Source organism: Cupriavidus ulmosensis, assembly GCF_977008105.1.
This window is the reverse complement of the sequence record NZ_CDRMWP010000001.1, coordinates 2,308,697-2,363,004: the sequence shown is the minus strand read 5'-3', so window position 1 is coordinate 2,363,004 and position 54,308 is coordinate 2,308,697. Positions and strand designations below refer to the sequence as shown.

The following is a 54,308-nucleotide window of genomic DNA, read 5'->3' as shown; positions in this document are numbered from 1 at the left end:
GTCGTCGGGCTCGCTGGTCATCGCACAGCACAACATTCGGGAATACACCGCCGCACAGGCTTTGCTCGACGTGCACCTGGATGAGATGGCTGGAAAGCAGGCCGGGGATCCGGACAAGCTGGCCTCGATGATCGTTCAAGCCGCAGGCGCATCCGAGCCCCCGCTGCATCTGTTCGCGGGAAAGATTGCGAACGGCCTTGCACTCCAGAAACTGGCCGCGGTGGAGAGGGATCTTGCCGCATGGCGCGAAATTTCGGACGCCACCGATTATCCTGATTGAGCGTGGCGTATGTCCCGATAAGTTTTACCCAGGGCAGGCATTCACCGGCCGCAATGATGATTCCGGTGCACCGTCAGGAATAAAACGGAACGGATGCCATGAAATATCGCCGACTCGGCGGTAGCAATCTGCGGGGCCGGGTGTTGGCCAATCCACTGGCATATCGATGGCGCAACTGTCCACCGCCTGGCCGTGGCGCAACCTTATGCTTTCATCGCCTCGATCAACGCTCTAAGCCCTGCCGATTGATGCTTGCGGCTTGGGAAGTAGAGAAATACGCTTTCGTCGACGGTACACCAGTCTTCGAGGCAGCGCTGGAGCCGGCCGTCGCGAAGATATGGCGCCGCCCGGTTCTCCCATATGTATGCCAGGCCCAGCCCCCGCGCCGCGGCGTCAGCCATCAATTCCTGGCTATCGACCGTCAAGGGGCCGGCAACCTCGACCTTTACCTCTTCTCCGTCCTTGACGAATTCCCAATTCAAGATCGTCCCGCTGGGAAATGCGTATCGGATGCAATCGTGGCTATGCAGATCGTGGGGCGTCATGGGCGCCCGATTTCTCTCGAAATAGCGCGGTGAGCCAACGACGGCGAATCGGAATTTCGGCTTGATTCGTACCGCGATCATGTCCTGCGACAGGCGTTCGCCGAAGCGGATACCGGCATCGAATCCTTCCTGCACGATATCGACCAGCGAGTCGGTGGCGACGACTTCCAGCTTCAGCCCGGCATGGCTGGCCAGGAGTTCCATCGCATCGCCCAGGACGTAGAGCGCAATCGAGTTTGGAACATTGAGTCTGATGGTGCCAAACGGCGTGGCGCGAAACGAGTTCAATCCATCCAGGGCGGCTCGCATACCGGCCATCGCCGGCTCCAACCGGGTGTACAGCGCTTCTCCGGCTTCGGTCAGGGACACGCTGCGCGTGGTGCGATGGAACAGGCGCACGCCCACGCGGCTTTCGAGGCTACGTATCGAATGACTTACCGCCGAGGCGGACGTACCCCGTTCGGTGGCCGCCTGACGGAAGCTCAGGTGCCTCGCCACCGACGCAAACACGGCCAGTTCAGCGAGTTCCGCGGTTTCCATTGGTGAACCTCATTCATCATAGTAAGAAACATTGACTACTTTATCATATCAATTAAACGCTCCAGAATGGTCTTCAAGAAATGAGCAGGAAACAGGATCTCTTTCTTCTTGCGAGTCCAACACGTTGAATCTGGAGAAACAAATGAGCATTCAAGCCTCGCCGCAAACGCTTTCCGGGAAAGTCGCGCTGGTGACCGGAGCAAGCTCTGGCATTGGCCGGGCCACGGCCATCGAACTCGCCCGCCGAGGTGCCAAAGTCGTCGTCAGTGCACGCCGCCGCGCCGAAATCGAGGCGCTCGCCGCCGAGATCAGGAACGGCGGCTACGAAGTGACGGCTGCTGTCGCCGACATCAACATCGAACAGGACGTGATCAATCTGGTCGCAACGACGATCTCGACCTATGGGCGGATCGACGTGGCTTTCAATAACGCGGGCACCGAAGGCGAGTTCACGCCGTTCGTCGACCAGTCGAATGAGGTCTACGAGACGATCTTCAACGCCAACGTCCGAGGCGTCTTCTGGTCGATGAAGCACGAAGCGAAAGCCATGCTGGCGCAAGGCGGCGGCACCATCATCAACAATGCATCGATGGGCGGCGTGATCGGCTTTGCCAACGCTGGCCTCTATATCGCCAGCAAGCATGCGGTGCTGGGCCTGACCAAGACCGCATCGATCGAACTGTTCAAGCAGGGCGTGCGCGTCAATGCCGTCAATCCCGGCATCATCGACACGCCGTTCCAGGACCGCATCTGGCCGAGCGCCGAAGCGAAGGACGCTTTCGCGGCTTCGACCGTACCCGGCCGGGCGGGTTCTCCGGAAGAGGTCGCGACGGTGGTGGCGTTCCTGGCTTCCGATGACGCTTCGTTCGTATCGGGCCACGGTCTGCTGGTCGACGCCGGCTACTCGATTGCCTGATCGAAGACGGCGTCGATAAATATCGAAACCTGGCGCGTCCGCTCGCCGAAGGCGCAGGCGGTCCGCACTTTGTTGCCGACCTCGATCCGCCGCCGTCGCCGAATGCCGTTGAGTCGAGGGGCGAGCGCGAAGCGAGAGTGCTGGATACGCCCGCGCACATTGCCCCGACCAAGGGCTGCGGGATGTCGCAACCTGGACTGCCCGCGGCGTCATTTCCCTGATCTGGAACGCTAACCCATGACCGCACAATCCTCCCACGCCATACCGGCTCCGGCCAACGGCGCGCAACTTACGCTCATCGCATTTATCCGGGCAAAGCCCGGCCGTGGCGACGAGCTGGGACGCCGTCTCGGCGCCCTGGTCGAGCCCTCGCGCGCCGAGGCCGGCAACATCAACTACGACCTGCACCGCTCGAACGACGACCCGGATGTCTGGGTGCTATACGAAAACTGGCAGACCGCCGCCGATCTGACGTCGCATTTCGAGCAACCCTACATGAAAGCATTCGTCGCGGCGCTTCCCGAGGTGCTGGACGGCGAAATGGATCTGCGCCGTTGCGCGATGGTCACCAAGGTCGCCGCATAGGCTTGGCGACGGTAAACGCCATTCAAAGGACCAGTAACGTGAAACTTTTCGAACCTGTCGCGCTGCGTGACGTCACACTGCGCAACCGCCTGCTCGTTTCTCCCATGTGCCAGTACTCGGCGCGGGACGGCCATGTCAACGATCATCACCTGATCAACCTCGGCCGATTCGCGATGGGCGGCTTTGGCTTGGTCATCGTCGAAGCGACCGGGGTCGTGCCCGAAGGCCGGATTACCCACGGCGATCTTGGCATCTGGTCGGACGACCACATACCTGGCCTGCGACGCATCGCGGATGCACTCAAGATGTATGGTGCTGTGGCCGGTATTCAGATTGCCCACGCCGGACCGAAGGCTGCCAGCCAGCGTCCTTGGCAGGGCAATGGGGCGCTCGACGACGACGATGTCCGGCGCGGCGAGCGGCCTTGGCCTGTGGTTTCCGCTTCCGGCAAGCCGTACGCCGACGGCTGGCTCAAGCCTGCGGCGTTGTCGAGCACAACGATGGCGGAGGTGAAACGAGCTTTCGTCGACGCGGCCCGGCGTGCCGATGCGGCCGGCTTCGATGTGATCGAGGTGCATTGTGCGCACGGTTATCTGCTCAACAGCTTTCTGTCACCCGTGACCAACGACCGAAAGGACGAATACGGCGGAGATCTCGACGGCAGGATGCGCTTTCCCCTGGAAGTCGTGCAGGCGGTGCGGGCGGCATGGCCGCAGGGTAAGCCGCTTTTCGTGCGGGTCTCCGCCGTCGATGGCCTGCGCGAGGGCATGTCCATCGAGGACACGGTGGTCTTTTCGCGTCGCCTCAAGGCGCTCGACGTAGATATCGTCGACTGCTCGTCGGGCGGCATCGCGCCGCGCTACGAGTACCCGTCCAGCTATGGCTATCAGGTTCCATACGCGCAGAAGGTGCGCAGCGAAGCAGGCATCGGCACCGCTGCGGTCGGTCTGATCGTCAACGGTCGTCAGGCCGAGGCTATCGTGGCGAGCGGCCAGGCAGACCTTGTCGCGATCGGCCGCGAGGCGCTGGCCGATCCGAATTTCGCCCTTCATGCGGAAGCCGAACTTGGCGCTGTCGATCCGCAAGTCCCGTTTGCGTCGTGGCCAACGCAGGTCGGCTGGTGGCTGCAGGGCCGGGCCGCGCAGATCCGGACATTCAGTACGCAGTCGTGAGCGGCTACGTGACCGGGCTACACCCGCTGCGTAACCGAACCTTCCACCAGGAGTAGCAAAATGAAAGCATGGCAACTGAAGGACTTCGGCCTCAACAACCTCGTCCTCGGTGAAACAGAGACCCCTCGACCCAAGGCTGGCGAACTGCTGGTCAAGGTGGGCGCGGTGTCACTGAACTTCCGCGACAAGGCCATCGTCGATGGCATCTACGAGCCGCATCTGGTTCCACGGGACCTGATCCCGGTCAGCGACGCCGCAGGAACGGTCGTGGCGGTGGGCGAGGGCGTGACGCGTTTCCAGGTCGGTGACCGCGTCAATTCGCACCTGTACTCCCGCTGGCTCGATGGCGCTCCCGGTCCGGACGAACCGGCCTACTGCGTCGGCTCGCCGTTACCCGGCGGGCTGGCCGAGTACATGATCATTCATGAGCAAGGCGCGGTTCGGGCGCCCGGTTCGATGTCCGATGAGGAGGCATCGACGCTCCCGATCGCCGCATTGACCGCCTGGTACTCGCTGGTGGACTTCGGCCAAATCCAGTCAGGCCAGAGTGTTCTGGTTCAGGGTACCGGCGGCGTTTCGATTTTCGCCGTCCAGATGGCTCGCGCCATGGGGGCCAAGGTGATTGCGACCTCCAGCCGGGACGAAAACCTGCAGGCCGCAATGGAGCTCGGCGCTTCCGCCGGCATCAACTATCGCAGGACGCCGAACTGGGAAACCGAGGTGCTGGCGCTCACGGACGGCAAGGGCGTGGACCTTACTCTCGATGTGGCAGGGGGTGAAGGCATCAATCAATCGGTCGCAGCCACCAAGGCGGCCGGTCGTATCGCTCAGATCGGCTTTCTCGCCGGCCAGACGACGCAATTGAATCTGATGCCCCTGATCTTTCGCCAGACCACCTTGCGAGGCATCGCGGTCGCGCCGCGTTCCTCGTTCGACCGCATGAATCCGTTCCTGGACGAGCATCGCATTCGCCCCGTCATCGATCATGTCTACCCGTTCGGGCAGGCGCGCGAAGCGTTCGAGCACCTCGCGCGCGGTCCCTTCGGCAAGGTCGTCATAAAGGTGTGAGCCGCCGCCGCGCACGGCTATGGCGTCTCACGCCTCACGCCTCGCACTGGCCTGGTTGTTTTCCACGCGCGCAGTGAATTTCCGCCATCGTTGTTGTGATGCTGCGCCAGCGAACTGGCCCCGCGGCTCCGGGTGGCGCGGCTAGGCCGAGTCGGTGCGCAACCGCACGGCATCCTGGATCGGCGGTGCTCCGAACAGGCGCTTGTATTCGCGGTGGAATTGCGAGAGGTTATCGTAGCCAACGGCCGAGGCGACGATGCCCACGTCGCTCGCGCGCTTCAGCAACAGGCGACGTGCCTCGAACAGGCGCAGGCGTTTCTGGTATTGCAGCGGGCTCAGTCCGGTGGCGTCCTTGAAATGCTGGTGCAGCGAGGAAACGCTCATGTTGACGTGCCGGGCAAGTTCGTCGATGCGCATGGGCATCTCGTAATGGGCCTTGATCCATTCGACCGCGCGGGTAATCTTGAATGCACGGCTGTCCGCCACCAGGGCTTGCCTGAGGCGCAGGCCCTGGCTGCTCATCAGCAGGCGATAGATGATCTCCTGTTCGATCAAGGGCGCCAGCACCGGGATGTGCTTGGGTGTGTCAAGCAGCCGCGTCAGCCGGTAGGCCGCTTCAAGCAGGTCCAGCGACAGCTCTCCTGCGCTGATGCCCAATCCGGTCGACGATTCGTCCGGCGGCGGCAATTCGTGCGCCGCGACCAGATCGGCGACCTGCCGCAGGTCGATCTCGAAATTGAAACAGAGATAGGGATGCTCGCGGCTGGCCTGTTCTACCTTGCCGATGACCGGCATATCGATCGACGTGAGCAGGTAGTGCTCCGTGTCGTAGTGATAAGAAGCGTCGCCGGCGATGACGGTCTTGGCGCCCTGTGCGGCGAAGATCAGCGCCACCTTGCTGAAGGATGCTTCCTCCTTGCTCGGCGCCGAATAGCGGAAGAATCTCAGTGATGGAATCGCGGCCATCTGGTGCTCGCCGTCGATCGGCGTGAAGCGACCGGCGATGGCGGCGAGCGCGGCGGTGATGCCAGCCCGGGTCATTGGCAGCGGCGGCGTCGGGGGTGTCGTGTCCATATCCATGGCGTCCAGAAAGGTGTCGCCACTATCGGCTGTTTACCTGTGTCTTGTGAATCGTCCCACACGCATGTTCGGAGAATCGTACACAAAATAAAGAGGAACATGGATCCGGTCGGAGCGCGCCCGATGAAGAATGTTGCCGCTGTGCCACGCCATGCCGGACAACGCGCGCCATCGGTTCCCATGCCCCCACGCTGCCGGCGAACCGCAGGTCCAACCGCTCGCGGAAGACACAGGCGCCACAGCCTGGCTCCGGCACCTGCATCAACCGCAACCCCGCCAGCCCCGCCCGGAAATCCAGACTCAAAGATCCAGCACCAGCCTGGCCGACCGGCAGCCGGACACGCACACCAGCATGGTGTTGCCCGCGGCGCGCTCTTCGGCGGACAGTAGGCAATCCCGATGGTCGATGTCGCCGGCCAGCACGGCGGTCTCGCACGAGCCGCACGCGCCTTCCTGGCAGCTGTAGGCGACGTCGATGCCGGCCTTCAGCAGCACGTCGAGCAGCGACTGGCCGGCGTGCACGGTCAGGTGGCGCCCCGAGCGGGCCAGTTCGACTTCATAGTCCGCGTCCTGGGCCGCGGGGCTCGGCGTTTCCGCGCCGAACCGTTCGATGAAGCTGTTCTTGCAGCCGAGCGCCGAGCATGCTTTCTCGAAGGCGTCCAGCATGCCGGCGGGGCCGCAGCAATAGTAGTTGGCGTCCGGGTCGCCGCCGGCGAGCAGCTTGCGCAGGTCCGGCGGGCCGGCGTCGTCGTCGAAGCAGGTTTCCACCCGCGCGGCCTTCGCCTTGCCGAGCGCCTCGATTTCCCGGAGGAACGCGGCATGCTCGCGGGATCTGGCGCAGTAGATGAGCCGGACCTGCTCGCCGCGCGCGGCCAGGGTCTGGAGCATGGCGTAGATGGGGGTGATGCCGATGCCGCCGGCCACCAGCACGCTGTTGCCGCGGCCGGCGCGCAGGGCGAAGTGGTTGCGCGGCGTGCTGATGGTCAGTTCGTCGCCTTCCCGGATGCGGTCGTGCACGTGGCGCGAGCCGCCCCGGCCGGCGGCTTCCCGCTGTACCGCGATGCCGTAGGCGGAGCCGTCGGACGGGCGATACAGGGAGTAGCTGCGGTGCAGGCCGTCGGCGAGCAGCAGGTCGACGTGCGAGCCGCTGTCCGCCGGGGGCAGCGGCCGCGCGGCGTCCACCGGCACGAGTTCGAGGCTGACGATGCCGGTCGCTTCGGTGCGAATCCGCGCGACCTTGATCTGATGGGTGGCATGCATGGACAGGTCTTCTCCGTCTTCGATTGCTAGGCCGCCTGCGGGAGGGACCGCTGCGAGAGAAGCTCCACGGCCTGCACCAGCGCGGCGTGGTCCTGGTCGCCCAGGCCGAGCGCCTTGGCCGTGGACATGAGCTGCATCACGCCGGCGGTCTGGGGCAATGCCACGCCGAGGCCGCGGGCGGCGTCCAGGGCGATGGAGAGGTCCTTGCGGTGCAGGTCGATGCGAAAGCCCGGATCGAAGGCGCGGCTGACCATGCGCTCGCCGTGCACCTCCAGCACGCGCGAGGTGGCAAAGCCGCCCAGCAGCGCCTGGCGCACCGTCGCCGGGTCGGCGCCGGCGCCGGCCGCGAAGACCAGCGCTTCGGCGACGGCGGCGATGTTCAGCGCCACGATCATCTGGTTCGCGGCCTTGCAGACCTGCCCGGCACCGGGGCCGCCCACGAGGTTGATGTTCTTGCCCATGCGCTCGAACAAGGGCCTGGCGCGCGCGAACGCCGCGGGCGATCCGCCCACCATGAAGGTCAGGCTGGCCGCCTTTGCGCCGACCTCGCCGCCCGAGACCGGCGCATCGAGATAGTCGCAGCCGAGCGCCTGCACCGCTTCGGCGAAGCGCCGCGTCGCCACCGGCGAGATGGTGCTCATGTCGATCACGAGCTTGCCGGGCGCCAGTCCCGCCGCCACGCCGCGCTCGCCCCACAGCACGGTTTCCACGTCGGGCGTGTCGGGCAGCATCAGCAGCACGATGTCGGACTGCCGCGCGACCGCCTCGCTGGAGTCGCAGGGGGCAAGGCCGTCCGCCAGCAGGGCCGCCGGCAGGCCCTTCCTGCCATATGCGCACAGCGGGTATCCGGCGCGCAGGAGGTGGCCGGCCATCGGCGCGCCCATCACGCCCAGGCCGACGAAGCCGAGCCGCGGCGTGGCCGTCATGCCTGGCCTCCCGCGCCGGGGCGGCGCGCGACCATGTCGATCTCGATGAGCGCGTCCTTGGCCAGTCCCGTCACGCCCACGCAGGTGCGGGCGGGGCGCCTGCCGGCGGGGAAGTAGGAGGCATAGACCGCGTTCATGCGGTCGTAGTCGCGCTGGAATTCCGTGAGGTACACCCGGACCTGCAGCACGTGTTCGAGGCCGAGTCCGCAACCTTCCAGCACGGTCGCGAGATTCTTCATGACCTGGTGCGTCTGCGCCTCGATGCCGTCGGGATAGCCGGATTCCAGCCCCGTGCCGAGAAACGGCATCTGGCCGGTGACGAGGACCCAGCCGTCCGACTCGACGGCGTGGCTGAACGGCGCCACGGGATCGGGGGCGCCGGCGAGCATGTGAAAAACGGGTGCGTTCATGTCTGTGTCTACCTGGAGTATTCGGTGAAATATTCGGTGGGCGGGCGGGATGCCTGCCTGTTCAGTAGCCTTGCGCGCGGTCGACCTGGTTGCGCAGCGCTTCGCCTGCCCGCAGGCGGCGGAAGTTGTCGAACCACAGGTCGAGGACGCGCTGGCCGTAGTCAGGGGCATCGCAGGTGATGTGCGGCGTCACCACGAGCCGGGGCACGTCCCAGTACGCGGATTCGGGCGGCAGCGGCTCGTTGTCGAAGACGTCCAGCACCGCGCCGCCCAGCAGGCCGTCGCGCAGGCGCTGTGCCAGCGCCGGGTAGTCCACCAGCGCGGCCCGGGCCATGTTCACGATGCCGGCATGGGGCGGCAGCAGCGCCAGCCGCGCCGCGCTCATCAGGTTGCGCGTCTCTTCGGTCAGCGGCGCCGTCACCACGACGAAGTCCGCCGTGGGCAGCAGCGCGTCCAGCCTCGCGGTGGGCGCGACGGGAATGCCGGGCGCTTCCGCCTTGGGCGTTCCGCTGCGCGTGACCGCCGTCACCGCCAGCCCCAGGTTCTGCGCCGCCAGGCCCACGGCCTGGCCGATGTCGCCGAAGCCGATCAGCACGAGCCGCTTGCCGCGGATCGGCCCGGTCATGAGGCTGTGCCAGGCGCGCGCGCGCTGGTTCGCCATGACTTCGGGCATGCGCGCGTTGAGCATCAGCAGGGCCATCAAGGCGGACTCGCCGGCCTTGTCGCTGTGGATGCCGCTGCTGTTGGTCAGCGCGAGGTCCGGCCGGAAGTCGGAGATCGGCATCAGGTGGTCCACGCCGGCGCCCGTCGTATGGATCCAGCGCAGCCGCGGCGCCGCATTGACGGCCTTCCGGTCGAAGCCGGAGGCGATCAGCGCATCCGCCGAGGACAAATGCTCGTGGAGCCGCTCGCCGTCCCAGCTGAACGAGACGTCGACCAGCGGGGCCAGTTCGGGATGCCGCGCGGCAGCCTTGGCCCACGCGGCCGCGTCCAGGTGGAAAGCCGGCGGCTTGGCGCGCTTGCTGTCGAGGTGCAATCGAAACGTCACGTGCGCCCCTCAGATCGGAAGGGCGACCAGCGTGTCGAAGCGCGCCGAATCGGCCACCACGACGCGCGAGCGCAGCAGCGCCTGGCCGCCCTCGAAAACCAGATGGTCGACATAGCGGCCGGCGCTGAACACGGTCATGTCGCCATCGACGTCGGTCCGCACGACGAGGTAGCTGGTCTCGCAGCGGACTTCCTCGCCGCCCAGGCTCAGCACCTCGGTGGCGCCGGTCATGTGCCGGTAGACGTGCGGCTCGTAGATGTTCACGCCGCGGATCGCCTGGACGCGGTCTTCGAGCATGCCGCGGTTGTTGCAGTACCAGACGCCGAAGTCGCGTCCCGCCTCGTAGTCGGTCCGCGTCGTGATGCGGTAGACGCCATCCTCGGTAAACAGCGTTGGCCAGACTTCGTACTCGCCGTTGTCGATGGCCGATGCGTAGCGCGCCATCAGCCGGTCGATGCTCGTTTTCGTGGCCGTCGGCAATTCCAGCGCCGGATCCCTGGTGATGCTAGACATTCATCAACTCCCGATAGAACTCCCAGAAACCGCGCACCGAGGTCTCGGTCGCGCGCGTGGGCATGGAACCCGTGCCCTTGCCCCCCATCTCGATCACCGCCGATTCGTCCTCGGAGCCCTTGATCCCCTTCTCGACGAGGTAGCCGATCATGCCGTCCTCCATCGACACCAGCCCGGCCGGCCCGACAAGGTTGTTCTGCTTGCGGCGCACCTGCGTCTGCTCGGGCGTGTCTTCCTCGAAGCCGATCTGGGTCCAGACCAGCTCGCACTTGTCTGGGCCGAGCGGGATGCACTGGCGCACGCCCAGCGCGTTCATGATCTGGTGCAGCACGAAGCCGGGGAAGAGGCTCTGGATTGCGTTGGTGATGTTGTCCGGGTATTCCATCCACTGGTCGATCAGCGACGGGTCCCGCAGCCCGACGTCGTCCTTCATCGCGCGCAGGATGCCCGAGTCGTAGGCCTGGTGGCCCACGTCGGTGAAGCGCTTGGTGAAGCTGATGTGGTGGCGGCTGTGATCGTCCTGGATGGTGCCGCCTTCGGCGGACAGCCGGTTGATCTTGAAGGTCGCGAAGAACGCATGCAGCAGGCTGGGGTGGTAGTTGTCGCGGCTGTTCTCGATGTACAGCTTCCAGTTGTTGTGCATGATCTGGCTGCTGCGCCCGAGGATCTTGACCTTCCCGTACAGCGTGCGCTCGATGTGGGCCACCATCTCCGGCCCGAGATAGGTTCGCAGGTCCGCGACGGTGTCGCTGAAGGTGCCGAACACCAGCCCGCGGATGGTTTCCACGCGCAGCGCCTTGAGGCCGTGGTTCTTCTTGTCGAAGTCCTCCGGCATGCCGCCGCCGCCGGCGATGCCGTGCTCGAAGGCGACGCCGGTCAGCCGGCCGTTGAGGTCATAGACCCAGTTGTGGTACGGGCACACCAGGTTCGGGCGCTTGCGGTTGCCGCGCGCTTCGTGGCACAGCACGGAGCCCTTGTGGATGCACTTGTTGACCAGGGACTTGATCGCGCCGTCCGGGCTGCGGATGACCACGACGGACGAATGGCCCACCTTGGTGGTGACGTAGTCGCCCACGTTGGGGATGTCGGCCTCGAGGCAGAGGAAGTTCCACACCGGCCCGCGGAAGATGGCCTGCTGCTCCTTCATGTAGGTGTCCTGGTCCGAATAGATGCGGTACGGCACGCGTGTCGCGCCCGCTTCGGGCCATCGGATGGTTTGCTCTTGAACAGTGCTCATTTCAGTGCCTTTGCATCGTTGTAGGGTCGGGCCAGGAAGATGTCGGCGGGCATGTTGCCCTTGAGGATGCCTTCGGCCTTGAAGATGTCGAAGGTCCGCTTGAGGGTGTCGATGTCGGCCGGCTCCAGGGACACCGCGTTCATGCCCAGCCACCGGTCGGCATACATCCTGGCGCCCGATTCCGGCAGGTTGCCGGCCTTCTTGAGGATCTCGACGACGGCTGCGCCGTTCTTGGCGCCGAAGTTCAGCGTGTCGCGCATGGCGGCCACGGCCCGGGCCGCGCCGTCCGGGTACTTCTTCATCCAGTCGTCGCGCATGATGGCTACCCCGATGTACGGCAGCGACTTGGACTTCGTCATGGTCTGCCACTCGTCGCGGAACGTGGCGAGCGTGCGCAGCTTGCCCGCGTCATGCCCCAGCTGGGCGATGGTGGTGGAGCGCAGCGCCGCGGCGTCGACGTCCTTTTGCAGCACGAATTGCACGAGGCGCGATTCGTTGCCGGGCACGAAGCTGTAGTCCTTGGGGGACAGGCCGTGATTGGCCTGCAGCGTGGCCGTGCCGACCGAGGTCGTGGCGCTGCCGGTCGGCGCCATGCCGATCTTCTTGCCCTTGAGATCGGCCATCGTCTTGATGGGCGAGTCGGCCGGCACGACGAACTCGGCCTCGACGATCTGCGTGGCCAGGATGATCTTCACCGGCACGCCCTGGTCGCCCAGGCTGAAGGCGCCGGCCAGGCTGGCGCCGAAGGCCAGGTCGATGGTGTTGGCCGCGATCGCCTTGGTGGGACCGTTGACGTCGGGGAAGTAGACGAACTCCGGTTCGAAGCCGCGCGCCTGCAACTGCTTCTGCGCTTCCATCACGGCGCCGAAGCCGAGGCTGACGCCGCTGGTCCAGTAGCCGACGCGGATCGGCGTGGCGGCCGACGCGCCGGCCGCCGACATGGCCAGACCGAGCGCGCAGGCACTCATGCGGATGAGTTGGGAGAATTTCATGCGGAACTCCATTGGGGGCGGTGGGGGGAGGGGGACGGTACGGCGATGCGTCTGTTCAGACGTCTTTTTTCCAGCGGAAGAGATGGCGCTCCAGCGGCTTGAGCAGGCCCAGTTCGATGACCAGCATCATCGCCACCAGGGTGAAGGTCCAGGCGAAGACCTGATCGGTCAGCACGAGGTCGGCGGCCTGCCGCAGGCGATAGCCGATCCCGCTGGTGGAGCCGATCGTCTCGGCCACCAGGCTGACCCGCCAGCCGAAGCCGAAGGCCAGCCGCGCGCCGGCGAAGAAGTGGGGCAGCACGGTGGGCAGGTAGACCTTCCAGAGCACCTGGCGGCCCGACATGCGGAAGGCGCGGGCCAGCTCCACGAAGTCCGCGTTCACGGTGCGCGTGCCCTGCCAGACGTTGGTCAGGATCAGCGGCATGGCGGTCATGAACACGACGAAGATGGTCGTCATGTTGGAGATGCCGAACCAGATCAGCGCGAAGATCGCCCAGATGGCCGACGACACGGTGTTGACCACCGCCAGGATGGGCTCGAAGAAATCGGCGAGCCGCTTGTTGGCGCCCAGCACGATGCCCAGCGGCACGCCGACGACCACGGCCATCAGGAAGCCGGAGACGACGCGGCCGAAGGTCATGCGGATGTCGGTGAAGAAGCTGCCGTTGTCGATCATGGTCCGCATGGCGTCCAGCGTGCGCTGGGGGCTCGGGAAGACGTAGGCGGGCGCCTTGAGCGAGGCGACCCACCAGCCGGCGAGCAGCAGCAGCGCGAGCGCGAGGCGCTGGGTGGCGAGGCCGGCGGACGGCCGCGCCTTCGCGGGGGCTTCGGCGATATCGGAGGGAGGGGAGTTGGACGCGGTGGTGGACATGGCGGGGGCCTCAGAGCAGTTGGCGCAGTTCACGAACCTTGTCCACGAACGGTTGGCCGAGATAGTTGCGGGGGCGCGGGATGTCGATGTCGACGATCTCCTTGACGCGCCCGGGGCGCGGGGACAGCACGACCACCCTGTCGGCCAGCACCACGGCTTCTTCCACGTCGTGCGTGACGAACACGACCGTCAGGTGCTTGAGCCGGTGGATGCGCAGGATTTCCTCGTGCATCTGTGTGCGGATGGAGGGGTCGAGCTTCGAGAACGGCTCGTCCATCAGCAGGATCTTCGGCTCGCCGATCAGGCTGCGCGCCAGCGCCACGCGGCTGCGCATGCCGCCGGAGAGTTGGTGCGGATAGGCGTCGGCGAATGCCTGGAGCCCGACCAGCTCGAGCAGCGCGCCCGCGCGCTCGCGGCGCTCGCGCTTGGGCATGGACCCGGCTTCGAGGCCGAAGGCGACGTTGTCGATCGTCGTGCGCCACGGCAGCAGGCGGTCTTCCTGGAACATGTAGGTGACCTTGCTCCAGTCGTCGAAGTCCTTGCCCACCTTGCCGTCGTAGGTGATGCTGCCGCGGTCGGCCTTGATCAGGCCCGAGACGATGTTCAGCAAGGTGCTCTTGCCGCAGCCGGAGGTGCCCACCAGGGCCACCACGGAGCCGCGCGGCACCTCGAAGCTGATGTCCTTGAGCACGGTCAGCCCGTTGGGCTCGTGGGTGTCGAACCACTTGCTCACGTTTTCGACGCGCACCGCGACATCCGCCTGCTTCGACGGCTCGCAGGCCTGCGCCTTCGCCGCGGCCATCGCGATCACCGCGTTCATTGCCCGCCCCCGAGATGCACGTTGGCCAGCGACATGGACTCGCTCTGCGCGCGGATGCTCTTCATGACCTTGTCCAGCGTCATGTCGCGGAAGGTCTGGATATGCCGCTTGACGATCCGCTCGGCGGCGGTGCCATCGCCGCGTTCGAGCGCGGCGATCAGCTCCATGTGGTCGTGGTCGATCTCGGCGCTGCCGCCCTGCCGGCCGAAGCCGAGCGCCACCAGGCGCTTCATCTCGTCGAGCAGGACCGAGATGTTCTGCGCCAGCCGGCCGTTGCCGGATGCCGTGGCGATTGCCAGGTGGAACTCGCGGTTGGCGTCGAGGAAGAAGCCCATGCGGTTTCCGGCATCGCGCGAAGCCGTGTTGTTGCGCGCCGAGCCCTCGATCTGCCGGAGCAGCCGGATGTCCGCCTTGCCCGCGGCCAGCTTGGCGGCGGCCGACTCCAGCAGGAGGCGCATGGCGAACAGTTCCTCGACGTCCTTGAGCGTGATCGGCGTGACGATGTAGCCGTGGCGCGGCACGGAGCGCACGAACCCCTCCTGGACCAGCCGGGCCAGCGCGAGGCGGCAGGTGGCCCGGCCGACCTTGTACTTCTCCATCAGGGAGGCTTCGGTCAGCGAGCTGCCCATCGCCAGCTTGCACGAGAGGATTTCCTGCCGCAGGCTGTGATAGGTCGATTCGCCGAGCGAGGGGTGAACGGATACCAGTTGTCCCAACTGTCCATCTCTGTCTGAATCGCTCTTCGTGGTCACTGTGAGCACCTCAAAATGTAGTGGTGATAGGTTCACAAGAAGATCAAGCATGATCTGTGCCAGTGTTGACCAAAGGCAAAACTCGGAGAAGTCCCCTGGTGTAGGAGGGGCAAGGCGCGAAATCCCGTGCATGCCGGCCCGCCTCGCACCATGACGATGCGGGGGGCGTGCCCGCGCGCGCACTGGAATGGGTAGGCCGCGCTGCGCGGCGATCCGGTGGCGGGGTCGCGGCGCCGCCTTGTTGCGGATAGATTGTGATCGCCATATAATCGGCCGCATCGCTCAACCGGAGAACCCCATGAGAGTCAGCCGTGCCCAGGCGGAAGAGAACCGGCGCACCGTCATCGAGGCGGCCGGGCGGCTGTTCCGCGAACATGGTTTCGATGGCGTGGGCCTGAACGACCTGATGGGGGCCGCGGGCCTGACCCAGGGGGGCTTCTACAAGCAGTTCCGGTCGAAGGACGATCTCGCGGCGCAGGCCTGCGACCGCGCGATGGCCGACAGCGCCCGGGAATGGGCGCACACGGTGGAAAGCGGCGGCGACGAGGCGCTGGCCAGGCTGGTCGGCAAGTACCTGTCGTGCGGCCACCGCGACCATATCGGCGAGGGCTGCGCGTTCGCGGCGCTCGGCCCCGATGCCGCCCGGCACAGCCCGGAACTGGTCCGCAGTTTCGAGGCGGGCCTCAGGTCGCATCTCGAGATCCTCGGCCACGCCATGCGCGCCGCGCCTGCTCCCGCGGACCAAGGGCAGGGCGATCCCGTCGTCGTGCTCTCGACGATGGTGGGCGCGCTGCTCTTGTCCCGCATCGTCGAGGACGAGGCCCTTTCCCGGCGAATACTCGACTCCGCGGTCGGCAGCGTGCTCGGCCGCGAGGGCGCGGCCAGCCACGCCAGCCACGCCAGCCACGCCAGCCACGCCGGCCACGCCGGCGAGCCGCCGGACTCATAAGCGTCCGGCCGCTGTCATCACCATCGTTGTTCCAGGCAGTGCGTTACGCGGTAACGCCGCTGCGTCCTTGTTCGCCTTGTTCTTGTCCGCCTTCACGTCGGACTCGACGTTTCACATGAATGGAGATGGATCCATGCGCTACAAACTCTTCGGCAAACACAGCGGCCTGCGGGTCTCCGAGCTGGTGCTGGGAACCGGGAATTTCGGGACCAGATGGGGTCATGGCACCGAACCCGGCGAGGCACGCCGCATCTTCGATGCCTACGCGGACGCGGGCGGCAATTTCATCGACACGGCCAACAGCTACCAGTTCGGCCAGTCCGAGGAAATCCTGGGCGAGCTGCTGGCCGGACGGCGCGACGATTTCGTGCTGGCGACGAAGTTCACGCTGGGGACCGATCCCAGGGCCGGCCTCTTTACCACCGGCAACAGCCGCAAGGCGATGATCGCGTCGGTCGAGATGAGCCTGAAGCGGCTCAAGACCGACCGGATCGACCTTTACTGGGCCCACATGGCCGATGGCGTGACCCCGATCGAGGAAATCGTGCGGGGCTTCGACGATCTCGCGCGGGCCGGCAAGATCCTCTACGCGGGTCTTTCGGACTTTCCGGCGTGGCGGGTGGCGCGGGCCGCGACCATCGCCGAGCTGCGCGGCGCGGTGCCCATCGCCGGTCTCCAGGTCGAGCACAGCCTGGTCGAGCGCACCACCGAGCAGGAGCTCCTGCCGGCCGGCGAAGCGCTCGGCCTTGGCGTGGTGGCCTGGTCGCCGCTCGGCGGCGGCATGCTGACCGGCAAGTACCGGCAGGGCGAGAAGGGCCGCGCCGAAGGCTTCGGCGGCAAGGTATTCCAGCCGGAGAATTCGCCGCAGCGCACCGCGATTCTCGACACGCTGATCGCGGTCGCCCAGGAGGCCGGCGTCACGCCCGGCGAGATTGCCATCGCCTGGGTCGCGGCCAAGGGCTCGCTGCCGATCATCGGGCCGCGCACGCTGGCCCATCTGGAGAACAATCTCGCCGCGGCAAAGGTGGCGCTGTCGCCCGCGCAGATCGCGCGGCTCGACGCGGTGAGCGCGATCCCGGCGGTCTTCCCGTACTCGGTCATCAACGATCCGGGAACGCGGCAAGGCTTCGCCGGCGGAAAGTCAGATCGGTTCGATTTCCCGGCCGGACCCGTGGTCTGATCCTGGCCGCGCGTTGCCTGGCGCGCGTGGCAGCATGGCTGCGCACGCCTGACGAACTTCCCCCTGGATAGCCTCCGTCCTCCGGAGCGCCGTCAGAAATACCCGGCCCGCAGCAGCGCGAGCATGTCCCGGGCCGCGCCTTTCACCCGCGCCGCGATGTCGTCCTCGGACGGCTGGCGAATCCCCAGCAGCACGTCGTCGAACAGCCCCGCCTTCAACAGTCCGGCGAAGGCCTGGGCGGCGGCGCGCTGGTCGCCGACGCGCCAGCCTTCGCGCGCGCTCCACAAGTCCAGGTAGCCGGCGAACCTGGCGTCCCGCACGCCCGCCGTCTGCTCGAGATAGCGCTGTCCCAGCTCGGGAAAGCGGTGCGCATCGCGCACCACGACCCGGTAGAGCGCCAACTGCTCCGGCGACAGGACATGGCGCAGGTATTCCTCGCCGGCCAGCGGCAGCGCCTCGGCGGGCGCGGCGGCATACCAGGCCGGCGGCGCCTCGTCATGTCCGGCGTGGGCCGTGCCCGGCATCTTGCCGCACGCCGCCTGCATCACGGCGCTGAACAGGTCGTCCTTGCTTTCGAAGTGCCGGTACAGGGTCTTGATCGACACGCCGGCGTCGGCGGCGATGCGGTTGACCGACGCCTGCGCGTAGCCCGCTTCCAGGAATGCCTTGAGCGCGGCCCCGACGATGAGGGCCTGCTTGCGTGCCATCAGCGCCGCTTTCGGATTGTCCGTTGACCAGGTTTTTGCCATGTGCCTCCCTGTTGCCTCTTGACAGTTTATACGACAGCGATCATTGTCGTATATACGACAGCGATTGCTGTCGAATTGAGGCGGCTGCTGTCGTTCACGCCGCTTTCGCCGCTTTCGCCGTTATTGCCACTGTTTTCGCCACCGCTCTCGCCACTTCTCGCCACTTTTCCCCGGAACCGCACCGTACACGCCATGACGATTTCTCTCGACCAGCCGCTTGACCTGCCCTGCGGCGCCACGCTCGCCAACCGTCTTGCCAAGGCGGCGATGAGCGAAGGGCTCGCCGATGCCGCCAACCATGCCACGCCGCGGCTGGAGGCGCTGTACCGCCGCTGGGCGGGCTCGGGCGCGGCCCTCCTGCTGACCGGCAACATCCAGGTCGACCGCTGGCACCTGGAGCGCCCGAACAACATCGTGATCGACGACGGCGGCGGGCGCCGCCAGCTTGCCGCGCTCGCGCGGGCGGGCACGGCGCGGGGCGCGCATTTCTGGGCGCAGCTCAGCCATACCGGGCGCCAGGTCAGCAGCCACATCAATCCCGCGCCGCTGTCGTGCTCGGACGTGGAGATCGACGTGATCCGCAGCGCCGGCTTCAGCTTCGCCAGGCCCAGGCCGATGACCGAGGCGGAGATCGCCCACGCCATCGGCCAGTTCGCGTTCGCCGCGAGGGAGGTGAAGGACGCCGGCTTCACCGGCCTGTCGCTCCATGCCGCGCACGGCTACCTGATTTCGCAGTTCCTCAGCCCGCTGTCCAACCGCCGCGGCGATGGCTGGGGCGGCAGCCTGGAGAACCGCGCGCGCTTCCTGGTCGAGGTGATCGCCGCCGTGCGCGGCGCGGTCGGGCCGCGCTTTCCGGTCGGCATCAAGCTCAATGCCTCGGACTTCCAGCGCGGCGGCTTTACCCACGCCGAATGCGTCGAGCTGGTGAAGCGGCTTGACGCTACCGGCCTCGACCTGCTGGAACTGTCGGGCGGGTCGCTGGAGCAGCCCAAGGTGGTCGGCGTCGCGGTGAAGGACGAGGGCGAGGACGGCCCCCGCGCCGGCAGCGCCGCGCGCGAAGCGTATTTCGTGGCGTTCGCGGGCGCGGTGCGCAAGGTCGCCAGGATGCCGGTGATGGTCACTGGCGGCTTCCGCGGCGCCGCGGCGATGCGGGAGGCCCTGGCAGCGGGCGACCTCGACGTGGTCGGCCTCGGCCGTCCGCTGATCGCCGATCCCGAGTCGCCGCGGCGCCTGCTCGCCGGCGAGATCGACCGGCTGGCGGCGCCGGAAGCCGCGCTGAACCTGTTCCATATCCTGCCGTGGAACAACATGCAGCTCGAGCGGCTTGGCGATGGCCTCGATCCCGACCTCCTGATGACCGGCGAGGCCGCCGCGGCCGCGTTCGCCGAGCTAGAAGGCCGGAACATGGCGGCGCTGCTGGAGCATTGCCGGCGCCTGGCGGGCGCGAATTCCTCCCAACCCTCTGCAAGCGGAGCAGCAGCATGAAGATCTTCATTACCGGCGCGGCTGGCTACATCGGCGGCTCGGTCGCCGCAAAGCTCGTGGCCGCGGGCCATGACGTGACGGGCCTGGCGAGGTCGGCGGAACAGGTTCCGCTGCTGGAAGCGCGCGGCATCCGCGCGGTGGCCGGCACGCTGGACGACGCCGAGGTGCTCGCCGCGGCCGCCCGCGCCGCCGATGCCGTGATCCACGCGGCGAACGCCGACCACGCCGGCGCGCTGCTGACCCTGGCCGCGGCGCTGGAGCGCAGCGGCAAGCTGCTGATCCACACCACCGGCTCGGCCATCGTCGCGGACCATGCCGACGGCGCCTGTGCCGCGCAGACGCCGCTCACCGAGGACGACGCCTTCGAGCCGGTTCCCTACCGGCGCCCGCGCGTCGACATGAACCGCTACGTGCGCCAGGCGGCGATCGAGAAGGGCATCCGCTCCGTGGTCATCTGCCCGGGCATGGTCTACGGCGCCGGGCGCGGCATCCAGGCCGACAGCGACCAGATCCCGAAGCTGGTCGCGCTGTCCCGGCAGGCCGGCGCGGGCGTCTATTTCGGCCAGGGCCTCAACCGCTATTCGAACGTCCATATCGACGACCTCGTGGATCTTTACCTGCTGGCAATGGAAAAGGCGCCGGGCGGGTCCTTCTTCTTTGCCGAGAACGGCCACGCCGCCTTCAACGAGATCGCCGCGCTGATCAGCGACCATCTCGGCTTCGGCGGCAAGACCATCGGCCTGCCCATCGAGCACGTGATCCGCGAGTACGGCGAGGCCGGCCGCCTGGGTGTCGGCTCGAACAGTTTCGTGCGCGCCGCCAATGCGCGGCGCCTGGGCTGGTCGCCGCGGGCGCCTTCGCTGGCGGCATGGTTCCGGGCGCTGACGGCGGCCTGACGGCGCGGCCGCGCCGGTGAAATGGGGCGCGCGGGCTATTCCCGCGTGCCGCCCAGCAGGTCGTGCGCGTCGAGAATCGCATACGCGATCTCGGGCCTGGCATCCAGGCAGCGGCGGATGGCCGCGGGGATGGCCTGCCGGGTCTTGCGGCACAAACCGGGCTGGTCTTCCACCCGGATGCTGATCCCGCGCGTGGTGCGCACCTCGTGGATGCTGGGCGTGATGGTGACGACGATGCCCAGCAGCGCCCGCATGCGCTCTTCCATCTTGCGCAGGTCGGCAAGGCTGGCGAGGCTTTCCAGGCGCGCCACCAGCCTTTTCTCTTCTTCCTGCGTGAGCTGCAGGATGCGGATGTCGGCGTGCGGGTCGCTCAGCAGCGCCTCGCGATTGCAGTTGCAGGCGCCAGGCGGGCATTCCTTGCGAATCGGAAACGGGGCGTTCATGTGGTCGTCGGGGCGGCGCGTGCCTCAGCCGGGGGGCGGTAGCCGCCTATCTTAAATCAGGATGCCGGCAGGGCCTCGGCCCGTTCGGCGGCGCCGGGCTCCCGCCCCGGCGCCGCCGCGCCGCGGCCGACCAGCAGTTCCAGGAAGGCGCCCGGCGCCGCATCGAGGCCGTGGCCGTCCGTCTTGCCGTGCTCGGCGTAGGCCACCACCAGTTCCCAGCAGATCTCGGGCGCCGCGAGGGGGACGAAGGACAGCGTCGCGCCGCGCGCCTCGGCCACCGCCTGCGGCACCAGCGCCACGCCGAGCCCGCGCGCCACCAGCGCCAGCAGGGTGTCGAGATCGCTGACCTCGAAGGCGATGCGCCGCTCCACGCCGGCTTCGCCGAAGCCGCGGTCGGCCAGCCGGCGCGTGCCGTGCGCCGGCTCGAAGTCGACGAAGGGCTCGCCGGCGAGCGTGGCCAGCGAGACTTCCGCCATGCCCGCCAGCCGGTGGCCGCGCGCGCACGCGAGCACCAGGCTTTCGCAGGCGATCTGCGTGGTCGCGAGCTGGGCCGGCGGCTCGCCGATCGGCAGGATGGCGAAGTCGAGCTTGCCGGCGCGCACCTTGTCCATCAGGTGCGAGGCGCTGCCCTGGCACAGGTGGACCTCGATGTCCGGGTACTGGCCGTGAAAGCGCGCCAGCAGCGCCGGCAGGTCGACGAAGGCCGGCAGGCTCTGGACCGTGCCGATGCTGAGCTTGCCGCGCCGCAGCGCCGCGATGTCGGCGACCATCTCGCGGCCCTGGCGGATCGCGTCGAGCGCTTCCCTGGTCTTGCCGAGGAAGGCGCGCCCGGCGGCGGTCAGGCGCACGTGGCGCGTGGTGCGGGCGAACAGTTTCGCGTCCAGTTCGTCCTCGAGCGAGCGGACCGAGGTCGACAGCGCCGACTGCACGATGTTCATGCGCTGCGCGGCGACGGTGAAGCTGCCTTCCTCGGCGACCGCCACGAAATGCCGCAACTGTCTAAGCTCCATGCGTTTCCCTGTTTTCCAGTGATTTATCTCCGTATGGGATAAATCGAATCTCTATCTTCTATTGGAAAGATAAGCGCGCAGCGGGCATATTGCAACGGTGCAGCGGGTTTGCCCCTTGACCGAAGGGGCGGCCGGCTCGCAGCCACACTTGACGGAGTCATGCATGGAACAGATTGAAATCGGCAGCTCGGGCATCCGGGCCTCGCGCATCGGCCTCGGCACCTGGGCCATCGGCGGCTGGATGTGGGGCGGCATCGACGAGCGCGAGGCCATCGCGACGATCCAGCGCGCGGTGGAGCTGGGCGTGACGCTGATCGATACCGCGCCGGTCTACGGCTTCGGCCGCTCGGAAGAGATCGTCGGCAAGGCGCTGAAGGAAGCCGGCCTGCGCGGCAAGGTGCAGATCGCCACCAAGGCCGGGCTCGACTGGAAGGACGGCAAGGTCTTCCGCGATTCGCGCGCCGCGCGCCTGCGCACGGAGGTCGAGGACTCGCTGCGCCGGCTGCAGACCGACGTGCTCGACGTCTACCAGATCCACTGGCCCGACCTCGAAACCCCGCTCGAGGAAACCGCGCGCGTGCTGGAAGACCTGCGCCGCGAGGGCAAGATCCGCGCGATCGGCGTGAGCAACTTCTCGCCGGCGCAGATGGACGCGTTCCGCGCCGTCGCCACGCTGGACGCCGTGCAGCCGCCGTACAACCTGTTCGAGCGCGACATCGAGGCCGACGTGCTGCCCTACGCCGCGCGGACCGGGCTGACGGTGCTGAGCTACGGCGCGATCTGCCGCGGCCTGCTGTCGGGCAGGATCGACGCGTCGACCACGTATGAAGGCGACGACCTGCGCAAGATCGACCCCAAGTTCTCGGGCGAGCGCTTCCAGGAATACCTGGCCGCGGTGCAGGCGCTCGAGGCGCTGGCGCGCGAGCGCTTCGGCAAGTCGGTGCTGGCGCTGGCGGTGCGCTGGGTGCTCGACAAGGGCCCGACCATCGCGCTGTGGGGCGCGCGCCGCCCGCAGCAGCTCGATCCGGTCGGCGAGATCCTAGGCTGGCACATCGACGCGCAGAGCATGGCCGACATCGACGCGATCCTGGCGCGCTGCATCCGCGAGCCGATCGCGCCGACCTACATGGCGCCGCCGGTGAAGCGGCCCTGAGGCAGGGGAAGGAGCGAGAGCGGGGAGGGCGCCGGCGCGGCCCTGCGCAAAGCCGGCAAACGGTTTATGCTCGCGGTCGCGCGTCCGCCCCGGTGCGGGCGCCAGCCAACCCCAGCCAAGGACACCCCCATGTCACTTTCCATGTATGAAGCTTCGATCCCGGTATTCCTGCGGGCCTTCGGCAATCTGTCGGCCATCCTGGACAAGGGCGCCGCGTTCGCGCAGGCGCAGGGCATGGACCCGTCGGACCTGATCCAGACCCGCCTGGTGGCGGACATGGACCCGCTGCCGGCCCAGGTGCAGCGCGCCAGCGACAGCGCCAAGGGCTGCGCGGCGCGGCTGGCCGGCATCGAGATGCCGTCGTTCGCCGACAACGAGGCCACGTTCCCGGAACTGCAGGAGCGCATCGCCAGGACGGTCGCTTTCCTGAAGACCATCCAGCCGGCGCAGCTGGAAGGCAGCGACACCCGCATCGTCGAGCTCAAGCTGCGGCCCGAGCCGGTCAAGTTCGACGGCAAGTCCTACCTGCTGGGCTTCGCGCTGCCGAACTTCTTTTTCCACGTGACCACGGCCTACGACATCCTGCGCCACAAGGGCGTGCCGATCGGCAAGCGCGACTATCTCGGCCTGCCCTGAGCCGCCGGCATGGCCCGGACCCGAATACGGTGGCGCCGCTTCGGCGCGCTAGTATTCGGGAATGAAGATCACACTCGAAGAACTCCAGGCCTTCGCCACCGTGGTGGACAGCGGCTCCATCACCGCCGCCGCCGAGCAACTGGGGCAGACCGTGTCCGGCATCAGCCGGGCGCTCGGCCGCCTCGAGGACAAGGTCGGCACCACCTTGCTGCACCGGACCACGCGCCGGCTGGCGCTGAGCGAGGAGGGCGAGGCGCTGCTGGCCCACGCGCGCAGCATCCTGGCCTCGGTGGAGCTGGCCGAGGAACAGATGGCGGTGCGCCGCGAGCGGCCCGCCGGGCGGCTGCGGGTGAACGCGGCGTCGCCGTTCATGCTCCACGTGGTGGTGCCGCTGGTGGGCGAGTTCCGCCGCGCCTACCCGGAGATCGCGCTGGAGCTCAACACCAACGACCAGATCATCGACCTGCTCGAGCACCGCACCGACGTGGCCATCCGCATCGGCACGCTGCGCGACTCCACGCTGCACGCGCGTCCGCTGGCCAGCAGCCGCGTGCGCGTGCTGGCCAGCCCGGCCTATCTCAAGGCGCGCGGGCGGCCCGAATCGGTGGACGACCTCGCCGGCCACAGCCTGATCGGCTTCAACCAGCCGGAGTCGCTCAACCGCTGGCCGCTGCGCGGCGCGATGGGCGAGGAAGTGCACGTCACGCCGCACCTGACCGCATCGAGCGGCGAGACCCTGCGCCAGCTCGCGCTCGCCGGCGAGGGGCTGGTCTGCCTGTCGGACTTCATGACCGAGGAGGACCGCCGGCGCGGCGACCTGGTGCAGGTGCTGATGCGCGACACCATCGAGGAGCGGCAGTCGATCAACGCGGTCTACTACCTCAATACGCAGCTGTCGGCGCGCATCGCCTGTTTCCTGGACTTCGTCGGCGCGCGGCTGCGGGCGGCGCAGTGGGCCAAGGTGCCGCCGGGAGCGCGCCGCGCGGCCGGCACGGCTGGAGCCGATCCGCTACCTGTGCGAAAATAGCGAGTTAGCCGCAGTAGCCTGGCCATTGGCCATCGATTCCGGGTGGCCGCCAGCTTGCCGGCCGCCCGCGCGGGATTGCCGTTCCGGCATCGCCGCCCGCCGGCCCGATCCGTCCGCCGGCCTTCCGCCGCCGCCCGTATCCGCAGCCACGCACGTCTGCCGCGAATGGCTGCCGCGCACCCGCAAAGACACACGACAGACTCACAACCGCCTTACCATCGCATCGCCATCAGCATGACTTACGCCGTCAAGGAAATCTTCTACACACTGCAGGGCGAAGGCGCCAACGCCGGCCGCGCCGCGGTGTTCTGCCGCTTCTCCGGATGCAACCTCTGGAGCGGGCGCGAAGAAGACCGGGCCGGCGCGGTCTGCCAGTTCTGCGACACCGATTTCGTCGGCACCGACGGCACCGAGGGCGGCAAGTACCGCACCGCCGAGGCGCTCGCCGACAAGGTCGCGGCGCACTGGCCGCGGGACGTGGAGGCCGGCGCCGCCGGCCGCCCGCTGGTGGTCTGCACCGGCGGCGAGCCGCTGCTGCAGCTCGACGCGCCGCTGATCGGCGCGCTGCACGCGCGCGGCTTCGAGATCGCCATCGAGACCAACGGCACGCTGCCGGTGCCGGACGGCGTGGACTGGGTCTGCGTCAGCCCCAAGATGGGCGCCGAACTGGTGGTCACGCGCGGCGACGAGCTCAAGGTGGTGATCCCGCAGGACGGCCAGGATTTCGCCGCATACGAGCGGCTCGATTTCCGCCATTTCCTGGTGCAGGCGATGGACGGCCCGCTGGCGCGGCAGAATACCGCGCTGGCGGTGGCGTTCTGCCAGCGCCGCCCGCGCTGGCGCCTGTCGCTGCAGACCCACAAGCTGCTAGGTATCCGGTGATCCCGGCCAATCGTCCAGACCCTCGTCCCGAACGTTTCGTCCGCCCCGATCACCGCACCTGCACATACCGGCATCCATGAACAAGCAAGTCTCCATCACCCGCCGGCTGGAATTCGATTCCGGCCACCGCATTCCCAACCACGGCGGCCAGTGCCGCAACATCCACGGCCACCGCTATCGCCTGGACCTCACGCTGTCGGGCGAAGTGCTGCGCAGCGCGGGCGCCTCGGACGAAGGCATGATCCTGGACTTCGGCGACATCAAGGCGCTGGCCAACGCGCACCTGGTCGACAAGTGGGACCACGCCTTCCTGATCCATCGCGGCGATACCGCGCTGCTGAATTTCCTGCAGTCGATGGAAGGGCACAAGACGGTGGTGCTGGAAGCCGTTCCCACCGTGGAAAACCTGGCGCAGATCGCCTTCGACATCCTCGCGCCGGTGTTCAAGGACTGCTTCGGCCACCAGTTGCAGCTCACGCGCCTGGTGCTGTTCGAGACGCCGAACTGCTGGGCCGAGGTCAGCGCCGCGTTCAGCCTGCCCGCGCAGGACTGAGGCGCCGCGCCGCGCATGCCAGACCCGAAAGATCCGACCGACCCGACCGATCCGATGAACGCGCCGCTACCGCCCGCAGCCGGGCAGCCCGACCAAGCCGCCGATCCCGCCGCCGAGCGCGACCGCCGCTACATGCGGGCCGCGCTGGCCGAGGCGCGCCTGGCCGAGGCCGCCGGCGAGGTGCCGGTGGGCGCGGTGGTGGTGTGGAACGATGCCATCATCGCACGCGGCCACAACCTGCCGATCCGCTCGGTCGATCCTTCGGCGCACGCCGAGATGCAGGCGCTGCGCGCCGCCGCGCAGGTGGTCGGCAACTACCGCATGCCGGAGTGCGAGCTGTACGTGACGCTGGAGCCGTGCGTGATGTGCAGCGGCGCGATTCTCCACGCGCGCATCCGCCACGTGGTGTTCGGCGCGGCCGACCCCAAGACCGGCGCGGCCGGCAGCGTGCTCGACCTGTTCGGGCAGGCGCAGCTGAACCACCAGACCACCATCGCCGGCGGCGTGCTGGCCGACGAATGCGGCGGCATGCTCAAGGCGTTCTTCGGGGCGAAGCGGCGCGCGCAGAAGGCGGCGCAGAAGGATGCGCAGCAGTCTGCCCAATCCACCGGACAACCGGCGCCACAACCGGCGCCACAACCGGAGCCACAACCGGCGGCACAGGCGCCCGATGCCGCGCCCACGGCCTGCGCGCGCTGTGGTACAACCACCGGCGACAACCCAAGCCACCCCGACCCCAGCCCGGATCCAGACGCATGAGCCAGTCGATGCCGAACCCAGCGCAACCAGCCAACTCCGCCACGCCGCCGACCGAGGTCCGCCTGATCGCCTCGTCGGGGTATCCGCACGACGTTGCCATCGCCGCGCGCGGCTGCGCCTGGCTCCGGCAGCATGGCTTCCACGTCGGCAACCCGGACGTGCTGGCGCGCCGCTACCTGCGCTTCGGCGGCACCGACGACGAGCGCCTCGCGGACCTGCACGCCATCGGCACCGGCGCGCCGCGCGAGCTGACGCTGGCCGTGCGCGGCGGCTACGGCATCGCGCGGCTGCTGGAGCGCGTGGACTTCGCCCGCATCGCCGAGCAGGCGCGCGCCGCCGGCACGCCCATCGTCGGCCACAGCGACTTCACCGCGTTCCAGCTGGCCTACCTGGCGGCCACCGGCGGCGTGACCTTCGCCGGGCCGATGCTGCTGGCGGACTTCGGCACCGAGGTGGTCGACCCCTTCATGTGGGAGCACTTCGCCGGCGTGATGCACGATGCGGCCTACACCATCGGCGTGGACGCGCCGCAGGCCGGCGGCCAGCCGTTCAGCGGCACCGTGTCCGGCACGCTGTGGGGCGGCAATATGGCCATGCTGTGCAGCCTGCTGGGCACGCGCTTCATGCCGGCCATCGAGGGCGGCATCCTGTTCCTGGAGGACGTCAACGAGCCGCCGTACCGCGTCGAGCGCATGCTGCTGCAGCTCGACCAGGCCGGCGTGCTGGGCACGCAGCGCGCCATCGTGCTGGGCGACTTCTCCAGCTACCGCGTGACCGACTATGACAACGGCTACGACCTGCCCGCGGTGGTGGCCTACCTGCGCGAGCGCCTGGCGGTGCCGGTGCTGACCGGCCTGCCGTTTGGCCACTGCCCGCGCAAGCTGACGCTGCCGGTGGGCGGCCAGGCGCAGTTGAGCGCACGCGCGGACGGCTTCTCGCTGGCGCTGTCGGGTTATCCGGTGTTGAAAGCGGCCGCTTCCGCCCCTATCTGATGCCCATCGGCGGCTGATCGCTTCTTTCCCGGGCCCGCGGATGGTAAAATCGCGGGTTATTTCCCGGTCTCCGGCCGGGATTCTGTCGGGCTTCCCGGCCGCATGCCGGGACCGCGCACCGCGCCCTTCGCCGCGTGCGCGCGTTCCGCGGCATCGCCGCGCCGGTTCCGTGCCGTGCGCACCGGTGCCGCGCCGCCCGCGCCCCCTCATTCATACAAGGTTCCAGACGTGCTTTCTACCGCAAACATCACCATGCAGTTCGGCCCCAAGCCGTTGTTCGAGAATATCTCGGTCAAGTTCGGCGAGGGCAACCGCTACGGCTTGATCGGCGCGAACGGCTGCGGCAAGTCCACCTTCATGAAGATCCTCGGCGGCGACCTCGAGCCGTCCTCGGGCAACGTCATCCTCGAGCCGGGCGTGCGCCTGGGCAAGCTGCGCCAGGACCAGTTCGCCTATGAAGACATGCGCGTGCTGGACGTGGTCATGATGGGGCACACCGAGATGTGGGCCGCCGCCGCCGAGCGCGACGCCATCTACGCCAACCCGGACGCCACCGACGAGGACTACATGAAGGCCGCCGACCTGGAGGCCAAGTATGCCGAGTACGACGGCTACACCGCCGAGGCCCGCGCCGGCGAGCTGCTGCTGGGCGTGGGCATTCCCACCGACCAGCACCAGGGCACCATGAGCAGCGTCGCGCCGGGCTGGAAGCTGCGCGTGCTGCTGGCGCAGGCGCTGTTCTCGAACCCGGACGTGCTGCTGCTCGACGAGCCGACCAACAACCTCGACATCAACACCATCCGCTGGCTGGAGGACGTGCTCAACGAGCGCAACTCCACCATGATCATCATTTCCCACGATCGCCACTTCCTGAACTCCGTGTGCACCCATATGGCGGACATGGACTACGGCACGCTCAAGGTCTACCCGGGCAACTACGACGACTACATGGAAGCCTCCATGCAGGCGCGCGAGCGCCAGATGGCGGCCAACGCGCGCGCCAAGGAGCGCATCGGCGAACTGCAGGACTTCGTGCGCCGCTTCTCGGCCAACAAGTCCAAGGCGCGTCAGGCCACTTCGCGCCTCAAGCAGATCGACAAGATCAAGGTCGAGGACCTCAAGCCGTCGTCGCGCCAGAACCCGTTCATCCGCTTCGAGTTCGAGAAGAAGCTGCACAACCTCGCGGTGGAAGCGGATGGCGTCACCAAGACCTACGACCGCAAGATCATCGACAACCTGTCGATGGCGATCCAGGCCGGCGAGCGCGTGGCCATCATCGGCGAGAACGGCGCCGGCAAGACCACGCTGCTGCGCAGCCTGCTCAACCAGGCCGTGCAGAACGGCGTGCAGCGCGGCGTGGAAGTCGACCGCGGCGCGATCAAGTGGGCCGAGAACGCCAACGTCGGCTACATGCCGCAGGACACCTACGAGGAATTCCCGGACGACCGCGACCTGATGGACTGGATGAGCCAGTGGACCCAGGCCGGCGACGACGACCAGTCGCTGCGCGGCACGATGGGCCGCCTGCTGTTCTCGGCCGACGACATCAAGAAGTCGGTCAAGGTGCTGTCGGGCGGCGAGAAGGGCCGCATGATCTGGGGCAAGCTGATGCTGGGCCGCCACAACGTGCTGGCGCTCGACGAGCCGACCAACCACATGGACATGGAGTCGATCGAGTCGCTGCAGATCGCGCTGGACAAGTTCACCGGCACGCTGATCTTCGTCTCGCACGACCGCGTGTTCGTCAGCGGCCTGGCCACGCGCGTGATCGAAGTGCGCACCGACGGCACGCTGACCGACTACCTGGGCACGTACGACGAGTACCTGGAGTCGCAGGGCATCGCGGGCTGAGTTGCCTTGACCGGTTGACGGAAGAAGAGGGCCGCCGTGTGCGGCCCTTTTTTCTTTTGCCCGTTCAGATCTGCATTCGCCCCTCGCCGCCCACCATCCTGTCGAGCTGGTCGATGATGGCGGCCGCGGTGATCTCTCCCCTGGCCTTGTGCAGGGCCGCGTACAGCGGGCCGCGCAGCGCGGCGAGTTCGGCCGTGCCGGCGGCTTTCTCGACCTTGACCTGCAGCATGTAGCCGCGCAGGCCGAGATGATGGCCGATGACGTCCGTGTAGAAGTGATAGAGCTGCTGGTAGGTCGCGGGGCCGGCGTCGTCATCGCCTACGCCGCGCGCGGCGTAGGCCGGGAACACGCTGCCGGCCGCTTCCGGCCCGGCGCGGCGCGCGGCGGCCGGGGCGGCCGGGGCGGCGATGTCCGGCGGCGCGGCGGCGTCCGCGTGGATCAGCCCGGCCTCCCGCAGCGCCTCGATGGCTTCCGGGCCTACGCCCATGCCGCTGGTCTGCGCCAGCAGTTCGCTGCGCCGGCGTTCGCCGTTGACGATCAGCAGCAGCGCGCGCGTCCTGTGGTCCAGCTTGCGCGCGCGCGTGCGGATTTCGTCCTGGCCCTGCTCGGTCTTGTGGAACACCGGGTCGGTCATGTCTGCTCCCTTGTTATGCGCCGGCAGCGGCGAGCGGCGCGCTGTTCCCGGATTCGGCTCATGCTCGGCCGATTATCGCCACGTTGTTCGGGTGGCTGGCGCACCGCAAAAAAACGAGGCGCCAAACCGCTCTACAATGTGGAGCACCATAAAAGTAACAAAAATTTTGCAATCGCCTGTTCAACAACTGAAAACTGTGGCCATGCAACAACGAGACAAGCTCTTCATCAACGGTAAGTGGGTCGTGCCCCACGGCACCGGCCAGATCGACGTCATCCACTCCACCACCGAAGCCGTCATGGGCCGCATCCCCGAAGGGCATGCGCGCGACGCCGAGGACGCCATCCAGGCTGCCCGCGCCGCCTTCGACGCCTGGTCGGCCACGCCGCCGGCGGTGCGCGCCGGCTATATCCGCAAGATCGCGGACGGGCTCAAGGCGCGCAGCGAGGAACTGGCGCAACTGATCGCCGGCGAAGTCGGCATGCCGATCAAGCTGGCCCGCGCCATCCAGGTCGGCGGCCCGGTCTACAACTGGGCGCAGGCGGCCAAGCTGGTGGAGAACTTCACGTTCGAGGAAGAGGTCGGCAATTCGCTGGTGGTGCGCGAGCCGGTGGGCGTGGTGGGTGCCATCACGCCGTGGAACTACCCGCTCAACCAGATCACGCTGAAGGTGGCGCCGGCGCTGGCCGCCGGCTGCACCGTGGTGCTCAAGCCGTCCGAGGTGGCGCCGCTCAACGCCTTCGTGCTGGCCGAGGTGATCGAGGCCGCCGGCCTGCCGCCGGGCGTGTTCAACCTCGTGACCGGCTACGGCCCGGTGGTGGGCGAGGTGCTGGCCAGCCATCCGGAAGTGGACATGGTGTCGTTTACCGGCTCCACGCGCGCCGGCAAGCGCGTCTCCGAGCTGGGCGCGCAGAGCGTCAAGCGCGTGGCGCTGGAGCTCGGCGGCAAGTCCGCCTCGGTGATCCTCGACGACGCGGACCTGCCGGCCGCGGTCAAGGGCACCGTCAGTGCCTGTTTCCTCAACTCCGGGCAGACCTGCTCGGCCCATACCCGCATGCTGGTGCCGCGCGGCCGCTACGAGGAGGCCAAGGCCATCGCCAAGCAGGTGGCCGATGCCTTCACCGTGGGCGACCCGCTGCAGGAAACCACGCGCCTGGGCCCGCTGATCTCCGCCGCGCAGCGCGAGCGCGTGACCAGCTACATCCAGCGCGGCCTGAACGAGGGCGCCGAACTGGTGACGGGCGGCCCGGAAGCGCCCGCGGGGCTGGACAAGGGCTTCTTCGTCAAGCCGACCGTGCTCGGCAACGTCGACCCCCGGGCCACCGTGGCGCAGGAAGAGATCTTCGGCCCGGTGCTGTCGATCATCTGCTACGACACCGAGGAAGACGCCGTGCGCATCGCCAACGACAGCATCTACGGGCTGGGCGGCGGCGTGTGGTCGGGCGACGAAGCGCGCGCCATCCGCGTGGCGCGCCGCATCCGCACCGGCCAGGTCGACATCAACGGCGGGCCGTTCAACATGCAGGCGCCGTTCGGCGGCTACAAGCAGTCCGGCAACGGGCGCGAGGCCGGCAAGTACGGGCTCGAGGAATTCCTCGAGTACAAGGCGCTGCAGCTGAAGAAGCCGGCCGCCTGACGCGCGGCGGGCGGGGTGGCGGCGGGCGGGGTGGATCGTTCCACGCGCCGCCGCTCGCGGCACCGCGGTGGCGCAGGATGCCCGGCAAGCCCGGGCATTTTTCATGCGCGGGCGCTTCGGCGATAATGCGCAATCCCGCCGGCCCGCGCCGCGCGGAACCGGTCCGGCGCGGCGCGGGCGGGCCGGGAGCACGCAGTACCGAGACAGCAGTACGGGACAAAAAACAGACAACACCGCGGGCGCATGCCGCCACGCGGGGGAGAGCGATCGATGCGCTGGTTCAAACGGCTGGCCTGGCTGGTACTGACGCTGGTGGCGCTGCTGCTGGCGGGCGCGCTGGGCGGGTATGCGTGGTACCGGCAGGCGTCGCAGCCGCAGACGGCGGGCACGCTGAGCCTGCCGGGGCTGCGCGAGCGCGTCTCCATCGTCCGCGACCGCCACGACGTGCCGCACATCAAGGCGGCCAATCCGCTCGACGCCTATTTCGCGCTTGGTTTCGTGCACGGGCAGGACCGCCTGTGGCAGTTGCAGATGAACAAGCGCATCGCCTCGGGCCGGCTGGCCGAGATCCTCGGGCCGCCGGCGCTCGATACCGACCGCTTCCTGCGCACGCTCGGCGTGCGGCGCAACGCCGAGGCCATCCTGGCGCAGGCCACGCCCGAGACGCGCGCCGCGCTGCAGGCCTACGCGGACGGCGTCAACGCCTACATCGACACGCGCAAGGGCCCGCTGCCGCCCGAGTTCCTGCTCCTGCGCACCAGGCCGGAGCACTGGGAGCCGGCCGATACGCTGGCCTGGCAGACCATGATGGCCTGGGACCTGAGCGCCAACTGGACGCAGGAGACGCTGCGCATGCGGCTGGCGCAGGTGCTGCCGGTGGCGCGCATCAACGAGCTGCTGGCGCCGTATCCGGGCGAGCGCTCGCCGCGCACGATGGACTACGGCAGCTTCTACCGGCATCTCGCCCCGCTGGCCACGGCGATGGCGCGCGTCGAGCGGCAGGCGCCGCCCGGCTACGTGGAGGGCATGGGATCGAACAACTGGGTGGTGTCCGGCGCCCGCACGCGCTCGGGCAAGCCGCTGCTGGCCAACGATCCGCACCTGGGCCTGCAGGCGCCGGCGCTCTGGTACTTCGCCCACATGCAGGCGCCCGGGCTGGACGTGGCCGGCGCCTCGCTGCCGGGCATGCCGCTGGTGGTGCTGGGGCACAACCAGCGCATCGCGTGGGGCTTCACCAATACCGCGCCCGACGTGCAGGACCTGTACATCGAGCGCCTGCAGCCGGGCAGCGCGCAGCGCTACCAGACCCCGGACGGCTGGGCCGAGTTCAGGACCCGCAGCGAGACCATCCACGTGAAGGGCGCGCCCGACGTGACCCTGACCGTGCGCGAGACCCGCCACGGCCCGGTGATCTCCGACGCCGCCGAGCCCGTCGCCACGGCCGCCGCGCCGCTCGGCGCGCGGTACGTGGTGGCCTTCCAGTGGACCGCGCTGCGCGCCGACGACCGCACCTTCCAGGCCGGGCTCTTGCTCAACCGCGCCACCGACTGGGCCACGTTCCTGGCGGCCATGCGCGATTTCCACTCGCCCCAGCAGAGCATCGTCTATGCGGACGTGGACGGCAACATCGGCTTCATCGCCCCCGGCCGCGTGCCGCTGCGGCGCGCCGACAACGACCTCAAGGGGCTGGCGCCGGCGCCGGGCTGGGATGCGCGCTACGACTGGAACGGCTTCATCCCGTTCGAGCAGTTGCCGCGCAGCTTCAACCCGCCGGAGGGCGTCATCGCCACCGCCAACCAGAAGATCGTCGGCGACGACTACCCGTATTTCCTGACCAGCGAATGGACCGTGCCGTACCGCTACCAGCGCATCCGCACCTTGCTCGACGCCACCGCGCGGCACACCCCGGACAGCTTCGGCGCGATCCAGAAGGACACGCTCTCGCTGGCCGTGCGCGACGCGCTGCCGCTGCTGCTGGCGGCCCCGGTCGCCAGCGATCCGGCGCTGCCCGAGCGCGAGCGCGCGCTGATCGCCGCGCTGCGCAAGTGGGATGGCGACATGCAGCCCCGGCTGGCCGAGCCGCTGGTGGCGACGGCGTGGCTGCGCGAACTGTCGCGCGTGCTGTTCGAGGACAAGGTGGGCGAGCCGCTGTTTGGCCGCATGTGGGAGCAGCGCAACGTGCAGCAGCCCATGCTCAACGTGCTGCGCAATCCGCGCGGCCTCGGCGCGTTCTGGTGCGACGACAGCACCACGCCGGCGCGGGAAGACTGCGACGACGCCATCGCCACGGCCTGGCGCCGCGCCATTGCCGATCTCGGCCAGCGCTACGGCGACAAGCCCGAGCGCTGGCGCTGGGGCAGCGCCCACGCCGCGCGCATGGAGCACAAGCCGTTCGGCAGGCAGCCTTACCTGGCTGGCCTGTTCAACGTCAAGGTGCCCAGCGGCGGCGACACCTACACCGTCAACGCGGGGCGCCACAACCTGCGCGACGAGGCGGCGCCGTTCGAAAGCGTGCACGCGGCCAGCCTGCGCGCCATCTACGACCTCTCCGACCTGGCCGGCTCGCGCTTCATGGATTCGACCGGGCAGTCGGGCAACGTGATGTCCACGCACTACCGCGACTGGACCGACAAATGGGTCGCGGTGCAGTACATCACCCTGGCGCCGGCGCGCCGCGGGCAGGGCAACGAGGCATTCGACACGCTGGTGCTCAAGCCCGCCGGCGCGCGCTGACGGCGCGCTGACGATGCGGTGCGGCGCGCGGGATATGTCATGGCGTGACCGTTTGCCCGGCATGCCCGGATGCCAGTAAGATCGAAGCTTTGCATCGACCGGACAGGCACGCCATGACCCAAGCCAGGTTCACCACCCATGTGATCCAGCACGTTGCGTTCGAGGACGCCGGCGTGCTGGGCGACGTCCTGCGCGAGCGCGGCCACGCGCTGTACGTGCTGCGCGCCGGCATCGACGACCTGAGCGTGGTCGGCGCGCATCCCGCCGACCTGCTGGTCGTGCTCGGCGGCCCGATCGGCGTGTACGAGAACGAGACCTATCCGTGGCTCGACGCCGAGATCGACGTCATCCGCGCGCGGCTCGCGGCGCGCCGGCCGGTGATCGGCGTCTGCCTGGGCGCGCAGCTGATCGCCCGCGCCAGCGGCGCGCGCGTCTATCCCGGCACGCGCGAGATCGGCTGGGCGCCGATCCGGCCTACCGAGGCAGGCCGCGCCTCCGCGCTGGCCGAACTGGAAAGCGCCGACTGGAACGTGCTGCACTGGCACGGCGACACCTTCGACCTGCCCGCCGGCGCGCAACTGCTGGCTTCCACGGCGGCCGTGCCGCACCAGGCCTACGCCATCGACCGCCACGTGCTGGCGCTGCAGTTCCATCCCGAGGTGCGTCCGGCCGAGCTGGAAGGCTGGCTGGTCGGGCATACGGTCGAGCTCGGCAAGGCCGGCATCGACCCGCGCGAGATCCGCGCGCGCACGGCGCAGATCGGCACGGCGGTGGCCGCGGCCGGCCGCCGCATGTTCGCGCGCTGGCTGGAGGCGGCCGGGCTGTGAGCAGCGGGTTTGCCACGGCCATCGACAGCGTGCTGCTCGGCGCCGTGCGCCCGTTCGGGCCCGGAGGCGTGCCCAGCGGCATCGACAAGCAGCCGGCGCGCCGCGAGGTGGAGGACATGGAGCGCCGGCTGGCCGGCGGCTGAGCGGCGCGGCCTGTATGGTCAGTGTGGTCGGTACGGCCGGCTCCGGGGCTACTCCGGGCGGAAGCGCCGCGCCGTGCCCTCGCGCGTGATGCGCTCCCACACCGCCTGCTTTTCCGCGTCGTCCATGAAGACCCAGTTGCTGACCTCCATCGCGGTGCGGCCGCAGCCCTGGCAGATTTCGTCGAACAAGGTCGAGCAGATGCCGATGCAGGGGCTGTCGGGCCGGTCGAACAGGCCTTCGTCGCGCTGGCCCTCGTCGCGCTGCGGCGTGGCGGCGGGGGAGCGCGCGGAAAGCGGGTTGGTGTCTGGCGGGTCTGACAGGTCTGACGGCATGCGGCGGCGAGGCGGGGCGGACGGGCGCACATTATAAACGGCGGCCGGCGCCGCCCCGGCCCGCCCGGTGCCTGCGGCGCAACATCGCCGCGCGGAAGTTTGCCACGCGGAAGTCCGCCGATTACCCGTCAGGTAATTGAGCGCCGGCGGCGCGCGGGCCTACGCTGCCCCTGTTGCCACGATCCCGATCCAGGAGAACACGATGCCGATCCTCGTTGCCGCCTTGTCCGGCGCGGGCGCCGCTGCCGCCGCCGGCTCCCATGCCGCCGCACCCGTCGACCCGCGTATCCGCCAGACCGTCGAGCAGGTCCTGATGGGCTCGCCCGTGGCCCGCGCGCTGGGCATCGCGCTGGATGTGCTGGCGGTGGACCACGTCGAACTGCTGCTGCCGTTCAGCCCCGCCAACGTCACGGTCGGCGAGATCGTCCACGGCGGCGTGATCGCCACGCTGATCGACGTGGCCGGCGCGGCCGCGGCGGCCTCGGGCTGCGAGGCCGGCAGCATGCGCGGCGGCGCCACCGGTTCGCTCAACATCCAGTATCTCGAAGCGGCCAGGGCGGCCAGCCTGCGCGCGGTGGCCAGCGTGCTCCGGCGCGGGCGCCGGCAGGTGGTGAGCGAGGTGTCGGTCTACGCGGAAAGCGCCGACGAGGCCGAGCTCGTGGCCAGGGCGCTGATGAGCAGCACGCTGTTCTAGCCCGGCGCGCCGGCCGGCCGCGCCGCCTTCAACCCGGCCGCGTGAGCGGGAATGCCTTATAACGCAATTAACGGCCGATCTTTGCCGCCACCAATCCATGTTCCGTCCAGGCCTGGCGGCATGGCGGTCGCATCGGCTTCGAGGGCTACCTGGCTTGCAAGGGGAGGGCTGGCATGAAGTGAAAAAACGGCTGGCGAGGTCGCGTGCGGCCAGCCAGCCGCGAGGGCGGGGCGTGCTCCGCCGCCGCCCGGAATGCCCGCGGCTACGCCGCGGCCGTCAGTATTTCCACAGGATCTTCTGCAGTTCCTTGCTGTCGCTGGTCTTGGTCAGCGCCAGCGCCATCAGGATGCGGGCCTTCTGCGGCAGCTGGTCGTCCGTCACCAGCCAGTCGTACTTGTCGTCGGGCTGCTCGGCGTTGCGGATCACCACGCCGCTGCCGGTGCGCGACGCGCGCACGATCTGCACGCCCTTGGCGCGCGCGGCCTTGAGCGGCTCGACCATGTAGTCGCCCACGCTGCCGTTGCCGGTGGCGGCGTAGACGATGGCCTTGGCGCCGTTCTTCACGGCGGCGTCGACTGCGCCCGGGTTCACGTTGCCGTAGGCGTAGACCACCGCCACTTCGGGCAGCTTGTCGAGCTTGTCGATGTCCCACTCGGTCTGCGTGGTGTGCGGGCGCGCCGGCAGGCGGAAGTACAGCGTGCGGCCTTCCACCACGTAGCCCAGCGGGCCGAACGGCGAGCGGAAGGTCTCGGTCTTGAAGGTGTTGGTCTTGGTGACGTCGCGGCCGGTGTGGATCTCGTCGTTGAGCACGGCCAGCGTGCCCTTGCCGCGCGATTCGGGGCTGGACGCCACCAGCACCGCGTCGTACAGGTTGAGCGCGCCGTCGGCGCCGAGCGCGGTGCCCGGGCGCATCGAGCCGACCACCACCACGGGCTTGTCGCTCTTGAGCGTGAGGTTGAGGAAATAGCTGGTTTCCTCGATGGTGTCGGTGCCGTGCGTGATCACGATGCCGTCCACGTCCGGCTGCTTGAGCAGTTCGGAGACCCGCTTGCCGAGCTTGAGCAGGCGCTCGTTGTTGAAGCTCTCGGAGCCGATCTGGAACACCTGCTCGCCCTTGACGTTGGCGATCTTCGAGATCTCCGGCACCGAGGCGATGATCTTGTCCACCGGCACCACGGCCGACTGGTAAGCCGCGGTGTTGGTGGCCGCCGCGCCGGCGCCGGCAATGGTGCCGCCGGTGCCGATGATGACGATGTTGGCCTTGCGGGCCTCGGCCGGCGCGCTGGCCTGGGCCGGCGTGGCGGCGGACGGGGCGAGCTGGGCGTGGGCGGCGCCAGTGGTCAGGCTGGCGGCGAGCAGCAGGGTGCTGAGCGTGGTGAGACGGGCGAAACGCTTCATGATGTTCCTCATATAGGCACGACTGGGCAGCCCCTTTTGGGTGGCTGCGTCGTCTATCGGTCTACGCAATCCGCGCGGCGGCGCCTGTCTTACAGGCGGGGCCGCGGCGGACGAGAACTATACGAGAGGGGTCCTGAATGTGTCGACATTTACCGCTTTGGGGTTTTCCCGGGGGGTGTCTGGCGGGGAGGGCCGGCCAGACGGCATTGAGTCATCGCCTCGTTCCTGCCATGACGGCTACCCGCCTTGGCCGCGCGCGCATCGATGACCTCGATGCCTTGCTGCGGCTGCGGCCTTCGAGGGGCCGCGCGCCGGGAAGAAGGCCGGCGCCAGCGAATGGCAAAGGCTCTCGCTTCGTGGCGAATCCTGCCTTCTCCCGCAAGCGGGAGAGGGGAGACCACAATCGGCAAGTTGACTCGTTGCCGGCAGCCTTTTGTCATTGATGGTTTGCTCCCCTCTCCCGCGAAGTGGGAGAGGGGCCGGGGGAGAGGGCAAGCGCCAGCAAATGGCGAAAGCCGTCCCCTCATCGAGCCCACGGGCGGCAAGCAGGACCTCCATGCCGCCGCAACCGGAACCGAGTCCCGCTGCGCCGTGCCGCCGGTTCCTCAGAACGTGTCGCCCGGCACGCGCACCCAACCCTCCATCAGCACGCGCGCGCTGCGGCTCATGATGGCCTTGGTCACGGCCCATTCGCCGTCGACGAGGTTGGCTTCGGCACCCACGCGCAGCGTGCCCGAGGGGTGGCCGAAGCGCACCGCGTTGCGTTCGCCGCCGCCGGCGGCGAGGTTGACCAGCGTGCCGGGGATCGCCGCGGCGGTGCCGATGGCCACGGCGGCGGTGCCCATCATGGCGTGGTGCAGCTTGCCCATCGACAGCGCGCGCACCAGCAGGTCGACGTCGCCGGCGCCGACCGGCTTGCCGCTGGAGGCAACGTAGCCGGCCGGCTTTGCCACGAAGGCCACCTTCGGCGTGTGCTGGCGCTTGGCCGCTTCGTCGACGTTCTTGATCAGGCCCATGCGCAGCGCGCCGTAGGCGCGGATGGTCTCGAACCTGGCCAGCGCGGCGGGGTCGCCGTTGATGTCGTCCTGCAGCTCGGTGCCGGTGTAGCCGATCTCTTCCGCGTTGAGGAAGATGGTCGGGATGCCGGCGTTGATCATGGTGGCCTTGAAGGTGCCCACGCCCGGCACCTCGAGGTCGTCGACGAGGTGGCCGGTCGGGAACATGGCGCCGCCGGCGCCTTCTTCCTCGGCGGCCGGGTCCATGAACTCGAGCTGGACTTCGGCGGCGGGGAAGGTCACGCCGTCGAGCTCGAAGTCGCCGGTTTCCTGCACGGCGCCATCGGTGATGGGCACGTGGCCGATGATGGTCTTGCCGATGTTGGCCTGCCAGATGCGCACGGTGGCCACGCCGTTTTGCGGGATGCGGCTCGGGTCGACCAGCCCGGCGCCGATGGCGAACGGGCCGACGGCGGCGGACAGGTTGCCGCAGTTGCCGCTCCAGTCGATGAACGGCTGGTCGATGGAGACCTGGCCGAACAGGTAGTCGACGTCGTGGCCGGGCCGGCTGCTTTTCGAGATGATGACGGTCTTGCTGGTGCTGGACGTTGCCGCGCCCATGCCGTCGATCTGCTTGCCGTAGGGGTCGGGGCTGCCGATCACGCGCATCAGCAGCTTGTCGCGTGCCGCGCCGGGGACCTGCGCGGCCGCGGGCAGGTCCTGCAGGCGGAAGAACACGCCTTTGCTGGTGCCGCCACGCAGGTAGGTGGCGGGAATCTTGATCTGGGGTACGTGGGCCATGGGATTTCGTCCTGGTGAGGCCGGGCGGCATGCCGCCCGGCGCGCGCTTATTGCCTCAGGCCGCGGCCTTAGACGATTCGAGGAAGTCCTGCGCGAAGCGCTGCAGCACGCCGCCGGCGTCGTAGATGGAGACTTCTTCCGCGGTGTCGAGGCGGCAGGTCACGGGCACTTCCACGCGCTCGCCGCTCTTGCGGCGGATGACCAGCGTGAGCTCCGCGCGCGGCTTGCGCGCGCCGATCACGTCGAAGGTCTCGGTGCCGTCGATGCCGAGCGTCAGGCGGTTGGTGCCGGGCTTGAACTCCAGCGGCAGCACGCCCATGCCGATCAGGTTGGTGCGGTGGATGCGCTCGAAGCCTTCGGCCACGATGACTTCCACGCCCGCCAGCCGCACGCCCTTGGCCGCCCAGTCGCGCGAGGAGCCCTGGCCGTAGTCCGCGCCGGCCACGATGATCAGCGGCTGCTTGCGGTCCATGTAGGTCTCGATCGCTTCCCACATGCGCACCACCTTGCCCTCGGGCTCGATGCGCGCCAGCGAACCCTTCTTGACCTTGCCGTCCACCACGGCCATCTCGTTGACCAGCGTGGGGTTGGCGAAGGTGGCGCGCTGCGCGGTGAGGTGGTCGCCGCGGTGCGTGGCGTAGGAGTTGAAGTCTTCCTCGGGCAGGCCCATCCTGGCCAGGTATTCGCCGGCTGCGCTGTCGAGCATGATGGCGTTCGACGGCGACAGGTGGTCGGTGGTGATGTTGTCGCCGAGCACCGCCAGCGGACGCAGGCCCTGGAGCGTGCGCTCGCCGGCCAGCGCGCCTTCCCAGTACGGCGGGCGGCGGATGTAGGTGCTCTGCGGGCGCCAGTCGTACAGCGGGCTGATCTGCTCGCCGCTGTCCACGGCGAAGTTGAACATCGGCTCGTAGACCTTGCGGAACTGCTCGGGCTTGACGCTCCTGGCCACGATGGCGTCGATTTCCTCGTCGCTCGGCCAGATGTCCTTGAGCCGCACCGGCTTGCCGTCGGCGTCGGTGCCCAGCACGTCCTGCTCGATGTCGAAGCGGATGGTGCCGGCGATGGCGTAGGCCACCACCAGCGGCGGCGAGGCCAGAAAGGCCTGCTTGGCGTACGGGTGGATGCGGCCGTCGAAGTTGCGGTTGCCCGAGAGCACGGCGGTGGCGTACAGGTCGCGCTCGATGATCTCCTTCTGGATCGCCGGGTCGAGCGCGCCGGACATGCCGTTGCAGGTGGTGCAGGCGAACGCCACGATGCCGAAGCCGAGCCGCTCCAGGTCCGGCAGCAGGCCGGCTTCTTCCAGATACAGCTGCACGGCCTTGGAGCCGGGCGCGAGCGAGCTCTTCACCCACGGCTTGCGGGTCAGCCCGCGCGCGTTGGCGTTGCGCGCCAGCAGCGCCGCGGCGATCACGTTGCGCGGGTTGCTGGTGTTGGTGCAGCTGGTGATGGCGGCGATGATGACGGCGCCGTCGGGCATCTGGCCCGGCGTGTCTTCCCACTTGCCGGCGATGCCGCGCGCGGCCAGGTCGGAGGTCGGCAGCCGCTTGTGCGGGTTGGACGGGCCGGCCATGTTGCGCACCACGGTGGACAGGTCGAAGCGCAGCACGCGCTCGTATTCGGCGTGCTGCAGCGTGTCGGCCCACAGGCCCGCGGCCTTGGCGTAGGTTTCCACCAGCCTGACCTGCGCGTCGTCGCGGCCGGTCAGCTTCAGGTAGTCGATGGTCTGGCCGTCGATGAAGAACATCGCCGCGGTGGCGCCGTATTCGGGCGCCATGTTGGAGATGGTGGCGCGGTCGCCGAGCGTCAGGCTCGCGGCGCCTTCGCCGCGGAACTCCAGGTAGGCGCCGACCACCTTTTCCTTGCGCAGGAACTCGGTCAGCGCCAGCACGATGTCGGTGGCGGTGATGCCGGGCTGGCGCTTGCCGGAAAGCTCCACGCCGACGATGTCGGGCAGGCGCATCCACGAGGCGCGCCCCAGCATCACGTTCTCGGCTTCCAGCCCGCCCACGCCGACGGCGATCACGCCGAGCGCGTCGACGTGCGGCGTGTGGCTGTCGGTGCCGACCAGCGTGTCGGGGTAGGCCACGCCGTCCACGGCGTGGATCACCGGCGACATCCGCTCCAGGTTGATCTGGTGCATGATGCCGTTGCCCGGCGGGATCACCTCGACGTTCTTGAACGCCTTCTTGGTCCAGTTGATGAAGTCGAAGCGGTCTTCGTTGCGGCGGTCCTCGATGGCGCGGTTCTTGGCGAACGCATCGGGGTCGAAGCCGCCGCATTCCACGGCCAGCGAGTGGTCCACGATCAGTTGCACCGGCACCACCGGGTTGACCTTGGCCGGGTCGCCGCCCTGGGCGGTGATCGCGTCGCGCAGGCCGGCCAGGTCCACCAGCGCGGTCTGGCCGAGGATGTCATGGCAAACCACGCGCGCCGGGAACCACGGGAAATCGAGGTCGCGCCGGCGCTCGATGAGCTGCGCCAGCGAGGCGTCCAGCGTGGCCGGGTCGCAGCGGCGCACCAGGTTCTCGGCCAGCACGCGCGACGTGTACGGCAATTTGTCATAGGCGCCCGGCTGGATCGCCTCGACGGCGGCGCGCGCGTCGAAGAAATCCAGCTTGGTGCCCGGCAGCGGCTTGCGGTTTGCAGTGTTCATTTCGTAGGGAATAGAGAAAGTCATGATCCGGGGGCGGCGGCCGTGCTTTGCGGCCGCCGGCCCCCGCTCCCGCGGGCCGCGCTGCGCGCGGTCCCGGGAGCAGGCCGGCGGGCCGGTATTACTTGCGGTCCTTGATCGGCACGAACTTCAGGTTCTCCGGCCCGGTGTAGTTGGCGCTGGGGCGGATGATCTTGTTGTCGATGCGCTGCTCGATGATGTGCGCGGCCCAGCCCGAGGTGCGCGCGATCACGAACAGCGGCGTGAACATGGCCGTGGGCACGCCCATCATGTGGTAGCTCACCGCGCTGAACCAGTCCAGGTTCGGGAACATCTTCTTGGCGTCCCACATGACCGTCTCCAGCCGCTCGGCGATGTCGAACATCTTCAGCGAGCCGGCGTCCTTCGACAGGCGCTTGGCCACGTCCTTGATGACCTGGTTGCGCGGGTCGCCCGTGGTGTACACCGGGTGGCCGAAGCCGATCACCACTTCCTTGTTCTCCACGCGGCGCTTGATGTCGGCCTCGGCCTCGGCCGGGTTGTCGTAGCGCTTCTGGATCTCGAAGGCCACCTCGTTGGCGCCGCCGTGCTTGGGGCCGCGCAGCGCGCCGATGGCGCCGGCGATCGACGAGTACATGTCCGAGCCGGTGCCGGCGATCACGCGCGCGGTGAAGGTCGAGGCGTTGAACTCGTGCTCGGCGTACAGGTTGAGCGAGGTCTGCATGGCGCGCTCCCACAGCGCCGACGGCTTCTGGCCGTGCAGCAGGTGCAGGAAGTGGGCGCCGATGGAGTCGTCGTCGGTCTCGACCTCGATGCGGCGGCCGTTCTGGCTGTAGTGGTACCAGTACAGCAGCATGGAGCCGAGGCTGGCCATGAGGCGGTCGGCGATGTCGCGCGCGCCCGGGGTGTTGTGGTCGTCCTTCTCGGGCAGCACGGTGCCGAGCACGGACACGCCGGTGCGCATCACGTCCATCGGGTGGGCGCTGGCGGGCACCCATTCGAGGGCGGCCTTGACGTTGGCGGGCAGGCCGCGCAAAGCCTTGAGCTTGGCCTTGTAGGCGGCCAGTTCGGCGCGGGTGGGCAGCTTGCCGTGCACCAGCAGGTGGGCGATTTCCTCGAATTCGCAGGTCTCGGCGATGTCGAGGATGTCGTAGCCGCGGTAATGCAGGTCGTTGCCGGTGCGGCCGACCGTGCACAGCGCGGTGTTGCCGGCGGCCACGCCCGACAGGGCGACGGATTTCTTCGGTTTCGGGGTGGCGAGCGGTTGCGCTTCGGACATGTTGGAGGTCTCCTTGGGGAATGCCGTGTGCTGACTGACTGCGTATTGACGTTGCTGACGTTGCTGACGTTGCCGGCGCTGGCCGTGGCGGCGCGCACGCGGTGCGCGCGCCGCGGGGGCGGCCCGCGCGGCTTACTTGGACTTGCCTTGCGCGAACAGCGCGTCGAGCTTCTGCTCGAAGGCGTGGTAGCCGATGCTCTCATAGAGTTCGGCGCGCGTCTGCATGGTGTCGACCACGTTCTTCTGCGTGCCGTCGCGGCGGATCGCCGCGTAGACGTTCTCGGCGGCCTTGTTCATGGCGCGGAAGGCCGACAGCGGGTACAGCACCATCGCCACGCCGGTGCCGCCGAGTTCTTCGGTGGTGAACAGCGGGGTGGCGCCGAATTCGGTGATGTTGGCCAGCACCGGCACCTTCACCGCGTCGACGAACTTGCGGTACATGCCGAGGTCGGTCATGGCTTCCGGGAAGATCGCGTCGGCGCCGGCTTCCACGCAGGCCACGGCGCGCTCGATGGCCTTGTCCAGGCCTTCCACGGCGAGCGCGTCGGTGCGCGCCATGATGACGAAGTGCTCGTCGGTGCGCGCGTCCACGGCGGCCTTGATGCGGTCGACCATCTCGCCCTGCGAGACGATTTCCTTGCCCGGGCGGTGGCCGCAGCGCTTGGCGCCGACCTGGTCCTCGATGTGCATGGCGCCGGCGCCGAACTTGATCAGCGAGCGGGTGGTGCGCGCCACGTTGAAGGCCGAGGCGCCGAAGCCGGTGTCGACGTCGACCAGCAGCGGCACGTCGCACACGTCGGTGATGCGGCGGATGTCGGTCAGGACGTCGTCGAGGTTGGAGATGCCCAGGTCGGGCAGGCCCAGCGAGCCGGCGGCCACGCCGCCGCCCGACAGGTAGATCGCGCGGTAGCCGGCGCGCTTGGCCAGCAGGGCGTGGTTGGCGTTGATGGTGCCGACCACCTGCAGCGGGTGTTCGTCGGCCAGGGCCTGGCGGAAGCGGGCGCCGGCGGAGCGGGCGAGGTCGGAAGTCGAAAAGGTCATGATCTTCGCTTGTGAAGTGGACGGATACCCAGCGCAAGGGGTGTGCCAGGCGGATCGCCGCCGCGCGCCGCGCCGGCCCCGGCTCCGGCGCGCGGCGGCCAGCCCTTGATCCGCCTGACCTGGCGGCGCATGGCGGGCATCCTGCGCGGCGATTGTGATGCGGGCGCTATCTCCGTTGCATTTCAATAGTGAAATCATTGCATTTCAATATTGAAATGCACGCCGGCCGCGCGCACAATCCCAAGATTAGTCCGCCCGCGGCGTTCTTGCTGCTTTCCCGCGCCGTTTTCCTTCACCAGTGTTTCCGCCGGATTTCCGCCGTCCATGAGTACCGTCCTCGCCGCGCCCGTCAACCCGCCCGCCGCCGGCACCGCGCGCCCGCGCATCTGGGCGGTCGGCATCAGCCGCCTGTCGCGCGCGTTCGCCGACCTGATTCCCGGCTACGCCGCGCAGGCGGACTTCCGCATCGTCGGCAAGGGTTTCGCCGCGGCCGCCAGCGCGATCGCGCGCGAGGCGCGCGAGGGCCGGCTCGACGCCGTGGTGGCGGGCGGCTCCAACGGCGCCTACCTGCGCCAGCACGTGGACGTGCCGGTGGTGCTGGTCAAGGTGACGGGCTTCGACGTGATGAGCGCGCTGTCGACCGCGCGCCGCATCTCGCCGCGCGTGGCGCTGGTCACGCACGCCGCGACCTATCCCGAGGTGGACGAGTTCGTGCGCACCTTCTCGCTGTCGATCCCGGCCTACACCTACCTGACCGAGGACGACGCCGCGGCGCGCGTGAAGGCGCTCAAGCAGGAGGGCGTGCGGGTGGTGGTGGGGCCGGGGCTGGTGACGGACCTGGCCGACCGCATCGGCCTGATCGGCGTGTTCCTGTACTCGGGCGTGTCGGTGCGCGGCGCGCTGGAGGACGTGATCGAGGCGGCCCGGCTGCGGCGCATCGAGTCCGGCCGGCGCGACTACGTCAACACCATCCTCGCGCATCTCAACGAGGGCGTGGCGGCGGTGGACGCGGAAGGGCGCATCCAGACCTACAACCCGGCGATGGAGCGCTTTCTCGGCATCGCGCCGCCGGCCGCGCTGGGGCGCAAGCTGCAGGCGCTGGCGCCCGCGCTGGCGCTGGACCACGTGATGCAGAGTGGCAGCAAGGAGCTCGAGGCCATCCACAAGCTCGGCGACAAGATGGTGGTGGTCAACCGCATCCCCATCGTCACCGACGCCGGCACCACCGGCGCGGTGCTGACGCTGCAGGACGCCAACGCCATCCACCGCGTGGACCGCAACCTGCGCTCGCGCAGCCGCGCGCGGCCGGCCGGGGTGCGCTACAGCCTGGACGACCTCGCCGGCGCCTCGCCCGTCATGCACAACCTGCGCGAGCTGGCGCGGCGTTATGCCGCGGTGGATTCCACCGTGCTGGTGGGCGGCGAGAGCGGCACCGGCAAGGAAGTGCTGGCGCAGGGCATGCACGACGCCAGCCCGCGCCGGGTGTTCCCGTTCGTTGCCGTCAATTGCGCGGCGTTCCCGGAAAGCCTGCTGGAAAGCGAGCTGTTCGGCTACGAGGAGGGCGCCTTCACCGGCGCGCGCCGCGGCGGCAAGGCCGGCCTGTTCGAGTCGGCCCACAACGGCACGCTGTTCCTCGACGAGGTGGGCGACATGCCGCCGGCGCTGCAGACCCGCCTGCTGCGCGTGCTGCAGGAAAAGCAGGTGCTGCCGATCGGCGGGCTCGACGCGGTGCCGGTCAACGTGCGCGTGATCGCCGCCACGCACCGCGACCTGGGCGAGCTGGTGCGGCAGGGCAGCTTCCGCCAAGACCTGTATTACCGCCTCAACATCCTGCGCATCGAAATGCCGCCGCTGCGCGAGCGCGCCGGCGACCTGCCGGAACTGGCCGAACTGCTGTACCGGCGCGCCCAGGAGCGCCTGGGCCAGGCCCGGCCGCAGCCGCTGCCGCAGGCGGTGCGCGAGCGGCTGTCGGGTTATGCGTGGCCGGGCAATATCCGCGAGCTGGAGAACGTGACCGAGCGCATCGCGGTGCTGGTGGTGGGCCGCACGCTGGCGCCGCGCGACCTGCTGGAAGAGCTGCAGGCGGCCGCGCCGGAGCTGTTCGGCGTGGCCGAGGCGCCCGCGCCAGCGCCGGACGGGGCGCCGCTGGCGCCGGGCAGCCAGTCGCTCGCCGGCGTGGCGCGCGCCAGCCAGGCCGGGCATATCCGCCACGTGCTGGCGCAATGCGGCGGCAACCGCGCCGAAGCCTGCCATCTGCTGGGGATCAGCGCCACGACCTTGTGGCGGCGCCTGAAGGAGGGCGGGAAATGACCGAGGCCGGCGCAATCTCGCGGCCGATATAGCCGCGGCCGACATAATCGCCGCCGACACAGTCGCGGCCCGCGCCCCGCGGCAAAGGCCGCGGCGGCGCGCCTAGGCCGCGTTCAGCCAGCGCAGCTGGAGGTCGCCCTCGAGGAAATCCTGCCGGCTGGCGTGGAAGTCGCGCACATATTCGCTGTTCAGGTGCGATTCCAGCGCATGGCGGGAATTCCACTCCATGTAGAGCACGAACACCTCGGCATCCTCGGCGTCCTCGCCCACGTGGTAGCGCAGGCAGCCCGGCTCCTTGGCGCCGCGCGTGCGCAGCGCGTCGAGCCTGGCGCCGAGGACCTCGCGGCGCTCGGCCTTGGCGCGCGCGATACCGACAAGCGTGTACGTTCTGGACATGGTGTGACGGGCGAACAGGTGGCCGCGTATTGTAGCTTTGCGGCCCCCGCCAGGGCCGAATGCCTGAGGCGCAGGGGCGGATATTCGGGGTGCGCGGTTGACAAGGGGGCGGCTTTGGGTCTTGCCGCCCCTAAAGTTTTCCGGCGCGCCGCCGTTAAGCGGCCACGCCCCCATTTACCCTTCACCCGGAGAGCTGGCATGCTGAAACGCATCAAGACTCAACAGCTTCAAGTCGGCATGTTCGTCGCCAGGGTGGGCGGGCCGTGGCTGGAGCATCCTTTCTGGCGTTCGCGCTTCCCGGTGACGAGCCAGGAGCAGATCGACCAGATGATCGCCTCCAAGGTCGAGGAAGTGTGGATCGACCTGCTCAAGGGCAAGAGCGTGCCGCCGCCGTCGGCGGCGACCGGCTCGCTGACCGTCAACCCGGTGGCCGACGAGCCGCCGGGCGCGGTGCCGCAGTCGGGCGTGCCGCTGGAGGTGGAGCTGGTGCTGGCGCGCGACGTGATGCGCAACGGCAAGGCGGTGGTGGGCTCGATGTTTACCGACGCGCGCATGGGCCGCGCGCTGGAAGTGGAGGGCGCGCTGCTGCTGGTGGACTCGGTCTCCAATTCGCTGACCCGCCATTCGCAGGCGCTGATCGCGCTGGCGCGGCTCAAGGTGCGCGACGACTACACCTACCTGCATTCGTTCGCCGTCTGCGCGCTGATGATCGCGCTCGGGCGCACGCTCGGGCTGGACGCCGGCGAGGTGCAGCAGCTCGGCCTGGCGGGGCTGGTGCACGACATCGGCAAGGTCGCCATTCCCACCCACGTCCTGCACCGGGACGGCCCGCTGACCACGGCGGAGATGGAGGTCGTGCAGCGCCACCCCTCGATGGGCTACCGCATCCTCAACGAGGCCAGGCTCTACCGCAACATCCCGCTGGACGTCTGCATCCACCATCACGAGCGCATCGACGGGCGCGGTTATCCGTTCGGGCTGCGCGCCAGCGAGATCAGCGTGCACGCGAAGATCGCCGGGGTATGCGACACCTACGACGCGCTGACCTCCAACCGGCCCGGCCACCAGGCGTGGACGCCGGCGCGGGCGCTCGAATACATGGCGGTGCGGGTGGACACCCTGTTCGACCGCACCGTGTTCCAGGCCTTCACGCGCTCGATCGGCATCTACCCGCTGGGCACGGTGCTGCGCATGCGCTCGGGCCGGCTGGGCGTGGTCTGCGCGCAGAACGACAACGACCCGCTGCATCCGCGCGTCAAGCTGTTCTACTCGGTGAGCGAGGCCGCGCACATCGGCCCCGAAGAGATGGACCTGCGCGACACCGAGGACACCATCGTCAGCTTCGAGGACCCGGCGCAATGGGGCTTCCGCGACGAGCAGCTGCTGGAGCTGTGCGCGGTGGCCTCGGCCTGAGGCCGCGTCAGCCCACCGTGCGCGCCGCGCCGCGCCCGCCCTGGCCGCCGCCGTCAGTCCGGCCACGCCGCCGCGACGATGCGCGCGACGATGCGCGCGGCATCTGCCGCGCCCGCGCTGATGCCCATCACCGCGCCCCATTCGGGGTCGAAGCGGCTGGCCAGGAAGGCCTGCGCGCTGGCCGCGTCGGCGTGCCGGAGCATCAGGCAGGCCTGGGCGGTCAGCACCAGCCGGGTGGTGGTGCGGCGCGCCTCGGCCTGCTGTTCTTCCGCCGGCAGGCGCAGCGCCTCGCGCAGCGCGGCCACGCTGGCCTCGATGCGCGGCTCGCCGGCGCCCACCGCGCTCATCTGCTCCAGCACGCGCAGGTAGTCGTCCGGGTTGCGGCCGATGGCGCGCAGCACGTCCAGGCACATCACGTTGCCCGAGCCTTCCCAGATCGAGTTGACCGGCGCATCGCGGAACAGGCGTCCCATCGGGCCGTCCTCGACGTAGCCGTTGCCGCCGAACACCTCCATCGCCTCGCCGGTCAGCTCCACCGCGCGCTTGCAGATCCAGAACTTCGAGGCCGGCGTGAGGATGCGGCGCCAGGCCAGCCGGGCGGGGTCGTCGGTGGCTTCGAACGCGGTGGCCAGGTCCATCGCCAGCAGCATCGCCGCCTCGGCCTCCAGCGCCATGTCGGCCAGCAGGCGGACCATCAGCGGCTGGCGCGCCAGCGGCCTGCCGAAGGCGCTGCGATGGCGCGCGTAGTGCAGCGCCTGCACGAACGCCTGGCGCATGAAGCCGGCGCTGGACAGCGCGCAGTTCAGGCGGCTGTAGGTGGCCATCTCCAGGATGGTCGGAATGCCGCGGCCTTCCTCGCCTACCATGATGCCCCACGCATCGCGGAATTCCACCTCGCTGCTCGAGTTGGAGCGGTTGCCGACCTTGTCCTTCAGGCGCTGGATCTCGACCGGGTTCTTGCTGCCGTCGGGCCGCCAGCGCGGCACGAAGAAGCACGACGAGCCGGCTTCGGTATTGGCCAGCACGAGGTGGGCATCCGACATCGGCGACGAGAAGAACCACTTGTGCCCGGTGATCAGGTATTCGGCGCCGCGCCCCTCGCCGCGCGCGGGCAGCGCGCGCGTGGTGTTGGTGCGCACGTCGGAGCCGCCTTGCTTCTCGGTCATGCCCATGCCCACGTTGATCGACGGCTTGTCTCCGAGCGGGAGGTCGCGCGGATCGTAGCCGCGCGCGAGCAGCTTGTCGCCGAGTTGCGCGAACAGCGCCGGCTCCTTGCGCAGCACCGGAATGCAGGCCTGCGTCATGTTGGTCGGGCACAGCGAGCCGGATTCGATCTGGCTGTGCATGTAGAGCGAGGCGGCGTAGGCGGTCCAGGCCGAGGGGCGCGTGTCGGCGAACGGCAGGTTGGCCAGCCCGCTGGCGCGCGCGATGGCCATGATCGCGTGCCAGCCCGGATGGAAGCGCACTTGGTCGATGCGCTCGCCGGCGCGCGAATGCGTGTGCAGCTCGGGATGGTGGCGGTTGGCGTCCTCGGCGTGGCGGATGGTGTCTTCCGCGCCCAGCAGCGCGCCCTGGCGCGCGAGCTCGGCCTCGCTCCAGCCCGCGCCGGCGCGCTCCACGGCGCGGCGCAGGCCGGGATCGCTGGCGTAGAGGTCGTAGTCCTTGAGCTCCGGCACCTGGTTGGTGATGGCGTGGGTGGCCCAGTTCATGGCAAGCTGTCTCCTTGGTTTTTTTCCGCGCGGCGCCTGGCGCGCCCGCGCCCGGCTGCGTTGGAGACCATTCTAGGGACAACGCCCGGCCCTCATGTTCGGCTTTCGGAACCCCATGAACCTACCGCGCAAAGACCCGCCCAAGCCGCGCCGCAGGCCCGTGCAGTCACGCTCGTGGCAGACCTCGCTGGCCATCCAGGAAGCCTTTGTTCGGCTTTTGGCCGGGCAGGACTACGCCCAGGTGACCATCCGCGCCATCGTCGACCTGGCCGGCGTGGGGCTGGGCACGTTCTACGAATACTTCGGCAGCAAGGAGGAGCTGGCGCGGGTCTGCCTGCACCTGCGCGCCAAGCGCATCGTGCTGGCGATGGACGCCTGCCTGGCCGGGCATCGCGGCGCGCCGCTGGCGGCGATCGTGGACGCGCTGGTCGCGGTCAACGTGGACCATCACCGCGAGACGCCCGAGCGCTGGGGGCCGGTCTACCTGCTGGAGCGGCACTACTCGGGGCGCGCGGCCTACCGGAAGATGTACGGGCGCTTCGTCGCGGTGTGGCGCCGCGCGCTGGCGGGCGCCGCGGACGCGCCATGCGCCGAGGTGGCGGAAGAGGCGGCGGTGACGCTGCAGGCCATCGTGTACGGCCTGATCGCCCATGCCTGCATCGACGAGGGCGCGGCGGTGGATTTCGCGCGGCTGCGGCGCAGGCTGCGCAATGCGGTGTCGGGCTACCTGGGGACGATGGGCGCGGACTGACGCGCGGGCGCCGGAACGGAAAACGGCGCCAGTGGCGCCGTTTCTTCGTGCTGCGCGCGAGGCGCGATCCTTACTGGATCTTCGCCTTTTCCTTCAGCGACTTCATCATGGCCTGGAACTGCTCGCGCTGCCAGTTCTGGTCGCCCATCAGCATCTGCGTGAGCTGCGGCTTGACTTCGTCGAACGTGGGCACCTTGGCGTCGCGCACGTCGTCGAGCTGGATGATGTGCCAGCCGAACTGGGTCTTGACCGGGGTGTCGGTCATCTGGCCCTTCTGCAGCGCGGTCATCGCGGCCGAGAACTCGGGCACGTAGCTGCTGCTGTTGGCCCAGTCCAGGTCGCCGCCGTTGGCCGCCGAGCCCGGGTCCTTGGACGAGGCCTTGGCCATGTCCTCGAACTTGGCGCCGGCCTTGATCTTGGCGATGATGGCGCGCGCGTCGGCTTCCTTCTCGACCAGGATGTGGCGGGCGTGGTATTCCTTGCCGCTGCCGAACTGCGACTTGATCTTTTCGTACTGCTTGCGCAGTTCCTCGTCGCTGGCGCCGTGGGTCTTGACGTAGTCCTCGAACACCGCGCCGGCCAGCACGTTGAGCTTGGCCTGTTCCAGCTGTTCCTGCAGGTCGTCGCGCTGGGTCAGGCCGCGCTTGTTGGCTTCCTGCAGCAGCAGCTCGCGGTCGATCAGCATGGTGCGGGCACGGTCGCGCAGTTCCGGGCTGGCCGGCTGGCCGGTGCCGGCGATGAGCTTGTCCAGCTTCGCCGAGGGGATCGCCTTGCCATTCACGACGGCGGCGTTCTGGGCCAGGGCGGGCAAGCTGCCAGCGGCAAGCACAGCCGCCAGGCTGAACGAGAGGACGGTGGTCTTCATGGAATCAGGTCTGAGAGTTGCTCGAGGAATCGCGGGAGGATTCGCGGGATTCAAGTTCTTGGTCGGTCAGCGCGGTAACGGCTAGCGCGTGGATTTGCGTGGGGAACAGTTCGCGCAGCGCATCATACACCATGCGGTGGCGCGCCACGCGGCCGCTGCCGGCAAAACGCCCGCTGACGATGGTCACGTGGTAGTGGCCGCCGCCGGAGGCCGCGCCGGCGTGGCCGGCGTGCTGCGCGCTGTCGTCGCGCACGGCGACGCTGGTGGGGGCAAGGGCTGCGCGCAGCAGCGCCTCGATATGTGCTGGATCGGCGGCCATCGGTCTTTGTCGGTCTCTGTGGTGGAGCGCGGGCGGGCCCGCGCCGGGTGGAGGCGGTGCGCGGCACACCGCCGCGCCGTCATTCGGTGGGCGTTTCCTGCATGTGGCGCGACAGCCAGACGCTTTGCGCCAGGATGAACACCAGCATCAGCCCCATGCTGCCGAACAGCTTGAAATTGACCCAGGTGTCGGTGGAGAACTGGTAGGCCACGTAGAGGTTGACCACGCCCATCACGGCGAAGAACGCGGCCCAGGCGGCATTGAGCTTGCCCCAGGCGCCGTCCGGCATGCTCACCTGCTTGCCGAGCATGGCGCGGATCAGGTTCTTGCGCCAGAGCAGCGCGGACAGCGTCAGCGTGACGGCGAACAGCCAGTACAGCACGGTCGGCTTCCACTTGATGAAGGTCTCGTTGTGCAGCAGTAGCGTGGCGCCGCCGAACACCGAGATGATCGCCAGGCTGATCCACTGCATCGGATCGACCTTGCGGTGGCGCAGCCACACCCAGCCGATCTGCACCACGGTGGCGGCGATGGCCACCGCGGTGGCGGGAAAGATGCCCCACAGCTTGAAGGCGACGAAGAACAGGATGACCGGGAACAGGTCGAACAGGAATTTCATGCGGACAGGATAGATCGACGCGAAGGTCGGGGCTGGGTTGGCGACGGACCGCCGCGCGGGCGGTCCGGGCTTAGCGCGGCGTATCCGGCGATGTCGGCGATGTCGGCGCGGCATCACCCGCGTCGGTATCGGCATCGGCGGGATCGCGCTGGTCGAATTTTAGCGCAGCCGAGTTGATGCAGTAGCGCAAACCGGTGGGCGCGGGGCCATCCTCGAACACATGGCCCAGATGGCTGCCGCATTCCTTGCAGCGGACTTCCACGCGCACCATGCCGTGCGAGCGGTCGGTGTGCTCGTCGATCACCTCGCCGTTGATCGGGCGGAAGTAGCTGGGCCAGCCGCAGCCGGCGTCGAACTTGGTGCTGGCTTCGAACAGCGGCGTGCCGCAGCCGACGCAGCGGTAGGTGCCGCGTTCCCAGTGGTCCCAGTAGCGGCCGGTGAAGGGGCGTTCGGTGGCCGCTTCGCGGGCGACGCGGTATTCGATGTCGGAGAGTTGCGCGCGCCACTCGGCGTCGGTTTTTTGCGTGGTCATGCTCGGCTTCCTCATTCTGGCGGGCCGGGCGGCGGGGCAGGCTGCCTTGCCTGCCCCGCGCCGCCCGATGCCCTTGGTCGTATCGTGGCTGTCGAACCTTACAGTACTTGCGTGGCGGGCGCCTTGGCACCGGCCTTGCCGTCCCCGCTGGCCGGACGGCTCACGACGAACAGCTGACTTCGAGGCCCGCGGCCCAGTCCGGCGGCAGCGCGGCGTAGGCCTCGGCTTCGGGCTGCTCGTCGAAGGGACGCGACAGCACCGCCAGCAGGCGCTCCACCTCGCCGAAATCCTTGTCGCGCGCGCGCCGGATGGCGGTTTCCGCCAGGTGGTTGCGCAGCACGTATTTCGGGTTCACCGCCAGCATGGCGGCCGCGCGCGCGGCATCGTCCGACTGCTCGGCGCGCAGCCGGGCGCGGTAGGTGCCGGCCCAGGCATCCCACGCCGCGCGGTCCAGGAACAGGTCGCGCACCGGCGCGTCGCGGCTGCCGTCCGCCGACGATATGCGGGCGAGGTTGCGCCAGAACAAGGTGTAGTCCACGCGTTGTTCGTGCAGCAGCTGGAACAGGCTGGTCAGCAGCGGCTCGTCGTCCTCGTCGCGCCCGGCCGGCGGGCGCAGGCCGAGCTTGTCGCGGTAGCGCCGGAAGAACGCG

At 68.7% G+C, this 54,308-nt stretch carries 55 protein-coding genes (2 of these 55 running past the window's edge); 25 read left to right on the top strand and 30 right to left on the bottom strand.

The genetic code is table 11. The features are described from left to right. Nucleotides 1–280 carry the 3' portion of an SDR family oxidoreductase gene (locus ACWTPI_RS10805; RefSeq protein ID WP_454731670.1) on the top strand. It extends 569 nt beyond the left edge of the window, so the window shows 280 of its 849 coding nt (coding positions 570–849); its start codon lies off the left edge, out of view; its stop codon occupies nt 278–280. A gap of 203 nt (nt 281–483) precedes the next feature. Here the strand turns inward: ACWTPI_RS10805 and ACWTPI_RS10800 are convergent, their stop codons facing one another. Then, the gene (locus ACWTPI_RS10800) at nt 484–1,365 is read right to left on the bottom strand and encodes a LysR family transcriptional regulator (RefSeq protein ID WP_454731669.1); all 882 of its coding nucleotides are present in this window, start codon (nt 1,363–1,365) and stop codon (nt 484–486) included. A gap of 142 nt (nt 1,366–1,507) precedes the next feature. On the opposite strand from ACWTPI_RS10800, the gene ACWTPI_RS10795 reads away from it, so the two are divergent. The 4 genes from ACWTPI_RS10795 (at nt 1,508) to ACWTPI_RS10780 (ending at nt 5,106) form a co-directional block, all read left to right on the top strand. Next, on the top strand, nt 1,508–2,281 hold the full coding sequence (locus tag ACWTPI_RS10795; RefSeq protein ID WP_454731668.1) for an SDR family NAD(P)-dependent oxidoreductase: 774 nt from the start codon (nt 1,508–1,510) through the stop codon (nt 2,279–2,281). A gap of 237 nt (nt 2,282–2,518) precedes the next feature. Next, nucleotides 2,519–2,866: a putative quinol monooxygenase gene (locus ACWTPI_RS10790; protein ID WP_059412793.1), complete on the top strand. Its 348-nt coding sequence runs from the start codon at nt 2,519–2,521 to the stop codon at nt 2,864–2,866. A 38-nt stretch (nt 2,867–2,904) separates the two neighbouring features. Further along, entirely contained in the window at nt 2,905–4,038 is a 1,134-nt protein-coding gene (locus tag ACWTPI_RS10785; protein ID WP_454731667.1) for an NADH:flavin oxidoreductase/NADH oxidase, read from the top strand. Nucleotides 4,039–4,098: 60 nt separating this feature from the next. Beyond that, complete coding sequence (locus tag ACWTPI_RS10780) at nt 4,099–5,106, top strand: zinc-dependent alcohol dehydrogenase family protein (RefSeq protein WP_454731666.1); 1,008 nt, start codon at nt 4,099–4,101, stop codon at nt 5,104–5,106. 141 nt (nt 5,107–5,247) lie between these two features. Here ACWTPI_RS10780 and ACWTPI_RS10775 read toward each other — a convergent pair whose 3' ends face one another. The 11 genes from ACWTPI_RS10775 to ACWTPI_RS10725 form a co-directional block, all read right to left on the bottom strand. Next, complete coding sequence (locus ACWTPI_RS10775; protein WP_059412790.1) at nt 5,248–6,180, bottom strand: AraC family transcriptional regulator; 933 nt, start codon at nt 6,178–6,180, stop codon at nt 5,248–5,250. A 306-nt stretch (nt 6,181–6,486) separates the two neighbouring features. After that, entirely contained in the window at nt 6,487–7,446 is a 960-nt protein-coding gene (locus ACWTPI_RS10770) for a PDR/VanB family oxidoreductase (protein WP_454731665.1), read from the bottom strand. Between the two features lie 26 nt (nt 7,447–7,472). Further along, nucleotides 7,473–8,372, bottom strand: coding sequence for a 2-hydroxy-3-oxopropionate reductase (locus tag ACWTPI_RS10765; RefSeq protein ID WP_454731664.1), 900 nt, complete (start codon nt 8,370–8,372; stop codon nt 7,473–7,475). Beyond that, nucleotides 8,369–8,782 carry a RidA family protein gene (locus tag ACWTPI_RS10760; RefSeq protein ID WP_029043312.1) on the bottom strand — a complete coding sequence of 138 codons (414 nt, stop codon included), beginning with the start codon at nt 8,780–8,782 and terminating at the stop codon, nt 8,369–8,371. Before ACWTPI_RS10760 ends, ACWTPI_RS10765 begins: the two co-directional genes overlap by 4 nt. A gap of 61 nt (nt 8,783–8,843) precedes the next feature. Further along, nucleotides 8,844–9,830: a D-2-hydroxyacid dehydrogenase gene (locus ACWTPI_RS10755; protein WP_454731663.1), complete on the bottom strand. Its 987-nt coding sequence runs from the start codon at nt 9,828–9,830 to the stop codon at nt 8,844–8,846. Between the two features lie 9 nt (nt 9,831–9,839). Then, nucleotides 9,840–10,343 (bottom strand): aromatic-ring-hydroxylating dioxygenase subunit beta, encoded by a 504-nt coding sequence (locus ACWTPI_RS10750; protein WP_052165795.1) that lies wholly within the window; start codon nt 10,341–10,343, stop codon nt 9,840–9,842. Next, on the bottom strand, nt 10,336–11,580 hold the full coding sequence (locus ACWTPI_RS10745; RefSeq protein ID WP_059412786.1) for an aromatic ring-hydroxylating dioxygenase subunit alpha: 1,245 nt from the start codon (nt 11,578–11,580) through the stop codon (nt 10,336–10,338). Before ACWTPI_RS10745 ends, ACWTPI_RS10750 begins: the two co-directional genes overlap by 8 nt. Continuing rightward, a complete protein-coding gene (locus tag ACWTPI_RS10740) occupies nt 11,577–12,572 on the bottom strand; it encodes an ABC transporter substrate-binding protein (RefSeq protein WP_454731662.1) in 996 nt (331 codons plus the stop codon). Before ACWTPI_RS10740 ends, ACWTPI_RS10745 begins: the two co-directional genes overlap by 4 nt. Before the next feature lie 55 nt (nt 12,573–12,627). Beyond that, a complete protein-coding gene (locus ACWTPI_RS10735) occupies nt 12,628–13,443 on the bottom strand; it encodes an ABC transporter permease (RefSeq protein WP_020201656.1) in 816 nt (271 codons plus the stop codon). Between the two features lie 10 nt (nt 13,444–13,453). Continuing rightward, nucleotides 13,454–14,263, bottom strand: coding sequence for an ABC transporter ATP-binding protein (locus tag ACWTPI_RS10730; RefSeq protein WP_020423699.1), 810 nt, complete (start codon nt 14,261–14,263; stop codon nt 13,454–13,456). Continuing rightward, a complete protein-coding gene (locus ACWTPI_RS10725) occupies nt 14,260–14,979 on the bottom strand; it encodes a GntR family transcriptional regulator (protein ID WP_231401571.1) in 720 nt (239 codons plus the stop codon). Before ACWTPI_RS10725 ends, ACWTPI_RS10730 begins: the two co-directional genes overlap by 4 nt. A gap of 334 nt (nt 14,980–15,313) precedes the next feature. Between ACWTPI_RS10725 and ACWTPI_RS10720 the strand changes: the two genes are divergently transcribed. Both ACWTPI_RS10720 and ACWTPI_RS10715 read left to right on the top strand, forming a co-directional pair. Then, nucleotides 15,314–15,964, top strand: coding sequence for a TetR/AcrR family transcriptional regulator (locus tag ACWTPI_RS10720; protein ID WP_059412784.1), 651 nt, complete (start codon nt 15,314–15,316; stop codon nt 15,962–15,964). Between the two features lie 133 nt (nt 15,965–16,097). Beyond that, nucleotides 16,098–17,144, top strand: coding sequence for an aldo/keto reductase (locus ACWTPI_RS10715; protein WP_454731661.1), 1,047 nt, complete (start codon nt 16,098–16,100; stop codon nt 17,142–17,144). Nucleotides 17,145–17,236: 92 nt separating this feature from the next. On the opposite strand, the gene ACWTPI_RS10710 is transcribed toward ACWTPI_RS10715, so the two are convergent. Beyond that, nucleotides 17,237–17,851, bottom strand: coding sequence for a TetR/AcrR family transcriptional regulator (locus ACWTPI_RS10710; protein WP_059412783.1), 615 nt, complete (start codon nt 17,849–17,851; stop codon nt 17,237–17,239). 234 nt (nt 17,852–18,085) lie between these two features. On the opposite strand from ACWTPI_RS10710, the gene ACWTPI_RS10705 reads away from it, so the two are divergent. Continuing rightward, complete coding sequence (locus ACWTPI_RS10705) at nt 18,086–19,378, top strand: NADH:flavin oxidoreductase/NADH oxidase family protein (RefSeq protein WP_454731660.1); 1,293 nt, start codon at nt 18,086–18,088, stop codon at nt 19,376–19,378. Then, nucleotides 19,375–20,274 (top strand): NAD-dependent epimerase/dehydratase family protein, encoded by a 900-nt coding sequence (locus ACWTPI_RS10700; RefSeq protein WP_454731659.1) that lies wholly within the window; start codon nt 19,375–19,377, stop codon nt 20,272–20,274. Before ACWTPI_RS10705 ends, ACWTPI_RS10700 begins: the two co-directional genes overlap by 4 nt. 35 nt (nt 20,275–20,309) lie before the next feature. On the opposite strand, the gene ACWTPI_RS10695 is transcribed toward ACWTPI_RS10700, so the two are convergent. Further along, on the bottom strand, nt 20,310–20,717 hold the full coding sequence (locus ACWTPI_RS10695) for a hypothetical protein (RefSeq protein WP_454731658.1): 408 nt from the start codon (nt 20,715–20,717) through the stop codon (nt 20,310–20,312). 56 nt (nt 20,718–20,773) lie between these two features. After that, complete coding sequence (locus ACWTPI_RS10690; RefSeq protein WP_454731657.1) at nt 20,774–21,727, bottom strand: LysR family transcriptional regulator; 954 nt, start codon at nt 21,725–21,727, stop codon at nt 20,774–20,776. 163 nt (nt 21,728–21,890) lie between these two features. Here ACWTPI_RS10690 and ACWTPI_RS10685 point away from each other — a divergent pair, with 163 nt between their 5' ends. The 8 genes from ACWTPI_RS10685 (at nt 21,891) to ACWTPI_RS10650 (ending at nt 29,580) form a co-directional block, all read left to right on the top strand. Then, nucleotides 21,891–22,880, top strand: a complete 990-nt coding sequence (locus tag ACWTPI_RS10685; protein WP_454731656.1) for an aldo/keto reductase — start codon at nt 21,891–21,893, stop codon at nt 22,878–22,880. 129 nt (nt 22,881–23,009) lie between these two features. Then, on the top strand, nt 23,010–23,516 hold the full coding sequence (locus ACWTPI_RS10680; protein ID WP_029043308.1) for a DUF1993 domain-containing protein: 507 nt from the start codon (nt 23,010–23,012) through the stop codon (nt 23,514–23,516). A 61-nt stretch (nt 23,517–23,577) separates the two neighbouring features. Further along, complete coding sequence (locus ACWTPI_RS10675; protein WP_454731655.1) at nt 23,578–24,543, top strand: LysR substrate-binding domain-containing protein; 966 nt, start codon at nt 23,578–23,580, stop codon at nt 24,541–24,543. Between the two features lie 234 nt (nt 24,544–24,777). Continuing rightward, entirely contained in the window at nt 24,778–25,425 is a 648-nt protein-coding gene (queE, locus tag ACWTPI_RS10670; RefSeq protein ID WP_454731654.1) for a 7-carboxy-7-deazaguanine synthase, read from the top strand. A gap of 76 nt (nt 25,426–25,501) precedes the next feature. Further along, the gene (gene queD / locus ACWTPI_RS10665; RefSeq protein ID WP_020201641.1) at nt 25,502–25,978 is read left to right on the top strand and encodes a 6-carboxytetrahydropterin synthase QueD; all 477 of its coding nucleotides are present in this window, start codon (nt 25,502–25,504) and stop codon (nt 25,976–25,978) included. Nucleotides 25,979–26,032: 54 nt separating this feature from the next. Beyond that, entirely contained in the window at nt 26,033–26,737 is a 705-nt protein-coding gene (gene tadA / locus ACWTPI_RS10660) for a tRNA adenosine(34) deaminase TadA (RefSeq protein WP_454732468.1), read from the top strand. Continuing rightward, on the top strand, nt 26,734–27,729 hold the full coding sequence (ldcA, locus tag ACWTPI_RS10655) for a muramoyltetrapeptide carboxypeptidase (protein ID WP_454731653.1): 996 nt from the start codon (nt 26,734–26,736) through the stop codon (nt 27,727–27,729). Before tadA ends, ldcA begins: the two co-directional genes overlap by 4 nt. 228 nt (nt 27,730–27,957) lie before the next feature. Continuing rightward, nucleotides 27,958–29,580, top strand: a complete 1,623-nt coding sequence (locus ACWTPI_RS10650) for an ABC-F family ATPase (RefSeq protein ID WP_059412776.1) — start codon at nt 27,958–27,960, stop codon at nt 29,578–29,580. A 64-nt stretch (nt 29,581–29,644) separates the two neighbouring features. Here ACWTPI_RS10650 and ACWTPI_RS10645 read toward each other — a convergent pair whose 3' ends face one another. Next, complete coding sequence (locus ACWTPI_RS10645; RefSeq protein WP_454731652.1) at nt 29,645–30,214, bottom strand: hypothetical protein; 570 nt, start codon at nt 30,212–30,214, stop codon at nt 29,645–29,647. Between the two features lie 202 nt (nt 30,215–30,416). On the opposite strand from ACWTPI_RS10645, the gene ACWTPI_RS10640 reads away from it, so the two are divergent. From ACWTPI_RS10640 to ACWTPI_RS10625, 4 genes are all read left to right on the top strand, one after another. Next, nucleotides 30,417–31,850 carry an aldehyde dehydrogenase family protein gene (locus ACWTPI_RS10640; RefSeq protein ID WP_454731651.1) on the top strand — a complete coding sequence of 478 codons (1,434 nt, stop codon included), beginning with the start codon at nt 30,417–30,419 and terminating at the stop codon, nt 31,848–31,850. A gap of 270 nt (nt 31,851–32,120) precedes the next feature. After that, nucleotides 32,121–34,583 (top strand): penicillin acylase family protein, encoded by a 2,463-nt coding sequence (locus ACWTPI_RS10635; RefSeq protein ID WP_454731650.1) that lies wholly within the window; start codon nt 32,121–32,123, stop codon nt 34,581–34,583. Between the two features lie 113 nt (nt 34,584–34,696). After that, the gene (locus tag ACWTPI_RS10630; protein WP_020201634.1) at nt 34,697–35,410 is read left to right on the top strand and encodes a glutamine amidotransferase; all 714 of its coding nucleotides are present in this window, start codon (nt 34,697–34,699) and stop codon (nt 35,408–35,410) included. Then, nucleotides 35,407–35,553: a hypothetical protein gene (locus ACWTPI_RS10625; protein WP_454731649.1), complete on the top strand. Its 147-nt coding sequence runs from the start codon at nt 35,407–35,409 to the stop codon at nt 35,551–35,553. The genes ACWTPI_RS10630 and ACWTPI_RS10625 overlap by 4 nt, the downstream gene beginning before the upstream one ends. 48 nt (nt 35,554–35,601) lie before the next feature. On the opposite strand, the gene ACWTPI_RS10620 is transcribed toward ACWTPI_RS10625, so the two are convergent. After that, complete coding sequence (locus tag ACWTPI_RS10620; protein ID WP_020201632.1) at nt 35,602–35,886, bottom strand: DUF1289 domain-containing protein; 285 nt, start codon at nt 35,884–35,886, stop codon at nt 35,602–35,604. Nucleotides 35,887–36,088: 202 nt separating this feature from the next. Between ACWTPI_RS10620 and ACWTPI_RS10615 the strand changes: the two genes are divergently transcribed. Continuing rightward, a complete protein-coding gene (locus tag ACWTPI_RS10615; protein WP_454731648.1) occupies nt 36,089–36,580 on the top strand; it encodes a PaaI family thioesterase in 492 nt (163 codons plus the stop codon). Nucleotides 36,581–36,856: 276 nt separating this feature from the next. Here the strand turns inward: ACWTPI_RS10615 and ACWTPI_RS10610 are convergent, their stop codons facing one another. The 6 genes from ACWTPI_RS10610 to ACWTPI_RS10585 all read right to left on the bottom strand — a co-directional run bounded on the left by ACWTPI_RS10610 (nt 36,857) and on the right by ACWTPI_RS10585 (nt 45,070). Then, nucleotides 36,857–37,978 carry an asparaginase gene (locus ACWTPI_RS10610; RefSeq protein ID WP_020201630.1) on the bottom strand — a complete coding sequence of 374 codons (1,122 nt, stop codon included), beginning with the start codon at nt 37,976–37,978 and terminating at the stop codon, nt 36,857–36,859. Nucleotides 37,979–38,583: 605 nt separating this feature from the next. After that, on the bottom strand, nt 38,584–39,774 hold the full coding sequence (gene prpF / locus ACWTPI_RS10605; protein ID WP_020201629.1) for a 2-methylaconitate cis-trans isomerase PrpF: 1,191 nt from the start codon (nt 39,772–39,774) through the stop codon (nt 38,584–38,586). 55 nt (nt 39,775–39,829) lie between these two features. After that, complete coding sequence (acnD, locus tag ACWTPI_RS10600; protein WP_454731647.1) at nt 39,830–42,427, bottom strand: Fe/S-dependent 2-methylisocitrate dehydratase AcnD; 2,598 nt, start codon at nt 42,425–42,427, stop codon at nt 39,830–39,832. A gap of 118 nt (nt 42,428–42,545) precedes the next feature. Then, nucleotides 42,546–43,703, bottom strand: coding sequence for a bifunctional 2-methylcitrate synthase/citrate synthase (prpC, locus tag ACWTPI_RS10595; protein ID WP_020201627.1), 1,158 nt, complete (start codon nt 43,701–43,703; stop codon nt 42,546–42,548). 132 nt (nt 43,704–43,835) lie between these two features. Further along, nucleotides 43,836–44,744 carry a methylisocitrate lyase gene (prpB, locus tag ACWTPI_RS10590; RefSeq protein WP_020201626.1) on the bottom strand — a complete coding sequence of 303 codons (909 nt, stop codon included), beginning with the start codon at nt 44,742–44,744 and terminating at the stop codon, nt 43,836–43,838. A gap of 194 nt (nt 44,745–44,938) precedes the next feature. Then, on the bottom strand, nt 44,939–45,070 hold the full coding sequence (locus tag ACWTPI_RS10585; protein WP_454731646.1) for a hypothetical protein: 132 nt from the start codon (nt 45,068–45,070) through the stop codon (nt 44,939–44,941). Between ACWTPI_RS10585 and prpR the strand changes: the two genes are divergently transcribed. Further along, complete coding sequence (gene prpR, locus ACWTPI_RS10580) at nt 45,069–47,054, top strand: propionate catabolism operon regulatory protein PrpR (RefSeq protein WP_454731645.1); 1,986 nt, start codon at nt 45,069–45,071, stop codon at nt 47,052–47,054. The two genes, ACWTPI_RS10585 and prpR, sit on opposite strands and share 2 nt — an antisense overlap. A gap of 102 nt (nt 47,055–47,156) precedes the next feature. On the opposite strand, the gene ACWTPI_RS10575 is transcribed toward prpR, so the two are convergent. Beyond that, the gene (locus tag ACWTPI_RS10575; protein WP_020201624.1) at nt 47,157–47,450 is read right to left on the bottom strand and encodes a putative quinol monooxygenase; all 294 of its coding nucleotides are present in this window, start codon (nt 47,448–47,450) and stop codon (nt 47,157–47,159) included. 198 nt (nt 47,451–47,648) lie between these two features. On the opposite strand from ACWTPI_RS10575, the gene ACWTPI_RS10570 reads away from it, so the two are divergent. Continuing rightward, nucleotides 47,649–48,863 carry an HD-GYP domain-containing protein gene (locus tag ACWTPI_RS10570; protein WP_020201623.1) on the top strand — a complete coding sequence of 405 codons (1,215 nt, stop codon included), beginning with the start codon at nt 47,649–47,651 and terminating at the stop codon, nt 48,861–48,863. A gap of 53 nt (nt 48,864–48,916) precedes the next feature. Here ACWTPI_RS10570 and ACWTPI_RS10565 read toward each other — a convergent pair whose 3' ends face one another. After that, nucleotides 48,917–50,572, bottom strand: a complete 1,656-nt coding sequence (locus ACWTPI_RS10565; protein ID WP_454731644.1) for an acyl-CoA dehydrogenase family protein — start codon at nt 50,570–50,572, stop codon at nt 48,917–48,919. 115 nt (nt 50,573–50,687) lie between these two features. On the opposite strand from ACWTPI_RS10565, the gene ACWTPI_RS10560 reads away from it, so the two are divergent. Further along, nucleotides 50,688–51,323: a TetR/AcrR family transcriptional regulator gene (locus ACWTPI_RS10560; protein ID WP_454731643.1), complete on the top strand. Its 636-nt coding sequence runs from the start codon at nt 50,688–50,690 to the stop codon at nt 51,321–51,323. Nucleotides 51,324–51,393: 70 nt separating this feature from the next. Here ACWTPI_RS10560 and ACWTPI_RS10555 read toward each other — a convergent pair whose 3' ends face one another. The 5 genes from ACWTPI_RS10555 to ACWTPI_RS10535 all read right to left on the bottom strand — a co-directional run. Beyond that, nucleotides 51,394–52,188: a peptidylprolyl isomerase gene (locus ACWTPI_RS10555; RefSeq protein ID WP_020201620.1), complete on the bottom strand. Its 795-nt coding sequence runs from the start codon at nt 52,186–52,188 to the stop codon at nt 51,394–51,396. 4 nt (nt 52,189–52,192) lie between these two features. Next, nucleotides 52,193–52,507, bottom strand: a complete 315-nt coding sequence (locus ACWTPI_RS10550; protein ID WP_454731642.1) for a BolA family protein — start codon at nt 52,505–52,507, stop codon at nt 52,193–52,195. A gap of 79 nt (nt 52,508–52,586) precedes the next feature. Then, nucleotides 52,587–53,126: a septation protein A gene (locus ACWTPI_RS10545; protein ID WP_020201618.1), complete on the bottom strand. Its 540-nt coding sequence runs from the start codon at nt 53,124–53,126 to the stop codon at nt 52,587–52,589. 70 nt (nt 53,127–53,196) lie between these two features. Next, complete coding sequence (msrB, locus tag ACWTPI_RS10540) at nt 53,197–53,658, bottom strand: peptide-methionine (R)-S-oxide reductase MsrB (RefSeq protein WP_454731641.1); 462 nt, start codon at nt 53,656–53,658, stop codon at nt 53,197–53,199. Between the two features lie 160 nt (nt 53,659–53,818). Next, nucleotides 53,819–54,308, bottom strand: the 3' portion of a protein-coding gene (locus tag ACWTPI_RS10535) for a protein adenylyltransferase SelO (RefSeq protein WP_020201616.1). Its footprint extends 1,091 nt past the window's final position; only the last 490 of its 1,581 coding nucleotides appear in the window; its start codon lies off the right edge, out of view — the gene reads right to left on this strand; its stop codon occupies nt 53,819–53,821.

Bases quoted from the DNA above. Each gene is read 5' to 3' on its own strand.
- ACWTPI_RS10800 (WP_454731669.1), bottom strand. From the start codon at position 1,365: ATGGAAACCGCGGAACTCGCTGAACTGGCCGTGTTTGCGTCGGTGGCG.
- ACWTPI_RS10795 (WP_454731668.1), top strand. From the start codon at position 1,508: ATGAGCATTCAAGCCTCGCCGCAAACGCTTTCCGGGAAAGTCGCGCTG.
- ACWTPI_RS10790 (WP_059412793.1), top strand. From the start codon at position 2,519: ATGACCGCACAATCCTCCCACGCCATACCGGCTCCGGCCAACGGCGCG.
- ACWTPI_RS10780 (WP_454731666.1), top strand. From the start codon at position 4,099: ATGAAAGCATGGCAACTGAAGGACTTCGGCCTCAACAACCTCGTCCTC.
- ACWTPI_RS10775 (WP_059412790.1), bottom strand. From the start codon at position 6,180: ATGGACACGACACCCCCGACGCCGCCGCTGCCAATGACCCGGGCTGGC.
- ACWTPI_RS10770 (WP_454731665.1), bottom strand. From the start codon at position 7,446: ATGCATGCCACCCATCAGATCAAGGTCGCGCGGATTCGCACCGAAGCG.
- ACWTPI_RS10765 (WP_454731664.1), bottom strand. From the start codon at position 8,372: ATGACGGCCACGCCGCGGCTCGGCTTCGTCGGCCTGGGCGTGATGGGC.
- ACWTPI_RS10760 (WP_029043312.1), bottom strand. From the start codon at position 8,782: ATGAACGCACCCGTTTTTCACATGCTCGCCGGCGCCCCCGATCCCGTG.
- ACWTPI_RS10750 (WP_052165795.1), bottom strand. From the start codon at position 10,343: ATGTCTAGCATCACCAGGGATCCGGCGCTGGAATTGCCGACGGCCACG.
- ACWTPI_RS10745 (WP_059412786.1), bottom strand. From the start codon at position 11,580: ATGAGCACTGTTCAAGAGCAAACCATCCGATGGCCCGAAGCGGGCGCG.
- ACWTPI_RS10740 (WP_454731662.1), bottom strand. From the start codon at position 12,572: ATGAAATTCTCCCAACTCATCCGCATGAGTGCCTGCGCGCTCGGTCTG.
- ACWTPI_RS10735 (WP_020201656.1), bottom strand. From the start codon at position 13,443: ATGTCCACCACCGCGTCCAACTCCCCTCCCTCCGATATCGCCGAAGCC.
- ACWTPI_RS10730 (WP_020423699.1), bottom strand. From the start codon at position 14,263: ATGAACGCGGTGATCGCGATGGCCGCGGCGAAGGCGCAGGCCTGCGAG.
- ACWTPI_RS10720 (WP_059412784.1), top strand. From the start codon at position 15,314: ATGAGAGTCAGCCGTGCCCAGGCGGAAGAGAACCGGCGCACCGTCATC.
- ACWTPI_RS10715 (WP_454731661.1), top strand. From the start codon at position 16,098: ATGCGCTACAAACTCTTCGGCAAACACAGCGGCCTGCGGGTCTCCGAG.
- ACWTPI_RS10710 (WP_059412783.1), bottom strand. From the start codon at position 17,851: ATGGCACGCAAGCAGGCCCTCATCGTCGGGGCCGCGCTCAAGGCATTC.
- ACWTPI_RS10705 (WP_454731660.1), top strand. From the start codon at position 18,086: ATGACGATTTCTCTCGACCAGCCGCTTGACCTGCCCTGCGGCGCCACG.
- ACWTPI_RS10700 (WP_454731659.1), top strand. From the start codon at position 19,375: ATGAAGATCTTCATTACCGGCGCGGCTGGCTACATCGGCGGCTCGGTC.
- ACWTPI_RS10695 (WP_454731658.1), bottom strand. From the start codon at position 20,717: ATGAACGCCCCGTTTCCGATTCGCAAGGAATGCCCGCCTGGCGCCTGC.
- ACWTPI_RS10690 (WP_454731657.1), bottom strand. From the start codon at position 21,727: ATGGAGCTTAGACAGTTGCGGCATTTCGTGGCGGTCGCCGAGGAAGGC.
- ACWTPI_RS10685 (WP_454731656.1), top strand. From the start codon at position 21,891: ATGGAACAGATTGAAATCGGCAGCTCGGGCATCCGGGCCTCGCGCATC.
- ACWTPI_RS10680 (WP_029043308.1), top strand. From the start codon at position 23,010: ATGTCACTTTCCATGTATGAAGCTTCGATCCCGGTATTCCTGCGGGCC.
- ACWTPI_RS10675 (WP_454731655.1), top strand. From the start codon at position 23,578: ATGAAGATCACACTCGAAGAACTCCAGGCCTTCGCCACCGTGGTGGAC.
- queE (WP_454731654.1), top strand. From the start codon at position 24,778: ATGACTTACGCCGTCAAGGAAATCTTCTACACACTGCAGGGCGAAGGC.
- queD (WP_020201641.1), top strand. From the start codon at position 25,502: ATGAACAAGCAAGTCTCCATCACCCGCCGGCTGGAATTCGATTCCGGC.
- tadA (WP_454732468.1), top strand. From the start codon at position 26,033: ATGAACGCGCCGCTACCGCCCGCAGCCGGGCAGCCCGACCAAGCCGCC.
- ldcA (WP_454731653.1), top strand. From the start codon at position 26,734: ATGAGCCAGTCGATGCCGAACCCAGCGCAACCAGCCAACTCCGCCACG.
- ACWTPI_RS10645 (WP_454731652.1), bottom strand. From the start codon at position 30,214: ATGACCGACCCGGTGTTCCACAAGACCGAGCAGGGCCAGGACGAAATC.
- ACWTPI_RS10640 (WP_454731651.1), top strand. From the start codon at position 30,417: ATGCAACAACGAGACAAGCTCTTCATCAACGGTAAGTGGGTCGTGCCC.
- ACWTPI_RS10635 (WP_454731650.1), top strand. From the start codon at position 32,121: ATGCGCTGGTTCAAACGGCTGGCCTGGCTGGTACTGACGCTGGTGGCG.
- ACWTPI_RS10630 (WP_020201634.1), top strand. From the start codon at position 34,697: ATGACCCAAGCCAGGTTCACCACCCATGTGATCCAGCACGTTGCGTTC.
- ACWTPI_RS10620 (WP_020201632.1), bottom strand. From the start codon at position 35,886: ATGCCGTCAGACCTGTCAGACCCGCCAGACACCAACCCGCTTTCCGCG.
- ACWTPI_RS10615 (WP_454731648.1), top strand. From the start codon at position 36,089: ATGCCGATCCTCGTTGCCGCCTTGTCCGGCGCGGGCGCCGCTGCCGCC.
- ACWTPI_RS10610 (WP_020201630.1), bottom strand. From the start codon at position 37,978: ATGAAGCGTTTCGCCCGTCTCACCACGCTCAGCACCCTGCTGCTCGCC.
- prpF (WP_020201629.1), bottom strand. From the start codon at position 39,774: ATGGCCCACGTACCCCAGATCAAGATTCCCGCCACCTACCTGCGTGGC.
- acnD (WP_454731647.1), bottom strand. From the start codon at position 42,427: ATGAACACTGCAAACCGCAAGCCGCTGCCGGGCACCAAGCTGGATTTC.
- prpC (WP_020201627.1), bottom strand. From the start codon at position 43,703: ATGTCCGAAGCGCAACCGCTCGCCACCCCGAAACCGAAGAAATCCGTC.
- prpB (WP_020201626.1), bottom strand. From the start codon at position 44,744: ATGACCTTTTCGACTTCCGACCTCGCCCGCTCCGCCGGCGCCCGCTTC.
- prpR (WP_454731645.1), top strand. From the start codon at position 45,069: ATGAGTACCGTCCTCGCCGCGCCCGTCAACCCGCCCGCCGCCGGCACC.
- ACWTPI_RS10585 (WP_454731646.1), bottom strand. From the start codon at position 45,070: ATGGACGGCGGAAATCCGGCGGAAACACTGGTGAAGGAAAACGGCGCG.
- ACWTPI_RS10575 (WP_020201624.1), bottom strand. From the start codon at position 47,450: ATGTCCAGAACGTACACGCTTGTCGGTATCGCGCGCGCCAAGGCCGAG.
- ACWTPI_RS10570 (WP_020201623.1), top strand. From the start codon at position 47,649: ATGCTGAAACGCATCAAGACTCAACAGCTTCAAGTCGGCATGTTCGTC.
- ACWTPI_RS10565 (WP_454731644.1), bottom strand. From the start codon at position 50,572: ATGAACTGGGCCACCCACGCCATCACCAACCAGGTGCCGGAGCTCAAG.
- ACWTPI_RS10560 (WP_454731643.1), top strand. From the start codon at position 50,688: ATGAACCTACCGCGCAAAGACCCGCCCAAGCCGCGCCGCAGGCCCGTG.
- ACWTPI_RS10555 (WP_020201620.1), bottom strand. From the start codon at position 52,188: ATGAAGACCACCGTCCTCTCGTTCAGCCTGGCGGCTGTGCTTGCCGCT.
- ACWTPI_RS10550 (WP_454731642.1), bottom strand. From the start codon at position 52,507: ATGGCCGCCGATCCAGCACATATCGAGGCGCTGCTGCGCGCAGCCCTT.
- ACWTPI_RS10545 (WP_020201618.1), bottom strand. From the start codon at position 53,126: ATGAAATTCCTGTTCGACCTGTTCCCGGTCATCCTGTTCTTCGTCGCC.
- msrB (WP_454731641.1), bottom strand. From the start codon at position 53,658: ATGACCACGCAAAAAACCGACGCCGAGTGGCGCGCGCAACTCTCCGAC.